This window comes from Streptomyces sp. NPDC050263, assembly GCF_040655955.1.
GTDB lineage: Bacteria > Actinomycetota > Actinomycetes > Streptomycetales > Streptomycetaceae > Streptomyces.
In genome coordinates this window covers 1-57,671 of the sequence record NZ_JBFAKW010000055.1, presented here as the reverse complement: position 1 = coordinate 57,671, position 57,671 = coordinate 1, and the positions used below count along the sequence as shown (strand labels likewise).

The 57,671-nt window shown below is 69.5% G+C and carries 43 protein-coding genes and 10 pseudogenes; 25 read left to right on the top strand and 28 right to left on the bottom strand.

All coding sequences use genetic code 11. The features are described from left to right. Window positions 1–10: 10 nt before the first annotated feature. The 4 genes and pseudogenes from AB0J04_RS24270 to AB0J04_RS24255 all read right to left on the bottom strand — a co-directional run bounded on the left by AB0J04_RS24270 (window position 11) and on the right by AB0J04_RS24255 (window position 3,877). Window positions 11–832, bottom strand: a complete 822-nt coding sequence (locus AB0J04_RS24270) for a hypothetical protein (protein ID WP_363170639.1) — start codon at window positions 830–832, stop codon at window positions 11–13. A 600-nt stretch (window positions 833–1,432) separates the two neighbouring features. After that, window positions 1,433–2,199: pseudogene (locus AB0J04_RS24265) on the bottom strand (RNA-guided endonuclease TnpB family protein); the annotation flags it as partial. Between the two features lie 83 nt (window positions 2,200–2,282). Beyond that, window positions 2,283–2,798, bottom strand: a pseudogene (locus AB0J04_RS24260) (FGGY-family carbohydrate kinase); the annotation flags it as partial. Between the two features lie 83 nt (window positions 2,799–2,881). Beyond that, window positions 2,882–3,877 (bottom strand): Dyp-type peroxidase, encoded by a 996-nt coding sequence (locus tag AB0J04_RS24255; protein WP_363170638.1) that lies wholly within the window; start codon window positions 3,875–3,877, stop codon window positions 2,882–2,884. 675 nt (window positions 3,878–4,552) lie between these two features. Here AB0J04_RS24255 and AB0J04_RS24250 point away from each other — a divergent pair. The 3 genes and pseudogenes from AB0J04_RS24250 (at window position 4,553) to AB0J04_RS24240 (ending at window position 7,498) form a co-directional block, all read left to right on the top strand. Further along, window positions 4,553–5,074, top strand: coding sequence for a glycosyltransferase (locus AB0J04_RS24250; RefSeq protein ID WP_363170637.1), 522 nt, complete (start codon window positions 4,553–4,555; stop codon window positions 5,072–5,074). 67 nt (window positions 5,075–5,141) lie between these two features. Further along, window positions 5,142–6,131 (top strand): annotated as a pseudogene (locus AB0J04_RS24245) (acyl-CoA dehydrogenase family protein); the annotation flags it as partial. Between the two features lie 911 nt (window positions 6,132–7,042). After that, window positions 7,043–7,498, top strand: coding sequence for a transposase (locus AB0J04_RS24240; protein WP_363170646.1), 456 nt, complete (start codon window positions 7,043–7,045; stop codon window positions 7,496–7,498). A gap of 666 nt (window positions 7,499–8,164) precedes the next feature. Here AB0J04_RS24240 and AB0J04_RS24235 read toward each other — a convergent pair. From AB0J04_RS24235 to AB0J04_RS24205, 7 genes are read right to left on the bottom strand one after another with little or no spacing between them, the layout of a single operon-like run. After that, window positions 8,165–8,740 (bottom strand): helix-turn-helix domain-containing protein, encoded by a 576-nt coding sequence (locus tag AB0J04_RS24235; RefSeq protein WP_363170636.1) that lies wholly within the window; start codon window positions 8,738–8,740, stop codon window positions 8,165–8,167. Window positions 8,741–8,772: 32 nt separating this feature from the next. Further along, window positions 8,773–9,942 (bottom strand): aminotransferase class I/II-fold pyridoxal phosphate-dependent enzyme, encoded by a 1,170-nt coding sequence (locus AB0J04_RS24230; protein WP_363170635.1) that lies wholly within the window; start codon window positions 9,940–9,942, stop codon window positions 8,773–8,775. Window positions 9,943–9,968: 26 nt separating this feature from the next. After that, window positions 9,969–10,766, bottom strand: coding sequence for an SDR family oxidoreductase (locus AB0J04_RS24225; RefSeq protein WP_363170634.1), 798 nt, complete (start codon window positions 10,764–10,766; stop codon window positions 9,969–9,971). A 52-nt stretch (window positions 10,767–10,818) separates the two neighbouring features. Then, complete coding sequence (locus tag AB0J04_RS24220; RefSeq protein WP_363170633.1) at window positions 10,819–11,823, bottom strand: biotin-dependent carboxyltransferase family protein; 1,005 nt, start codon at window positions 11,821–11,823, stop codon at window positions 10,819–10,821. Beyond that, a complete protein-coding gene (locus AB0J04_RS24215) occupies window positions 11,820–12,557 on the bottom strand; it encodes a carboxyltransferase domain-containing protein (RefSeq protein ID WP_363170632.1) in 738 nt (245 codons plus the stop codon). Before AB0J04_RS24215 ends, AB0J04_RS24220 begins: the two co-directional genes overlap by 4 nt. A 22-nt stretch (window positions 12,558–12,579) precedes the next feature. Next, window positions 12,580–13,386: a 5-oxoprolinase subunit PxpA gene (locus AB0J04_RS24210; protein ID WP_363170631.1), complete on the bottom strand. Its 807-nt coding sequence runs from the start codon at window positions 13,384–13,386 to the stop codon at window positions 12,580–12,582. A 28-nt stretch (window positions 13,387–13,414) separates the two neighbouring features. Continuing rightward, complete coding sequence (locus AB0J04_RS24205) at window positions 13,415–14,791, bottom strand: MFS transporter (RefSeq protein ID WP_363170630.1); 1,377 nt, start codon at window positions 14,789–14,791, stop codon at window positions 13,415–13,417. 1,015 nt (window positions 14,792–15,806) lie between these two features. Here AB0J04_RS24205 and AB0J04_RS24200 point away from each other — a divergent pair. From AB0J04_RS24200 to AB0J04_RS24175, 6 genes and pseudogenes are all read left to right on the top strand, one after another. Further along, window positions 15,807–16,445, top strand: coding sequence for an RraA family protein (locus AB0J04_RS24200; protein WP_363170629.1), 639 nt, complete (start codon window positions 15,807–15,809; stop codon window positions 16,443–16,445). Next, window positions 16,442–17,509, top strand: a complete 1,068-nt coding sequence (locus AB0J04_RS24195; protein ID WP_363170628.1) for a D-2-hydroxyacid dehydrogenase — start codon at window positions 16,442–16,444, stop codon at window positions 17,507–17,509. The genes AB0J04_RS24200 and AB0J04_RS24195 overlap by 4 nt, the downstream gene beginning before the upstream one ends. Before the next feature lie 20 nt (window positions 17,510–17,529). Then, complete coding sequence (locus AB0J04_RS24190) at window positions 17,530–18,300, top strand: SDR family oxidoreductase (protein WP_363170627.1); 771 nt, start codon at window positions 17,530–17,532, stop codon at window positions 18,298–18,300. A gap of 13 nt (window positions 18,301–18,313) precedes the next feature. Beyond that, window positions 18,314–19,348, top strand: a complete 1,035-nt coding sequence (locus tag AB0J04_RS24185; protein ID WP_363170626.1) for a zinc-binding dehydrogenase — start codon at window positions 18,314–18,316, stop codon at window positions 19,346–19,348. A 52-nt stretch (window positions 19,349–19,400) separates the two neighbouring features. After that, window positions 19,401–20,852 (top strand): NADP-dependent phosphogluconate dehydrogenase, encoded by a 1,452-nt coding sequence (gene gndA / locus AB0J04_RS24180; RefSeq protein ID WP_363170625.1) that lies wholly within the window; start codon window positions 19,401–19,403, stop codon window positions 20,850–20,852. 218 nt (window positions 20,853–21,070) lie between these two features. After that, window positions 21,071–21,478, top strand: a pseudogene (locus AB0J04_RS24175) (response regulator transcription factor); the annotation flags it as partial. Between the two features lie 560 nt (window positions 21,479–22,038). On the opposite strand, the gene AB0J04_RS24170 reads toward AB0J04_RS24175, so the two are convergent. Both AB0J04_RS24170 and AB0J04_RS24165 read right to left on the bottom strand, forming a co-directional pair. Continuing rightward, the gene (locus tag AB0J04_RS24170; protein ID WP_363170624.1) at window positions 22,039–22,875 is read right to left on the bottom strand and encodes an alpha/beta hydrolase; all 837 of its coding nucleotides are present in this window, start codon (window positions 22,873–22,875) and stop codon (window positions 22,039–22,041) included. A gap of 739 nt (window positions 22,876–23,614) precedes the next feature. After that, window positions 23,615–24,238, bottom strand: a complete 624-nt coding sequence (locus AB0J04_RS24165; protein ID WP_363170623.1) for a hypothetical protein — start codon at window positions 24,236–24,238, stop codon at window positions 23,615–23,617. Window positions 24,239–24,619: 381 nt separating this feature from the next. Between AB0J04_RS24165 and AB0J04_RS24160 the strand changes: the two genes are divergently transcribed. Then, on the top strand, window positions 24,620–24,877 hold the full coding sequence (locus AB0J04_RS24160) for a hypothetical protein (protein ID WP_363170622.1): 258 nt from the start codon (window positions 24,620–24,622) through the stop codon (window positions 24,875–24,877). Between the two features lie 198 nt (window positions 24,878–25,075). Here the strand turns inward: AB0J04_RS24160 and AB0J04_RS24155 are convergent. The 4 genes and pseudogenes from AB0J04_RS24155 to AB0J04_RS24140 all read right to left on the bottom strand — a co-directional run. After that, a pseudogene (locus AB0J04_RS24155) lies at window positions 25,076–25,510 on the bottom strand (transposase); the annotation flags it as partial. A 263-nt stretch (window positions 25,511–25,773) separates the two neighbouring features. Continuing rightward, the gene (locus AB0J04_RS24150; protein ID WP_363170621.1) at window positions 25,774–26,091 is read right to left on the bottom strand and encodes a TnsA-like heteromeric transposase endonuclease subunit; all 318 of its coding nucleotides are present in this window, start codon (window positions 26,089–26,091) and stop codon (window positions 25,774–25,776) included. A gap of 515 nt (window positions 26,092–26,606) precedes the next feature. Continuing rightward, window positions 26,607–27,023 carry a DUF5958 family protein gene (locus tag AB0J04_RS24145; RefSeq protein ID WP_363170620.1) on the bottom strand — a complete coding sequence of 139 codons (417 nt, stop codon included), beginning with the start codon at window positions 27,021–27,023 and terminating at the stop codon, window positions 26,607–26,609. 277 nt (window positions 27,024–27,300) lie between these two features. Next, the gene (locus AB0J04_RS24140) at window positions 27,301–27,771 is read right to left on the bottom strand and encodes a DIP1984 family protein (protein ID WP_363170645.1); all 471 of its coding nucleotides are present in this window, start codon (window positions 27,769–27,771) and stop codon (window positions 27,301–27,303) included. Between the two features lie 471 nt (window positions 27,772–28,242). On the opposite strand from AB0J04_RS24140, the gene AB0J04_RS24135 reads away from it, so the two are divergent. Both AB0J04_RS24135 and AB0J04_RS24130 read left to right on the top strand, forming a co-directional pair. Then, window positions 28,243–28,833 (top strand): DUF6461 domain-containing protein, encoded by a 591-nt coding sequence (locus AB0J04_RS24135; RefSeq protein WP_363170619.1) that lies wholly within the window; start codon window positions 28,243–28,245, stop codon window positions 28,831–28,833. Window positions 28,834–28,890: 57 nt separating this feature from the next. After that, window positions 28,891–29,031, top strand: a pseudogene (locus AB0J04_RS24130) (IS21 family transposase); the annotation flags it as partial. A gap of 60 nt (window positions 29,032–29,091) precedes the next feature. Here the strand turns inward: AB0J04_RS24130 and AB0J04_RS24125 are convergent. After that, window positions 29,092–29,232 (bottom strand): annotated as a pseudogene (locus tag AB0J04_RS24125) (IS481 family transposase); the annotation flags it as partial. Between the two features lie 27 nt (window positions 29,233–29,259). On the opposite strand from AB0J04_RS24125, the pseudogene AB0J04_RS24120 reads away from it, so the two are divergent. Both AB0J04_RS24120 and AB0J04_RS24115 read left to right on the top strand, forming a co-directional pair. Continuing rightward, a pseudogene (locus AB0J04_RS24120) lies at window positions 29,260–29,724 on the top strand (ISAzo13 family transposase); the annotation flags it as partial. Window positions 29,725–29,747: 23 nt separating this feature from the next. Next, a complete protein-coding gene (locus AB0J04_RS24115; RefSeq protein ID WP_363170618.1) occupies window positions 29,748–30,155 on the top strand; it encodes a hypothetical protein in 408 nt (135 codons plus the stop codon). On the opposite strand, the gene AB0J04_RS24110 is transcribed toward AB0J04_RS24115, so the two are convergent. Next, window positions 30,152–31,912 carry a S8 family serine peptidase gene (locus AB0J04_RS24110; RefSeq protein WP_363170617.1) on the bottom strand — a complete coding sequence of 587 codons (1,761 nt, stop codon included), beginning with the start codon at window positions 31,910–31,912 and terminating at the stop codon, window positions 30,152–30,154. The two genes, AB0J04_RS24115 and AB0J04_RS24110, sit on opposite strands and share 4 nt — an antisense overlap. Window positions 31,913–32,123: 211 nt before the next feature. Here AB0J04_RS24110 and AB0J04_RS24105 point away from each other — a divergent pair, with 211 nt between their 5' ends. Beyond that, the gene (locus tag AB0J04_RS24105) at window positions 32,124–32,903 is read left to right on the top strand and encodes a replication-relaxation family protein (protein ID WP_363170616.1); all 780 of its coding nucleotides are present in this window, start codon (window positions 32,124–32,126) and stop codon (window positions 32,901–32,903) included. A gap of 419 nt (window positions 32,904–33,322) precedes the next feature. Here AB0J04_RS24105 and AB0J04_RS24100 read toward each other — a convergent pair whose 3' ends face one another. The 3 genes from AB0J04_RS24100 to AB0J04_RS24090 form a co-directional block, all read right to left on the bottom strand. Then, on the bottom strand, window positions 33,323–34,840 hold the full coding sequence (locus AB0J04_RS24100; protein ID WP_363170615.1) for a S1 RNA-binding domain-containing protein: 1,518 nt from the start codon (window positions 34,838–34,840) through the stop codon (window positions 33,323–33,325). 1 nt (window position 34,841) lies between these two features. Further along, the gene (locus AB0J04_RS24095) at window positions 34,842–35,390 is read right to left on the bottom strand and encodes a recombinase family protein (RefSeq protein ID WP_363170614.1); all 549 of its coding nucleotides are present in this window, start codon (window positions 35,388–35,390) and stop codon (window positions 34,842–34,844) included. Window positions 35,391–35,521: 131 nt separating this feature from the next. Beyond that, complete coding sequence (locus AB0J04_RS24090; RefSeq protein WP_363170613.1) at window positions 35,522–36,136, bottom strand: XRE family transcriptional regulator; 615 nt, start codon at window positions 36,134–36,136, stop codon at window positions 35,522–35,524. A 90-nt stretch (window positions 36,137–36,226) separates the two neighbouring features. Between AB0J04_RS24090 and AB0J04_RS24085 the strand changes: the two genes are divergently transcribed. From AB0J04_RS24085 to AB0J04_RS24075, 3 genes are all read left to right on the top strand, one after another. After that, window positions 36,227–37,234, top strand: a complete 1,008-nt coding sequence (locus AB0J04_RS24085; protein ID WP_363170612.1) for an NAD(P)/FAD-dependent oxidoreductase — start codon at window positions 36,227–36,229, stop codon at window positions 37,232–37,234. Window positions 37,235–37,370: 136 nt separating this feature from the next. Next, window positions 37,371–38,984, top strand: coding sequence for an MFS transporter (locus AB0J04_RS24080; RefSeq protein ID WP_363170611.1), 1,614 nt, complete (start codon window positions 37,371–37,373; stop codon window positions 38,982–38,984). 147 nt (window positions 38,985–39,131) lie between these two features. Beyond that, a complete protein-coding gene (locus tag AB0J04_RS24075; protein ID WP_363170610.1) occupies window positions 39,132–39,500 on the top strand; it encodes a thioredoxin domain-containing protein in 369 nt (122 codons plus the stop codon). A gap of 396 nt (window positions 39,501–39,896) precedes the next feature. Here the strand turns inward: AB0J04_RS24075 and AB0J04_RS24070 are convergent, their stop codons facing one another. Continuing rightward, window positions 39,897–40,565, bottom strand: coding sequence for a transposase domain-containing protein (locus AB0J04_RS24070; RefSeq protein WP_363170609.1), 669 nt, complete (start codon window positions 40,563–40,565; stop codon window positions 39,897–39,899). Between the two features lie 414 nt (window positions 40,566–40,979). Between AB0J04_RS24070 and AB0J04_RS24065 the strand changes: the two genes are divergently transcribed. After that, a complete protein-coding gene (locus AB0J04_RS24065; RefSeq protein WP_363170608.1) occupies window positions 40,980–41,426 on the top strand; it encodes a PPOX class F420-dependent oxidoreductase in 447 nt (148 codons plus the stop codon). 126 nt (window positions 41,427–41,552) lie between these two features. Here AB0J04_RS24065 and AB0J04_RS24060 read toward each other — a convergent pair. Further along, a pseudogene (locus AB0J04_RS24060) lies at window positions 41,553–41,678 on the bottom strand (IS5/IS1182 family transposase); the annotation flags it as partial. 114 nt (window positions 41,679–41,792) lie between these two features. On the opposite strand from AB0J04_RS24060, the gene AB0J04_RS24055 reads away from it, so the two are divergent. Then, window positions 41,793–42,404 carry a DUF998 domain-containing protein gene (locus tag AB0J04_RS24055; RefSeq protein WP_363170607.1) on the top strand — a complete coding sequence of 204 codons (612 nt, stop codon included), beginning with the start codon at window positions 41,793–41,795 and terminating at the stop codon, window positions 42,402–42,404. Between the two features lie 37 nt (window positions 42,405–42,441). Here AB0J04_RS24055 and AB0J04_RS24050 read toward each other — a convergent pair whose 3' ends face one another. Continuing rightward, window positions 42,442–43,221, bottom strand: a complete 780-nt coding sequence (locus AB0J04_RS24050; protein ID WP_363170606.1) for an ATP-binding protein — start codon at window positions 43,219–43,221, stop codon at window positions 42,442–42,444. 185 nt (window positions 43,222–43,406) lie between these two features. Between AB0J04_RS24050 and AB0J04_RS24045 the strand changes: the two genes are divergently transcribed. Then, window positions 43,407–44,312, top strand: a complete 906-nt coding sequence (locus AB0J04_RS24045) for a peptidoglycan-binding domain-containing protein (protein ID WP_363170605.1) — start codon at window positions 43,407–43,409, stop codon at window positions 44,310–44,312. Window positions 44,313–45,153: 841 nt separating this feature from the next. After that, window positions 45,154–45,534: a hypothetical protein gene (locus AB0J04_RS24040; RefSeq protein WP_363170604.1), complete on the top strand. Its 381-nt coding sequence runs from the start codon at window positions 45,154–45,156 to the stop codon at window positions 45,532–45,534. 486 nt (window positions 45,535–46,020) lie between these two features. Here the strand turns inward: AB0J04_RS24040 and AB0J04_RS24035 are convergent, their stop codons facing one another. Beyond that, on the bottom strand, window positions 46,021–47,061 hold the full coding sequence (locus AB0J04_RS24035; RefSeq protein ID WP_363170603.1) for a LuxR C-terminal-related transcriptional regulator: 1,041 nt from the start codon (window positions 47,059–47,061) through the stop codon (window positions 46,021–46,023). Window positions 47,062–47,294: 233 nt separating this feature from the next. Between AB0J04_RS24035 and AB0J04_RS24030 the strand changes: the two genes are divergently transcribed. Both AB0J04_RS24030 and AB0J04_RS24025 read left to right on the top strand, forming a co-directional pair. After that, window positions 47,295–51,092, top strand: a complete 3,798-nt coding sequence (locus tag AB0J04_RS24030; RefSeq protein WP_363170602.1) for a S8 family serine peptidase — start codon at window positions 47,295–47,297, stop codon at window positions 51,090–51,092. A 169-nt stretch (window positions 51,093–51,261) separates the two neighbouring features. Then, entirely contained in the window at window positions 51,262–55,164 is a 3,903-nt protein-coding gene (locus tag AB0J04_RS24025) for a carboxypeptidase regulatory-like domain-containing protein (protein ID WP_363170601.1), read from the top strand. Between the two features lie 371 nt (window positions 55,165–55,535). On the opposite strand, the gene AB0J04_RS24020 is transcribed toward AB0J04_RS24025, so the two are convergent. Then, complete coding sequence (locus AB0J04_RS24020; protein WP_363170644.1) at window positions 55,536–55,985, bottom strand: DUF5709 domain-containing protein; 450 nt, start codon at window positions 55,983–55,985, stop codon at window positions 55,536–55,538. Window positions 55,986–56,624: 639 nt separating this feature from the next. Next, a complete protein-coding gene (locus AB0J04_RS24015) occupies window positions 56,625–56,975 on the bottom strand; it encodes a helix-turn-helix domain-containing protein (protein ID WP_363170600.1) in 351 nt (116 codons plus the stop codon). A gap of 68 nt (window positions 56,976–57,043) precedes the next feature. Between AB0J04_RS24015 and AB0J04_RS24010 the strand changes: the two are divergent. After that, a pseudogene (locus AB0J04_RS24010) lies at window positions 57,044–57,574 on the top strand (carboxymuconolactone decarboxylase family protein). Window positions 57,575–57,671: the final 97 nt, after the last annotated feature.

Sequence of the window (57,671 nt, the reverse complement as noted above, 5' to 3'; positions counted from 1 at the left end):
GGACACCGTCTCAGGGCATCGGGCCCGCCAGTTCGCGGACTTCGAGATACACCTCCCGCTCAGCTTCGAGCTGAACGTTGAAGCCGTGGAAACCGCTGGGCGGAGACGTGGCGAACAACGATCCGTCGGCCACCTCCCGAGAAGCCAGCCGGTGGTCCAGGTCATCACTCCGCCCGCCGATGTCGATCCGGTTGGCTGTGGTGAAGTGTTCCCTGAAGAACTTGTCCATCGTGGTCGCGTCATCCGGCAGCGGCTCACCCAGACGGTTCGTTGCCGTACCGGGGACGGCGCGGACCTCGAGAATCTGGTCGAAGCTTGGCCAGCCGCTGATCGCGTGCGCGAGGTACAGCTGGTTGCCGTGTCCGAAGCAGAGGTATTCCAGCGTGCCGTCGCCGGTCGCACGCGCGTCCACATCGAGCTGGGTGAACTGCACGAAGCGTTCGATGCGCACTTCAACGTTCCGGGCGAGCGGCGGCTCACCCTTCGCCCTGCGCTCGAAGTGGCCGCAGAGGATGTTTCCCGTTATGGAGGTTCGCCTCGGGCCGGTTCCGGCCGGATCGAGCTCGGCCATCGGGAAGGGGACGGGGTCGAACGTGTCGTACGGCTCCTCACGGAACACGTGGCGGTGCAATCGAAGCACCTCACGCACGTCCTCGTCCAGACCCACTTCGAGCAGCACCTGGTAGTTGTGCGGTACGCCGAACATCGGCAGATGTGAGAAGTAGATCACCTCGTGACCGAACACCAGCATTCCGTGACCGCCGGTCGTGCCGATCGGGTCGTCGGGGCTGGGGTGATCGTGGTGATGGCCGTTCCCGTGATGGTCGCGCATGGTTACCCCCTGGCAGGGTGGGACGAGCGAGGAGGCGTATGTGACTCCCCGCCTTCTCACCTCTCAGTATCCGACGGCCCAGGCCCGGCCGCTCGCCACGCGGGTCGAACTGAACGCCCTCGCCGGACCCATAAAATAGTCGGACCGCCGGCGGGTTCACGGAACGTGCACAGTCAAAAGAAGTCATCTTCAGAGGAACGGCTGTCGCTCGAATCGGGGGCCAGGGTCAACAGATCTCTCTCCCACGATCGCGCGCAACCTGAGGTGAGGCGCAAGCCTCTGGGCATCCTGACCGTGCGGTGGGATCCCGCGGTGCACGACGGGCGATGGCAGAAACAGCCTGAAGCGATGCCGCAGTGGTCCACGGCCCGAAGTTCGCCTGGGGCGAGATCAGTGGGCAGCCTGGAGGCCCTACCCCGAAGTACCCCCAACCGCCGCGCCGATCTCATGCCCAGCACTGTTGTGGTGGGCCCGACGGTGAATTCGTTGCCCGACTATCGGGATGCGGGTGCCAGGGAGGGAATGGGGGAATGCACAGCGGACGTCGCGTCAGACGCACGCAGCCGTAGCAGAGACTGAGGTGTTGACTTCCTCCCCCGCCTAAAGGCGGGGGATTCCAGCGGTCGCCCGCTGGGTTTCCTGCTTCACCGACGACCGCCCGTCCGGGAGGACTCCCGTTGAGGTCTTACACCGCCTCCACAGGCAGAAGCCGCCAGCCCGGCGGCCAGGATGTTGCGTGCCGCGTTGACGTCGCGGTCGTGCACGGTTCAGCAGTTGTAGCACGTCCACTCGCGGACGTTCAGCGGCATCTTCCCGCGGACCGTGCCGCAGTTCCCGCACAGCTTGCTGGAGGGGAACCAGCGGTCGATCACGACGAGTTCACGCCCGTACCAGACGCACTTGTACTCCAGCATCGACCGGAGTTCCGTCCACGACGCGTCGCTGATCGCTCGCGCGAGCCTGCCGTTCTTCAGCAGGTTGCGGACGGTGAGGTCCTCGATCACGACCGTTTGGTTCTCACGGACGAGCCGAGTCGACAGCTTGTGCAGGAAGTCCCGGCGCCGGTCGGCGATCCGCGCGTGGACCCCAGCGACACGACGCCGGGCTTTCTCCCGGTTCGCCGAGCCCTCCGCCTTCCGCGACAACTCACGCTGCGCGCGAGCCAGGCGGGCGCGGTCACGCCGCTCGTGCTTCGGGTTGGCGACCTTCTCCCCGCTGGACAGGGTCACCAGCGACGTGATCCCGGCGTCGACACCGACCGCCGCGTCCGTGGCGGGCGCGGAGGCGACGGCGTCCTCGACGAGCATCGAGACGAACCAGCGTCCGGCCGCATCGCGGGACACAGTGACCGTCGCGGGCTCCGCGCCGGGTGGGGTTCATGGCGTCTGAGTGCGGCGGCGCCGGCGCGCGGGTCCGTCACGCTGTCGAGCAGTCCTACGGCGGTGGCGGCGAGCAGGGCCGCTCCCCGGGCGGCACTCTCCTGCACGTCGGTCACCACGACCGGCCGCCGCAGGGCGTCGGCGAACATCTGGCTCCACACCGCGCTGTGCGCGGCGCCGCCGGTCAGCCGGGCCGCCGCCCCGCTGATCGGCAGCTTCGAGCAGAGCGCGTCGACGTGCCAGCGGTGATTGAGGACGACGCCTTCCATCAGGGCCCGCAGCAGATGGCCGCGGCCGTGCCAGCCGCGCAGCCCGAGGAACGTCCCGGACGTGGAATGCGGGTGCGGGGAGCCGTAGACGAATGGATGGAACAACACCTCAGACGGACCGTCCAGGTGCGCCTCGACCTCGCGGCCGATCACCTCGTGGATTCCGTCCCGCTGCTCGCTCGGCGCGCCCGTGACCCGCAGGAACCACTCCAGGTTCACCACCGACGCCGGCGAGGTGGACATCGTCATCCACTGTCCCAGGCGGACGAAGTGACGGACCTGCCAGCGCGGATCGACGACGGGCTGCTCGCTGACCACCTGGTTGATGCTGAACGACCCGACGATCAGGCACAGTTCGCCGGGTGTCGTACCGCCGATCCCGAGCGCGGCGGCGTCGACGACTACGACAAGCCGGTCACCCTGGCCCGTACTGAGACCACGCGCTCCGGGGCGGCGGGAAGGTCGTCGAGGAAGTCGGCGGTGGGTACGTGGAACAGGGTGCCGGTGACTGCTGTGGAGAAGTCGAGCAGCCGGTCGTGGCTGCCCGGGGGATCGCCCAAGAACATGTTCTCCAGCATGCGTTCTATGACCGACGGGGTACTGGAGTAGCCGATGAAGTAGGTGCCGAACTCGCCACGTCCGGGCGCGCCGAAGGGCATGTTGTCGCGCAGGATCTGCCGTTCGGTGCCGTCGGGGTCGGTGATGTTGGTGAGCGCGACGTGCGAGTTGGCGGGCTTGAGGTCGTCGGGCAGTTCGATGTCGGAGAGTTTGCAGCGGCCGACTGCTCGTTCCTGCGCCTCGACCGGCAGGGCGTTCCAGCCGGCCAAGTCGTGCAGGTACTTCTGCACTACGACGTAGCTGCCGCCGGTGAAGTCCGGGTCCTGCTCCGGATCGGCGGCACCGATCACCACAGCGGTGTTCACGGCGGGGCCGGTGGGGTTCTCGGTGCCGTCGACGAAGCCGAGGAGATCGCGCTGGTCGAAGTACTTGAAACCGGACACCTCGTCGCGGACGGTGACCGCGCCGCGCAGCCGGTCCATCAGATGCGTGGCCAGCTCGAAGCACAGGTCCGGCTGCCGGGCCTTGATGTGAAAGAGCAGGTCCCCCGGGGTGGCCGGTGCGGTGTGCCGGGCGCCGGCCACTTTCAGGAAGGGATGCAGCTCGGCCGGTCTGGGACCGGTGAACAGCCGGTCCCAGGCGTCGGAGCCGATGCCGGTGACACAGGTCAGCTCCCCTTCGGGGATCCGGAAGCCGACGGACCGCACCAGGCCGGCCAGGTCGGTCAGCAGTTCCCGCACGACCGGCTCCCCGCCGGGGTCGATGGTCACGACCAGAAAGACGGCGGAGCTGGTGAGTGGGCTCAGAACTGCCTGCGGGACGGGTTGCGGATCGAGCACGAACACTCCTCATCCTTCGACGAGACTCTTCGGCGAACACGGAGGCCGAACTCGATCAGCCTCTCATCCCGAGCCACTGCTTGGCGGCCTGACGGTTAGACCGGCGAGGTCGGTCAGCAGTTCCCGGACCACCGGCTCCCCGCCGGGTTCGACGGTCATGACCAGGAAGACGGCGGAATTGGTGAGCGGGCTCAGTACTGCCTGCGGGACGGGGGCCGATCGGGCACGGACTGCTCCTGTTTCCGGATACTTCCGCCCCGTGGACCCGGCCGTGCGACTCCAGGTCGTGCCATTCCCCGACGGCCCGCCCGACGAGACCGTCGGCGCACGCATCCTGCGCTCCATCGCCACCCTCCGCACCGCCTTCGACCCCACCCCGTACGACGCCGTCCACGCCCAGGACTGCATCAGTGCCAACGCGGCCGGCCGCTGCGTTCGCACGGTTCACCACCTCGACCACTTCACCACCCCGGAACTGGCCGCCTGCCACGAACGCACGATCGTCCAGCCGTACGCGCACGTCTGCGTGTCCGGGGCCTCGCGTGCGAACTGGCCGCCGGCTGGGGCATCGACGCGCAGGTCATTCCCAACGGGGTCGCATACGACCGCTTCGCCGCCACCGACCCTGCCGCGCAGGCGAATTGGCGCTCCCGCCAAGGCCCGTACATCCTCACCGTGGGCGGCATCGAACCCGGCAAGGGCTCACTGGACCTGCTGGAGGCCCACGCCCTCCTGCGCGCCGCCCGTTCCGACGTCCGGCTGGTCATCGCGGGCGGCGAGACACTCTTCGACTACCGCGACTACCGGGCGAGCTGGGAATCGCGGGCCGCTGAACCCGCCGTGGAACCAGTCGTGTTGGGGCCGGTCGGAGAGGACGAGCTGCCGTCTCTGGTGGCCGCGGCGGACGTGTTCGCCTTCCCCTCCCTCAAGGAGGGTTTCGGTCTCGCCGCGATGGAGGCGTTGGCGGCGGGGGTCCCGCTGGTCGTACGGGATCTGCCCGTGCTGCGTGAAGTGTTCGGCTCCGCGGCCCGCTTCGCCGCCACGCCCGAGGACCTTGCCACCGAACTCGGCGACGCCCTCGCGACGGAGGACCCGGACCGGCGATCCGCCGGGCGTGCCCTCGCCGCCCTCCACACCTGGGACGCCGCCGCCCGCAGCCACCTCGACTTCTACCGCTCCCTCAACTCTCCATCCTGAACACGGGCGTTGACACTGCGGACGATCCGCGGCACGGTGAGGACCCCGTCGTGCCCGGAGGTCGTCCATGGCTCCGTCCTCAGCACCCCCGTCCGATGCCGGCCTCGTCGAACGCGTACGGGCGCTACAACCCCTCCTTCGCGAGCACGCGTTACGCACCGAGCGGGAGAGAAGGGTGACTGCCGAGGTCGTGTCCGCGCTGACGGACGCCGGGGTGTACCGCATGAACGTCCCGCACCGGTACGGCGGTTACCAGAGCCGGCTGAGCACACAGGTCGACGTGGTGAGCGAGATCGCCGCCGCATGCGGTTCGACCGCCTTCATGGCCCTGATCCAGGCCGGGTGTTCCTACATCGCCGCGCTCTTCCCCGACGAGGCCCAGGACGAGATCTTCACCGGCCCCGACGTCAGGGTCGGCGGCACGCTCATCCCGGACGCGGTCGCGGTGGCGACGGACGGCGGCTATGTCGTCAATGGCACGTCGGCCTTCGCCACCGGCTGCCAGAACGCCGACTGGCACCTGCTGACGGCCCGGGTCGAGTCCGCCGGCGGCCCGCCCGAGGTGCTGTGGACCGCCGTACCGATGTCCGATCTGGAGATCCTCGACGACTGGTACGTCTCGGGGCTGGCGGGCAGCGGGAGCAACAGCGTCGTCGCGCGGGACGTGTTCGTGCCCGCTCACCGCGTCCTGCCCGTCGGGCCTTTGCTGGGCGGCGACTTCCCCTCCAAGGCCAACGCCGACGACTCCTTCTACCGGATGCCGGTTCTGATGCTCTTCTGTGCCTGGACGGCGCCGAACGCGCTGGGCCTGGCCCGGGCGGCCCTCGCGGAGTTCACCGAGCGGATCCACCAGCGGGGCATCACATACACCTTCCACGAGCGGCAGCACGAGGCAGGCGTCACTCATCTGCAGGCTGCCGAGGCCGCGATGAAGATCTCCTGCGCCGAGCTGCTCACCAGCGAGTTCGTCGCCCGGATCGAGGCCGCGGCCGAGAACGTCGAACCGTACACACAGGCGGACCGCGCCAGGATCCGGGCGCAGAGCGGCTATACGACACGGCTGTGCAAGGAGGCCGTCGACCTGATCGCCTCCGCGTCCGGAGCGTCCTCCCTCCACCCAGGTGCCGGGCGACAGCCCGCACCGGCATGCCCTCAGCGCGGTGCAGCCTGCGGATCTCTGCCCAGTCCTCCACGCGGATCACCCTCTCCTCCTGACTCCCTGTCAGAGCCAGAACGGTCAGAAGATCACGGAGTGGGTCACTTTTGATCCGCCGTTCGTGAGCCAGTTTTCAGGCGTCGCCGACACCGGTTAAACCACCCTGCCAGGTCGCCCTGTTGCCGCCGATGATCGTCTCGCGCGTGGCCGTGCGCCGGAGGGAGCGGCGCAGGACGCGTGGCTGGACGACGCGTCTCGCGTGGTCCAACGAGATCACCGTGGCGGCATGGTCCCAGAGCAGGTCACGGAGTTCGGGCGAGCCGAGCGAGTCAGTGATCCAGCGGGGTTGGGCCGCGATCCGTGAGACGGTCTCGGGTAGCCGATCGCCGACACCCCAGTCAGGGCCGGGGAAGTACAACGCGTCTATCTACTGAACTTGGATTAGAAGCCGTATCTCAACCGATCATGGAACGTGCGGTTCGAACAGGCTTCCCACCTGGGTGATCTTCCCGCTGTACGCGCATGAAGACAGGGCCTCTCGGTAGCTCGGGGATGCGAATCTGACCGCGCAGTGCCGGGAGGCCCTGGTGTCCTTGTTGTACGTGTCCGAGCCAGTCCAGTTCAACTCGGCAGCACCATCGTGTGATTGCCTCGCGCACGTGTACGGCAACGCGGCCGATCATCCCGATCGGGTGCGCCGGTATCCGTCGGACATGACGGACGCGGAGTGGGCGGCCGTGCGGCCGCTGTTGCCGGCGCCGGCCTGACTTCGGGGGCGGGGCGGACGGCCCGAGGGCTACTGTCACCGGCAGCTGCCGGACGCGATCCGGTATCTGGTCGCGGGCGGGATCTCGTGGCGGGCGCTGCCCGCGGACTTCCCCGGCTGGGGCCGGGTCTACGCCTTCTTCCGCCGCTGGCGCGAGCAGGGGCTGATCACCGAGTCCCACGACCGTCTGCGCGGGACGGTCCGTGAACACGAGGGCCGCGAGGCCGAGCCCACGGCAGGGATCATCGACGCGCAGTCGGTGCGGGCCGCCGCGACGGTGCCGGCCTCCTCACGCGGCTACGACGGCGGGAAGAAGGTGCCGGGCCGCAAACGGCACATCGTGACCGACACGCTCGGTCTGCTCCTGGTCGTCGCGGTCACCGCCGCGAACATCGGCGACCGCGACGCCGCGGCGGGCCTGCTGAGGCGGCTGCGCCGCCTGCACCGCGACATCACCCTCGTCTGGGCCGACGGCGGATACACCGGCTCCCTCGTCGGCTGATGCCGGGACAAACTCGCTCTGACCTTGGAGATCGTCAAACGCACCGACGACATGACAGGGTTCGTGGTGCTGCCGAGGCGGTGGGGCCCTGACCAGCACAAGTACACACCAAGCCTTTTGGCCCTACCGATACCTACAACGAAGCCAGCTCCTCTCCACACAGAACACACAATCCCAGCTCATACACCCCGCTCTCCCTGTCCGCCCACCGCCCACCACCTCTCAAGAAACCAGCAACACACCAGGTCAGCCACCACCTAGTACACCAACAAGCCCCCCTCCGAGCGTCAACGCGGTGCCCCGGACACGGTCGGCGGGGCGCCGCGCGCCGCCGGGCGCCGATCATGAGGCGTCCGGGGCCGGCCGGGCGCCGGAGTGGAGGTCTCAAAGGACGCGGCCTGTTCTGCGGGAGCGAGGGGCCGGATTCCGGCGGGCCGGGCCGGGGATGTGACGGCGGAGTCGGTGACTGCGGCAGTGGTGTGACCGCGGGTGACGTCGTCGTCCCGCTCGCAGCCGCGCTGGTCTGCGGGAGGAGGGGTGGGCCCGGAGGAAGGCCGGTGCAGTCCGGCGGGGCGCTGTACGGCCGGACTCGCTGCCCAGCCGTACAGCGCGGTTCGGCCCGCATCGGAGGAGGTGCACCGAACCGGTCCTTCGGCATGCGCCCTGTCAGTGCTCCGGGGTGGACCAGCCGATCAGGGCGCCGCGCAGTGCGGCCACGAGGCGGGCGGCGGCTTCGTCCTCGGTGCGGCCGCTCTTGATGAGGTCGAGGATGTCGCGAGGGTCGAACAGGGCGTTCCACAGGTACAGGGCTTCGTCGCCGAGATCTCCGAGGCCCAGTTCCTCGGTGGTCTGCCGCAGCGGCTCGGCGAGCGCTTCGGCCTGCGGGGCGAGGTATCCGGTTCCTTCGCGCAGCCGCTCCAGATAGCCGCGGTGCGAGCGCATCTGCGCCATCGCGCCGCCGTGTTCGAGGACCAGGGACACCCAGTACCGTGACACCGCGTCCAGTTTCGCCATGCCTCGCGTGGCCTGCCGTGCGCTGAAGTCCCTCAGTTCGGAGCCCACTTGGGCGCGGAAGGCGTGCAGGATCTCCTCGACGGAGGAGAAATGGCGGTAGGCCGTCGCGGTGGACACCTCGGCGTGCTTGGCGATCTCGGCAAGGCTGACGGGCGTCGGCGAGTCCTCGAACAGCCGTGCCGCCGCCTTGATGAGGTGCCTGCGATTGCGCTCGGTGTCACTGCGCATGGGGCGACTCCTCGTTGCGTCCGGGACGGCGTTCATCGCAGGGCCGAGAGTCCGTAGGCCAACCGGCGGATGCCCTCGATGATGGACTGCGGGCTGGCAGCGTACGACAGCCGCAGGTGGCTCTCGCCCTCGGCGCCGAATTCGCTTCCGGGCCGGACGGCGACGCCGTGCGCGCGCAGTGCCGCGACGACTTCCACGGAGGGCAGGTCGATGTCGTAGCGCGGGAACTGGTAGAACGCGCCTTCCGGTGCGCTGAGGGTGATGCCGGGGATCTTGGCCAGTTCCCTCCGCATGATCTCGCCACGTTCTTCGTACGCGGCGCGCATCCGGGCGACGTCTTCGTCGCAGCTCTGCACCGCGACGAGCGCGGCGTCCTGGATGAAGGTGTTGACCGATCCGTTGAAGGTGTTGTGGATGCGCGAGGCGGCCTGGATGAGCGAGGGCGGCCCCCAGAGGTAGCCGACGCGCCAGCCGGTCATGGCGTAGCTCTTGGAGAAGGTCTGGCAGTAGACGGTGCGGTCGCGCAGGCCGTCGACGGAGATGGTCGAGGTGAACGGCCGCCCGGTGTAGTCGAGGTCGGAGTACGCCTCGTCGGAGATGACGATCGTGGAGGTGCCGTCGAGCAGGTCGGCGAGCGCGTCGAGTTCCTCGCGGCTGTGCACGATGCCGGTCGGGTTGACGGGGTTGCAGAAGACGAAGAGCTTGGCGTCCGTCAGGGCGTCGGCGAGCCGGTCGAGGTCCCAGTGCAGGTCCGGCGCGAGCGGGACGGGGACGGCAGTGCCTCCGGCCATGGCGACCAGGTCGGCGTAGAGGGAGTAGGTGGGGTCGGGAACGACGACCTTGTCACCGGGGTTGACGATGCCGAGGATCGCGGCGGAGAGACCGGCGGTGCCGCCCTGGGTGATCAGGATGTCGGCGGCGGACACCGGTGCCCCGGCGATGCCGGTGAGCTTGTCGGCGAGCGCGTCGCGCAAGGCCTGTTCGCCGCGCAGCGGTGAGTAATGGGTGCGGCCGGCGCGGAGCGAGGCGTGGGCCGCCTCGGTCACTTGAGGGGGTGTGTCGAAGTCGGGTTCGCCCATGGCGAGCGAGACGAGGTCGCCCTTGGACTGCGGCTGCTGCGTCCGGCGGGAGGCCGCCTCGATCCGGGCTACGGCGTCTGCCGAGGCGAACAGGGACGGGTGCGTGGTGATGGTGGGCGACATGCGCTCTCCTCCTGGTAGTGGCGTGTTCAGGCCTGCGGTGCGGTGCCGGCGGGGGCGCCTGCCCAACGGCTGATTTCGAGGTCGCCCGAGGTGTCGCGCTGCCGGGTGGGGGCGACGACGATCTCCTGGAGGACGACGCGCTGGGGAAGGGCGACGGCCAGCCGGATGGCCTCGGCCACGTCCTCGGGCTGCACCATGCCGGCGCGCTCCTGCGGCATCGGGGGCCGGGCTCGGTTGTCGAGGATGGGGGTGTCCGCTTCGCCGGGCAGAACGGTGATCGCCCGTAGCCCCTGGTTGCGGAAGGTGTTGTGCAGGAAGGTCATGAAGTTGCGGACGCCGGCCTTGGCCGCACCGTAGGCGGCGCCGCCGAGCAGATTGGGGTTGACGGCGGCGAGCGAGGAGACGGTGACGATGGTCCCGGTGCCGCGGTCGAGCATGTCGGGCAGGACGGCCTGGGTGAGCTGGAAGACCGCGGTGAGGTTGACGTCGAGGACCTGACGCCACTCGTCATGCGGGAGCCACTGCGGGTTGAGCACGGACGAGGCGCTGCCCGCGTTGTTGACCAGGACGTCGACCGGGCCGAGTTCGGCCCGCACCCGGTCGAGGACGCGTGTCACGTCATCGGCGCGGGTGATGTCCGCGGCGAGGGCAAGGGCGGTGCCGCCTTCGGCGCGGATCGTGGCGGCTACGGCGTCGAGCGCCTCCTGCCTGCGGCCGATCAGGACGACGGCGGCGCCGTCCCGGGCGAGCAACCGTGCGGTCTCGCGTCCCATCCCGCTTCCGGCTCCTGTGATGAGCGCGGTGGTGCCGTTCGGCGTCGTCACCGTTCCTCCTCCTGAGCTATGTGAGATGATGACTTCATTTGAGAATATGTTCTCAGTTGGCGGGAAGCAAGGGGACCGTGAAGCCGAGTGCGCTGAATGCCCCGGTGACCGCATGTCCGAGCGCGTGGACCTCGGCTTCGCGGCGCGCGAAGCGGCGGAGCGAGGTCTCGCGGTCGGTCCAGCGGAACCGGAGCTGCCGCCCCGGTCCGGCCTGTCCGAGCAGAGGCAGGGACGCCCGTGAGGCGACACCGACGATGGGATAGCCCGCGGTCAGGCTCCGGTAACGGCCGAGGACGATCAACTCGTCCGCGTGCGGGATCTGCAGTGCTCCGACGGGCACGCCGTGGGACACGATCTCGGCGTCGGAGGCCGGGTGGAGCACCGGTCCGTCGAGCCTGAGCCCGACGTGGTCGGAGCGGGGGGTGACGGTGTAGGTCGCCTCCTCGATCACCTCTCTGATGCCGGGGATCGCGTGGACTCCGTGGCCGGCGACGACGTCGATGGTCCAGGGGCCGTCGTCGAAGCACGGGACGGGTACGGGGAGTCGGAACAGCGGCTGTTGGAACAGCTGGCGGCCGAATCCCCCGAACTCCGTCTGCAGCAGGACGCGCGAGCCCCGGGTGACGGCCTGTCCGAATCCCATCCGGGCGTCCGGCGCCGCGCTGCCCAGCAGGGTTTTTGCGCTCAGCGTTCCGTTCACGGCCAGATAGGTGCGGGTGCCCCGGCTCATGTCGCCGCGGACCCGGACCTCGTGGCCCGCCGGCACGACCAGCGGCGACCAGCCGTCGGCGGGGCAGCCGGCGACGGTGACCTGGGCGGGAGCGCCGGTCACCGCGAGCAGGACGTCGGAGTCGGGCACGAGTGCCAGCTCGCCTCCGAGGTTCTCCAGCAGGGTCGCGCCGCGGGGGTTGCCCACCAGGAGGTTCGCGACGGTCGCCGAGTGCTGGTCGGCCGCACCGCCGGTGGGGACTCCGCGCCGTTCCGTGTCGTGGCGACCGAGGTCCTGGAACGTGGTGATGAATCCGGTGCCGGTGATCTCCAGCGCTACGGTTTTCATACGGCCTCCTCCGTCGGCAGCAGAAAACCGGCGTCCACGGCCGCTGCCTCGTTCCGCGTGACGGGGACGAAGCGCACGATGTCGCCGGCGCCGAACGAAACGGGGTCCGGGCGGGAGATGTCCACGATGGTGTGCGGCGTGCGCCCGACCACGCGCCAGCCGGTCGGGCCGGGGAACGGCTGGATGATGGCGTTGGTCCCGGCGATCATGATGGCGCCGGGGGCGACGTCCGTTCGCGGCTCGGCACGTCGGCGCACGGACCTGGGCATTCTGAGCCCGTCCATCATCGGGGCCATCGCCGCTCCGAGGAGAGCGATCGTGAAGGTGGACTCGGCGATCGCTTCGACGACCTCGGCGGGGGCCAGGTCCATCTCTTCGGCGACGGACGCCAGATCGGGGCCGTTCTCGCTGTCGAAGACCACCGGGATGGCGAACGTCCGCGCCGCCCGCGGGCGGGCCGGACCGTCCGACGGCGACGGCGCCCATTGCGCCACCAGGCGGGCCGCGTACTCCACGTGCTGGAGCGCGGTCCGCAGCGGGTCGAACTCGATGAGCAGCGATTCGAGACCGGAGACGACGTCGAGCACGCCGTGCGGGCGGTGGGCCAGGAACCGGTCGCGGAAGGCGACGATCTGGGCCCTGCGGACGGCCTGGTCGGTGTGGGGGATGGTCACCATCACCGCCGAGTCCCCGAAGGGCTCGACGGTGATGGCGCCGTGCTGTGTGGTGGTCATCGCCTGATCGTGCGCTCGGCCCTCAGTGGGCGAGCGCAGCCTCCGCCTTCTCCGCAAGGACGTCCCGCAGGCCCGCGACGCGGATGCCCTCGGCGTCGAGCGCGGCACGCAGCGCGATGCCGTTCGCGAGGACGGACGGGTGGTCGCCGTGCAGGAGCAGGACGTCGGCGTCGTGGCCGAGCGGCACCACGTTGCCGTTGACCGAGCGCACGGTGCCCTCCCGCACGACCTGCGCGGACCGGCGGCCGATCAGCTCGGGGTCGTGGATCAGGCCGCCTTCGTGCGAGCGGGGCACGGGCATGCCGTCGTCTCCGTATCCGCGGTCGGCCAGGAACACGTAGCCGACTTCGAGTCCGCGCTTGCGGGATTCCTCGGCGAGCAGACCGCGCTGACAGATGACGATGTAGTCGGTGTTGTACGCGGCGATCGCGTCGGTGATGGCCCGGGCGTGCTTGGCGTCGGTCTGCGCGATCGAGCCCATCCGGCCGTGCGGGGCGACGTGGCTGATGGTGCCGCCGTGCACCCGTGCGAAGGCGTCGAGCGCACCGAGCTGGTAGAGGACGTCGGTGCGGATCTCGTCCTCGGTGGCCTCGATGAGCCGGCGGCCGAAGCCGACGAGGTCGGGGTAGCCGGGGTGGGCTCCCAGTTCGATGCCGCGCTCGACGCAGTCGGCGACGGTCCGGTCCATGATGCGCGGGTCGCCGGCGTGGAAGCCGCAGGCGATGTTCGACGAGGTGACGAGCCCGAGCAGGGCGCCGTCGTCACCGATCGTGTAGTTGCCGAAGCTCTCGCCGAGGTCGGCGACGACGGCTACGGAGTTGATTCCCATGGTTTCTCCTGGTGTGAGGGTGGGCGGTTCAGCTGGCTACGAGGGGCTGCCCCTTGGTCTCGCGCAGGAAGCCAATGGCGACCAGGGTGATCAGGGCGGTGATGATGGAGGCGAAGGCCGGGATGAGGTTGGAGCCGGTCGACTTGATCAGCTCGGTCATCAGCAGCGGGGCGCTGCCGCCGAAGATGATCGTCGAGATGCTGAACCCGATGCTGTAGGCGGAGTAGCGCACGGTGGTCGGGAACATCTCGGCGAGGACGGTGTGGACGACGGCGGCGTGGCCGGAGAAGGCGATCGCGAGAACGATGGTACCGACGCAGGCCAGCCCGAACTCTCCCGTGGTGATGAGCCGGAACATCGGGTAGGAGACGACGGCCATCGCGACGGCGGAGATGACGAGGACGGGTTTGCGGCCGATCCGGTCCGACAGGCGGGCCATGAGCGGGATACAGATCACGATGGCGACCAGGCTGAACGCCGTGACCGTGAGCGCCCGCAGCATGGAGAAGTTGTGCTCGCCGAGCGAGGTCTTCAGGTAGGTGGGCATGTAGACGAACAGCAGGTAGTAGCCGGGGCCGTTGAGTGCCGGCAGGAAGATCGTGAGCGCGATCGCCTTCAGGTGGCGCGGGGAGGTCAGGGCCTCCCTCAGCGGGTTGCGTGCGACGGTGTTCTGCTCGCGCAGCGCCACGAAGTGCGGAGTCTCCTCCAACTGGCGGCGGATGTAGAAGCCGACGTAGCCGAGCGGCACGGCGAGGAGGAAGGGAACCCGCCAGGCCCAGGAGGCCATCGCGTCGTCGCCGAGCGTCGTGATCAGGACGGCGGAGAAGGTGCTGCCGCACATCAGGGCGACGAACGAGCCGACTGCGATGAAGCTCATCATGTAGTTGCGGCGTGCGTCCGGGGCGTACTCGCCGACGAAGGACATGGCGCCGGCCACCTCGCCGCCGGCGGAGAAGCCCTGCAGCACACGGAGCAGGACGAGAAGGGCGGGCGCGGCGACACCGATGACGCTGTGGGAGGGGATGAGGCCGATCGCCGCGGTCGCCCCGGATATCAGCACCAGGAGGGTGGAGAGAAGGGCTTTGCGCCCGAGCCGGTCTCCGAGGTATCCGCAGATCACGCTGCCGAACGGGCGGGCGATGAAGCTGATCAGGAAACCGACGTTGGTGAGGAAGAGCCCTCCGGCCTCGGCTTCTCCCATGATGTTGATCGCGAGGTAGGTGACGAGCAGGCCGTAGATGCCGTAGTCGTACCACTCGACGAACGATCCGACCGCGCCCGCGACGGTGGCCTTGCGAACGACCTTGCCGTTGGCGGTGACGACGTCGGCCGCTGCCGCGGCGGGCTCCTCCGACGCGGCCTCGTGACGTTCTGATGTGGTGTCGAGCCGATCTGACGTTGTCATTCGCGTTCACTTTCGGTGTCGCGGACGCCGGGAACGGTGTCCTGAGAAACGTGCGCTGAACGTGGTCGCTGCCGGCGGTCGCTCCCGTGCCGAGGTGCACCGCACCCATACGCTGCGGGTTCTGGGGGTGGAAGACGGCTGTGCCTCGGGGAGTTGTGCGGCTTCGGTGTGCCGTGAGGGGCTGGAGAACAACGCCGAAGCCGAGTTGAGACTCGAATCGCGAATGAGAATAGGTTCGCATTCTCGGGCGGTCAAGGATTCGTGTTGCCCCCAAGTCAACCTTCCGATTCCGTCGCGCTTCCGGGCCGGTCGACGCTTGGCCGCGGTGCCGTGCAGCCGCTTTCCCGTGCGGGTCGACGCCCGGTCGGCTCGCGCCGGAAGGGGGTCGGAGCCCGGATCCGCCACGCGGCGCCCCGTCGTGTCGACCGCTTCGCAAGGCCGCCGCCCCGTCCGGCCGACACCTCGCAGGACACCCCCTTGTCTTGCGGCACAGATGCATGCACACTGACTCTCGCGAAACGCGAAAGATTTCTCGTTTTCTAGACAGGGCGGGATGACCCATGGCCCCACCACCAGAGCTCCGGCGTCGCCGATGCCGGGCTGCCGCCTGCGAGACCCGCACCGGCGGCTGACGCGCGGGGCGGAGGCGGAACGACGCCGGATGCGGCCCGTCCGCCGGAACGCCGCAGGAGCGTGCAGTCCGCGACGGCCGACCTCGCCGGGCTGCACACGACCGACCGGGCAGGCCGGTACCCGGACCCTGTCGAACCGTTCCCGCGGAAGTACGGGCGGTCGACACGGCACGGCGCTCGCTCCCACGGCCGTGTCCCGCCGTAACGGTGCGCCGAGCCGACCCCCCTCGGCAGACCCGCGCGGACACCGCGGACGGAAGGGCGCCTCGGCCCCTCCGGCTTCGGCCGGTCGACAGGACCGAGCCGGACACGCCTCCCCGCGGCAGCCGGTGCCGGATGCCCGCCATGCCTTCCTCTCCACACCCACCCTCAGGGAGACCGCTATGACCCAGGACAACGTGCGCGTGAACACCTCTTGGGAACGCGTCGACGACGCAGTGCTCGATCAATTCCGTGCCCACTCCGTCGCCAACCTCGGTGACGCCCTCGACCGGCTGAACATCGTCGACGGAGGCATCTCACCCGTGTGGAGCGGTGCCAGGGCCGTCGGCAGGGCGCTCCCGGTCCTGACCGTCGCGGGCGACAACAAGGCCGTGATCGCCGCGCTCGAGCACATCCGCCCCGGAGACATCCTCGTCATCAACGCGTTCGGCTATGACGGCCGGGCGATCATCGGCGACAACCTCGCCCAGCGATTCGCCGTGTACGGCGCCGTCGGCGCGGTCGTCGACGGATACGTACGCGACGCCGCGATCATCGAACAGCTGCGCGTACCGGTCTTCGCCCGCGGGCTCACTCCTGCCGGGCCCTTCAAGAACGGTCCGGGCACGATCGGCGAACCCGTCGCCGTCGGCGGCGTCGTGGTGAACCCCGGCGACATCGTCGCGGCTGACGGGGACGGCGTCATCGTGATCCCGCCGCACCGCGCCGGCGAAGCACTCAAGGCCGTCGAGGAAATCGTCGCCCGCGAGGCGGCACTCGACGCCGAGGTCGAGACACTGCGGACCAAGGCCGCCCGATGACCGGCCAGGACCGGATACCGGGCCGCCTCCGCGTCGCCGTCGCCGCACCGCTGTCCGAGGAGAACTGCGCGCGCATCCAGGAGCTGGAACCGCGGATCGACCTCGTCGTCGACCACGCCCTCCTCCCGCCGATGCGCTGGCCCGCCGACTTCGCCGGCGACCCGGCCTGGCAGCGCACCCCCCGGCAGCAGCGCGCCTACGAAGCCGCCCTCGACTCGGCCGACGCCCTGTACGGCATTCCCGACGTGGACCCGGCCGCCCTGGCGCGAACCGTCCGGGCCAACCCCCGTCTGCGCTGGGTGCACACCATGGCCGCCGGCGGAGGCGGCCAGGTCAAGGCCGCAGGGCTGCGCACCGACGAACTCGACCGAGTCCTCTTCACCACCTCGGCCGGAGTGCACGGACGTCCGCTCGCCGAGTTCGCCGTCTTCGGCGTGCTCGCGGCGGCCAAGGATCTGCCCCGCCTGATCCGCCAGCAGCGCGACCACGAGTGGAGCGGCCGCTGGACGATGGGACAGGTGAGCCGGCAGACCGTGCTGGTCCTCGGCCTCGGCGGAATCGGCCGAGCCGTCGCCGCGGCACTCCACGCGCTGGGCGCGACGGTCATCGGCACGAGCAGGGGGAACGTCGACGTCCCCGGTGTCACCACCGTGGTGCACCCCGACCGCATCACCGAGGTGGCCCCCACCGTGGACGCGGTCGTGAACACGCTCCCCGGTACCGAGGCGACCGAGCATCTCCTCGGCAAGCGGTTCTTCGACGCCGTCCGGCCCGGCACGGCCCTCGTCAACGTCGGCCGCGGCACCGTCGTCGACGAGGCCACCCTGGTCGACGCACTCGACTCCGGCCGCATCGGCTTCGCCGCGCTGGACGTCTTCGAGACCGAACCGCTCCAGGTCCACAGCCCGCTCTGGGATCACGACCGCGTGCTGGTGAGCCCGCACACCGCCGCGCTCGACGCGGCGGAGGACCGTCTCATCGCCGAACTCTTCGCCGCCAACGCCACCCATCTCCTCGACGGACAGAGCCTGATCAACCGCGTGAACACCGTCGAGTTCTACTGACCAGGAAGACAGTTACGCACATGACGTCCCCCTTCGACCTCACCGGCAAAGTCGCCCTGGTCACCGGATCGAGCCGGGGCATCGGACTCGGCATCGCCACCGGACTCGCGGACGCCGGGGCCACCGTCGTTCTCAACGGCATCGACCCGGGCCGGCTCGACACAACACGCACGGCGCTCGCCCGCCGGTTCGGCGACGACCGTGTCGCGGCACGCGCGTTCGACATCGTCGCGGAGGACGCCGTGGCCAAGGCCGTGGCGTCGATCGAGTCCGAGGTCGGCGCCATCGACGTCCTGGTGAACAACGCCGGCGTCCAGCACCGCGAACCCCTCGTCGAGGTGAGCCTCGACGACTGGCGACGGGTCGTCGACACCGACCTCACCGGCGCCTTCGTCGTGGGCCGCCATGTCGCCCGCCGGATGCTGCCGCGCCGCACCGGCAAGATCATCAACATCTGCTCGGTCCAGACCGACCTCGCCCGCCCGACCATCGGCCCCTACACGGCGGCCAAGGGCGGCCTGCGCAACCTCACCCGGGCCATGACGGCGGAATGGGCAGGCGAAGGACTGCAGATCAACGCAATCGCGCCCGGATACATCCACACCGAGATGACGCAGAACCTCGTGGACGACGACGAGTTCAACGCCTGGATTCTCGGCCGCACCCCCGCCCGGCGCTGGGGGACGGTGACCGACGTGGTCGGCCCCACCGTATGGCTCGCGTCCAGCGCGTCCGACTACGTCAACGGCCAGATCATCTTCGTCGACGGCGGTATGACGGTCGTCGTCTGAGAAGGGAACGTCCATGACCCCCAGCACCACCACCGCGGTCGTCGCCCACGGCGCCGACGACGTCCGGATCGAGCGTGTCGCCGTACGCCCCCCCGAGCCCGGCGAGGCGGTCGTCGCCGTCGCCTACGGCGGCATCTGCGGCTCCGACCTGCACTACTGGCGCCACGGTGCCGTAGGGCAATCCGTCCTGCGGGCACCGATGGTCCTCGGACACGAGGTGGTCGGAACCGTCGTACGGGCGGCGGCCGACGGAACCGGACCGGCCGAAGGCGCCCGGGTCGCGGTCCACCCCGCGACGCGCGAGGACACCGACGTCCGCTTCCCCCACGACCGGCCCAACCTCTCCCCGGGTGTGCGCTACCTCGGCTCGGCCGCGCGGTTCCCCCACACCGAGGGTGCCTTCGCCCGCGAGGTCGTGCTTCCCTCGGCGATGCTGCGCGAACTGCCCGCCGGACTCGACCTGCGCGTCGCGGCCCTGGCCGAGCCGGCCGCCGTCGCGTGGCACGCCGTGTCACAGGCGGGCGACCTCCGAGGCAAGCGTGTCCTGGTCGTCGGCAGCGGGCCCATCGGCGCTCTCGCCGTCGCGGTGGCGGCGCGGGCCGGAGCCTCGGAGATCGTGGCTGTCGACCTGCACGCGAAGCCTCTCGACATCGCCGGCGCGGTCGGAGCGACGCGGACGCTCCATGCCGGTGACGCCGAAGGCATCGCCGCCGTGGACGCCGATGTGGTGATCGAGTCCTCCGGCAACCACCGTGGTCTCGCCTCCGCCATCGCCGGTGCCACCCGGGGCGCAACGGTGGTCATGGTCGGCCTCCTGCCCAATGGCGACCAGCCCGTGCCGATCGCGCACGCCATCACCAGAGAGCTGCGCCTGGTCGGCTCGTTCCGGTTCAACGACGAGATCGACCAGGTCATCGCAGCCATGGCCGACGGGTCCCTGGCAGTCGGCCCGGTGATCACCCACACCTTCGGGCTCGACGACGCGCTCGATGCCTTCGCCGTCGCCGCCGACGCCTCGGTCTCGGGCAAAGTGCTCCTCACGTTCTGATACCGACGACACGTACGGGCTCGCCCGTCCCCACTGATCGAAAGAGGTCCGGATGAACACCGGCACAGCGGCAAACATAGGCGTCGTCGGGCTGGCGGTGATGGGATCGAACCTGGCGCGCAACCTCGCTTCCCGCGAGGGCAACACCGTCGCCGTCCACAACCGCACTCCTGCTCGTACCGAAGAACTCGTCGACGGGCACCCCGAGGCGGGCTTCATCGCCGCCGCTTCGATCGACGAGTTCGTCGCGTCACTGGCGAGGCCGCGCACCGCGATCATCATGGTGCAGGCAGGAGCGGGCACGGACGCGGTCATCGACCAGCTCGCCGAACGCTTCGAGCCCGGCGACATCATCGTCGACGGCGGCAACGCGAACTTCCAGGACACCATCGCCCGTGAGCAGCGAATGGCTCCCACCGGCATCCACTTCGTCGGCGTCGGCATCTCCGGCGGCGAGGAGGGTGCGCTCAACGGCCCGTCGATCATGCCGGGCGGCTCGCAGGAGTCGTACCGGACCCTCGGGCCGATCCTCGCGTCGATCGCCGCGGTCGCCGAGGGCGAGCCCTGTGTCACGCACGTGGGCACCGACGGCGCCGGTCACTTCGTCAAGATGATCCACAACGGGATCGAGTACGCCGACATGCAGTTGATCGGCGAGGCGTACGACCTCCTGCGGACGGTGGGCGGTCTCCAGCCGCGGGCCATCGCCGACATCTTCACCGAGTGGAACAAGGGCCCGCTCGAGTCCTACCTGATCGAGATCACCGCAGACATCCTGCGCCAGGTCGACGCCGCCACCGGAAAGCCGTTCGTGGATGTCGTGCTCGACCAGGCCGGCTCCAAGGGCACCGGTGTGTGGACCGTGCAGAACGCCCTCGATCTCGGCATCCCGGTGGGCGGCATCGCCGAAGCCGTGTTCGCCCGTGCCGTCTCCTCGAAGCCGGCGCAGCGCGCGGCGGTGCGGCGGCTGGTCGCCTCCCGCACGGAAGTACAGAAGGTCGACTCCGGCTTCGCGGAGGATGTCGCCAAGGCCCTCTACGCTTCGAAGGTCGTCGCCTACGCGCAAGGTTTCGACGCCATCGTCGCCGGCGCCCAGAAGTACGGCTGGGACATCCACAAGGACAGGGTCGCCAAGATCTGGCGCGGCGGCTGCATCATCCGCGCGCGCTTCCTCAACCGTATCGCGGAGGCGTACACCGAGAATCCGGACATCGCCACGCTGCTCGAAGCACCGTATTTCGCGCAGGCCGTCACCGAGGGAGAGGCCGCCTGGCGTGGCATCGTCGCCACCGCCGCACTCTCCGGCGTACCGGTCCCGGGGTTCAGTTCCGCACTCGGCTACTTCGACTCGCTGGCCGCCGAGCGGCTCCCCGCAGCGCTCATCCAGGGACAGCGCGACTTCTTCGGCGCCCACACCTACCGGCGTACCGACATGGAAGGCACGTTCCACACCCTGTGGTCCGGCGACCGCACCGAGATCGAGGCAGCGGGCTCCAGCCACTGACCTCGTTTCCGTTCGGGAGATGCCGACGCGCGACCGCGCTTTCGGCGGGCAACCGGACATCGCCGTCGCGCAACGCGGCGGACGACCACGTCGATGCCTCGCGGGAACAGAACATCGCCACCGACTCGTCGTCGGTGGGCCCGGTCCGCCCCCGTGCCCCGACGCTCGCACACCTGACGGCATGATGGGCCTCCGTCATCGCGTCCGGAGGGGAACACATGTCGGCCGTGCCGACACCGGAAGGCATCCCGCCCTCCGTCTCGATCCTGCTCGTCGAGGACGACGAGGTGATCCGCAGATCCGTGGCGCTGGCCCTGGAGCGCTACGGATACCGGATCGACACGGCGGCAGACGGCCTGACCGGCCTCGAACGGTTCCGGGAGGGCGGGCACGACATGCTGCGGCTGGAGGTGATGCTGCCCGGACTCGACGGCATCGGACTGTGCCGACGCGTCCGGGAGGCCAGTACCGTCCCCGTCCTGATGATGTCCGCGCGCGGCGACGCCCTGGACGTGGTCTCGGGCCTGGAGGCCGGCGCCGACGACTACGCGGTCAAACCCGTGGACACCGCCGTACTGGTGGCCCGGATCCGCTCGCTGCTGCGCCGCGCCACGTTCGGCGCGGCCGGGCCCGCGCCGGCTGCGGACGCGGACGGGAATGCCCGGCTGGTCGGTGAGAACGGCGTGATCGGCGTCAAGACGGGGTCCAGTTCCCCGGCGGGCGGCAACCTGATGTGGGCGGCCACCGCGCCGGACCGCGCCGGAAACGACCGGCTGGTCGTGGGCGTCGTACTCCACCAGAAGGCCGGTTCGAGCTCCGAGCAGGCCCTCGACGCGGTGCTGGACACCAGCCGGTCGCTGGTCGCCAGCGTGCGGCGTCGGATGGCGGCGACCGCTCCGGCGCCCGGTGACAGAGCCTCGGCCCGGGGCACGGGCCGTCGTCCCGCCCCCGCGGTCTCCGTCGTCCGTCGACACCTCGTCCGCCTCGTCCGTCGACACCTCGACGGTGCGCCGGTCGACGCGACCCCCGTCCGTCGTGCCGGGCGGGCGGTGACCGTCCGCGCGGGCGGTCGCGCGCCTCTGATCGGTCGCCTCGGGCCGGGCGGGCCTGCCGAACAGCCGCTACCAGGTGCCGGTCGGCTGTGCGAGTACGGCGAGGAGCCTGCCGTACTCGCGCCGGGGTGTTGTTACTTGGCCAGGAACTCCAGCAGTGCCTCGTTCACCTCGTCCGCGTGGGTCCACAGCAGCCCGTGCGGCGCGCCCTCGATCTCCACGTAGTCGGCGGAGGGGAGGGCCTGGTGGAAGAGGCGGGCCGTGGACTCGACCGGCAGGATCCGGTCGCCGGTGCCGTGCAGGATGAGCGCCGGAACGTCGATCTTGGGAATGTCCTGGCGGAAGTCGGTGCCCCAGGTCAGCGGTGCGGCGGCGGCCGCGTGGGCACCGCCGCCCGCGGCGACGTTCCAGCTGTTGCGGACGGCCTCTTCGCTGATGCGCGTGCCCAGGTTCTCGTCCAGGTTGTAGAAGTCCTGGTAGAACGCCGTGTAGTAGGCGAACCGGTCGGCCTTCACCGCGTCGGAGACACCCTGGAAGAAGTCCGCGGTCGCCGCGCCCGCCGGGTTGTCGTCGCTCTTGAGCGGCATCGGCTCCAGAGAGCCGAGGAACGCGACCTTGGCGATGCGCGCCGACCCGTAGGTGCCCAGATAGCGGGCCGCCTCCCCGGTGCCCATCGAGAAGCCGACGAGGACGGCGTCACGTACGTCGAGCTTCTCCAGCACGGTGTTGAGGTCGGCGGCGAACGTGTCGTAGTCGTACCCCGTGGTGGGCTGGCTGGACTGGCCGAAACCACGCCGGTCGTAGGTGATGACGCGGTGGCCCGCCGCCAGCAGCGCCGCCGACTGCTTCTCCCACGAATGCCCGTCGAGCGGGAAGCCATGGATGAGGACGACCGGCTGCCCCGTGCCGTGGTCCTCGTAGTACAGCTCGATGTCGGCGTTGTTCTCCTGGCCGACGGTGATGAACGGCATGGTGATCCCTTTCGGACGGGGCGGAACCGGTGTCGCTGAGCACCGAGCTGCAGCCGGCACCGCGCGTCGGCGCGCCGCTGAGACGGGGGCGGCGGTGTGCTGCCCTGGCCTGTACAGAATCGCGTGAGCGGGCGTGTCCGGGTAACCGTCCAATGATGTGGCTGTGGTGGGACCTCGGGCACCTGGCCTTCGACTTCGCCGAACAGGTCCGGCCGGCAGAGGACTTCCGCAACGAAGCACAGTTCACCACCGTCGCGGCCGCGCTCTTCCAGGAAGCCGAGCAGCGGGTCATGGACCTCAGTACCGGTTCGTCGACCTCGGCACCACGGCCGAGGCGCTGCTGGGACGTCCCAGCCGTCCCGGCTACCTGTGGGAGGACTTCCACGCGGGCGTGGCCGCAATGGCGGGACAGCCCGAAGTCGCCCGTCAACGATTCAATCGGGTCCGGGACGAAGACCCGATCGCGGACTGGATCCAGCGGGCACATGAGACAGCTCGCCATGTCGCGGGCATCGCTCACGACACGATGGCGGTCCACGACTGGGCCTGGACCAGGATCACTTCATGCAGGAAGAAGCTGTGCGTCTGCACCAGGTCGTCGGGGAAGTCGGTCACGCCCACACCGGCATTAGATCGCTTGTTCGAATTGCGTGTCGCTTCGGACACGCCCCCGTCCGGCGCCGTGGTCGGGGGTCGCACCCGGCGTGGTTGGCCTCATGGTCGGGGCGACCACGCGGGCTCAGCGGCGGCGGAGTGCCTCAGCCCAGTTTTTCCGAAGCGGTCCTTCGAGGACCAGGTTGTCTCCGCGGGCCACGGTCTGGAGCAGCTGTGCGCACACGGTCGCTTCGGCGGCGAGGCCGGCCGGACTGCCCAGCACGGGGAAGGCGACGCGGACGCGGACGGCAGTGTCCGGCTGGAGCAGCGAGTAGGCGTAGAGAGTGGCGGCGTCGAACCCCTCCGGGGCCATGCCCCATCCTTCCCAGTCCAGCAGGCACAGCGGTTCGGTGAGGTTCGCCCAGTGCACATCCGCATGGGCTGTGGTCCAGCAGGAGACGGCCGGAGCCGGGATGCCCACGAACTCGGGGATGGCCCGCTCCATGTATTGCTGCCGTACGGCGACGCGGCCGGTGTCGACGGCCGCCACTTTCTCCAGCGTCCCGGCGAGGTCGTTCCACCATGAGTCCGGCAGTTGGAGGTCGTGCTGAAGGATCGGGTCGTCGGACAGGACTGGGTCATCGACGCGGACCGACAGCTCCGCCCGGTAGGCGATGCCTTCGTCGACGGCGCGGTCAGGGAGGGTTGGGCGACGGCGTCGGCCGCCTCCTTCCAGTGTGGCGCACCGGAAGCGATCCCCGCTCAGCACCACCGTGAGCGTGCGGTACGGGAGTTGCGCGACGTCCTCGCCGCCTGAAAGAGGTGCGGGGGTCAGGGGGATCCCATGGCCACCAGCGCCCCGTCGCTCTCCCGCCGGGTCTCGCGCAGTTGCAGGTCCGGAGGCGAGTAGAGCAGCTTGCCGTCGTCGTAGAGGCGGTACTGATACCTCCCGGCCGGCTCCAGGTCACGTCGCTGCTGCGGGTCACCGTCGGGCAGAACGAGCTCAACGAACCCTCGACTTTAGTCCATTCGGACCAGCTGGGCTGGACGTCAGTAATCATCCGCATGAGCCTGGAACTCAGTCGCCAACGGGTGGCACCTCCCGTGCCGACGACAACGCAATCGATCTCTTCGGAGAGAGGAATCGGGAATGGTGGCCGAGAATTCAGTTCAGCTCGAAGACAAGGAACTCGAGCACGTGCGCGCGTTGACGCGGGAGGTCGACGAAAGGCTCCGGCAGATCCACGAGATCACCGTGGGGCATGTGCGCGGAGAGAAGGGCAAGTACCGACCTAAGCAAGCACGGTTCATCTTCGACAACATCCGAGTGGTAATCGAGGATGAAAGCGGGTGCGGAGTCTACGAAGACCCGCCCGGGATCTGCCGACCGTGCCGACCGGGTGAGTAGCACCGCCTGACGTACTCGCCAGACCTGCGCCCTAACCTCGATCTTTCGTGACGGTCCGCCGACGTAGTTGGTGGACCGTTTCGCTTTCTGTGGCTGATGGTGGGCAGGCCGAGGGCCCGGGTGTCGTCTCGGGTGGACGCCGGGGTTCCACTGCTCCGGTCTGGACTGGTTCCCTCGTAGGGGCGGGAAGGTTCCCGGTCAGCCGGGGTTCGGCAGGAGTGCAAGACGTTCGAGGGCGGTGGTGACCTCACCGGTCCAGGGCCAGTGGCGGGCGAGGCCCAGGATGAGGCACCGGCCGATGGTGACGAGTTGCCCGGCCACGGAGAACAGGCGGAAGCGCAGACGGCGGGGTTCCCAGAGGCGGGCCTGGCCGGTCAGGGCGAGCATGGGCATCCAGGCCAGCAGGTCGAGAGCGAGCTGGACAATCTCCAGCCACACCTTGTTCTGCGCGGTGTCGTGCAGGGGCAGGTTACGCAGGCCGGTCGCGCGTGCGGCCCGGATCCGGTCTTCGGCCCGGGCCCACAGGCGGTGACGGAGCTCGAGCCGGGCTACCGGACGGTCGGCGGTGTTGGTGGCAACGCACGTGACCCGCATGCCATCCGTGTCGGTGATCCTCAACTGGGCACCGGGATGGTTGAGTCGGCCCGCAGCGCCGTACGCGGCGGCGCCGATCAGCGTCACCACCCGGGGGCGGTCGGTTTCCGGGACGTCCTCGCCCCGCCGCATGTGCCACAGCACCAGCTCGTCAGCGGCGGACAGGCAGTACTCCCAGGTGGTTTGGGGAGGGGCGCAGGGCGTCGGTCATGGCGCGACCGTATCGGAGGGCCCACTCCGCCGGTGGGGGGACAGTGGTGTTCATGCCCGGCGCGGCTCGAACAGTCGTGTCATTGGGCCGGTTATCCTGCGGGCGAGGCGGTTGGTTGGTGTTCGCCGACCTCACCGACCAGCCGGAATCTCCACCCCACCGCGGCGCACGCACGCTCGGTCGCATCGAACGCTTCCTGGTCCCGAGGCCCGATCCGCCCCGGCGGGCGGCAGTCGATCACCACCCCTGACTCGTCATCCAAGCGGGCGAACCAGTCCGGAGCGTGTCGCCGCATCCGCCGTCCGTCGTCCCAGTACAGCCAGAACGGCTGCGACGCGAATGCGACCACGTGCGGATCAAAGTCCAGGAGCATCGCGGTGTCCCGCTCCAGCCAGGACTCGAAACCCACATGCCGAGCTGACGTCGCCGACCAGTAAAGCCCCGAGAAATAACGCTGCCCCCCGAGCCGAAGGGAACCCCCGGACCGGCGGAACCTCCTCGAACCGCACCGTCGAGCACGCCGACTTCAAAGGAGTACGTCGCTCCGCCCCGAACCGTCCTGGAACCCGACGTCGAACGCGGAATCAAGCGCCTCGTCGCACTCCATCAGCAACCGCCTCCGTCACCCGATGACTGGGCTCCTGCTCGAAACCCGAGCAGCAACCTCGTCAAGAAGACGCAGATTGATTCTCAACTCCGTTGAGAATCAACAGATCGAGCGAGAGCGGACAGTGGTGGTGGGATTCCGGGTGATCGCCGGCCTCATGGTGTCCCAGTAGAACTGGCAGCGAGCGGTGCGGTTGACCTGTGCTCATCCAGCTTGGCTGGGACTTCGGATGACGGTGTGCGGTTCGTCTCTGCGCGGAAAGCGGACTCTGCCGAGGGAACGACGACTGGCCCGAGTGGGAGTCCCAGCGCGAGGAGTCAGGTCAGCGTCTCGACGGGGGCGCCGGCAGCCAGTCGATGCCACGCGTGGCCGCAACCGTCGGAGCAGAAGCGCTCCCGTCGGTGTCCGTCGGCGACGGCCGGCACCGCAATCAGCAGCCGGAACGACTTGAGGCGCTCGTCGTGCGGGGTGAGACTGGCGATCTTCCCGAGTTGCTGGTCGATCCGCCCTCGTGCGATCAGAACTGCCGGTGTGTGCGTGGCGCGAAGTCCGGAACGTCGGATACTTTCCGGGCCGTCCTCGGTGGTGGCGCGGGCCTGCATGCAGAAATGCGAGAGGAGGCGCAGGGTGTTGGACTGCTCTTCAGCGGAGAGGCTCTCGAACCACTCGATGCCCTGTGACATCGGCCGAAGCTCCTGGGCGAGCTCGTTGAGAATGATGTACGGATCAGCCATTCGCACGCCCCCGTTACGCTCGGATCACGGTTGTCCGTGGTGCTGCGACGTGGAAAGCCCCGAACCCACCCTCACCGCTTCGGATCTGCACGTGGTGATGTGCTGTGCGATGTGCACCTTGACCTGTACGCCGTGCTGAGCTGCACTGTTGATGGGGAGTCGAACCCCCGCGTTGCTCTTCACGCGCCAGGAGTGGGCTGGAAAACCGCCGGCCCTCGGTGTGTGCACGCCTCCGAAGCTGCTACCTGCTCCACATCGTCCCCGCATGCTGGACTGCTCAGTCCAGCAGATCCACCTCCCAGTTCGTACGCTGGATCCGCACATCGACCTCGCGGATCTCCCGCGCGAGAACATCCGCCTGACCGCGCAGTTCCGCGACCGGAAGCGCGGAAAGCATCATCAGCTCGGACCGGAGTTGCCGACCGTATCCCCGCTCGCCGCTACCCGCCGCCGCGTCCGCCGCCGCGGTGACCACAGAGTGACGCAACCTCAGGACATCCCGGCGTGCGAGGGCATCGGTGAGCGTGCCGTCGGGACCCATCTCCACCGTGGCATTAGTCCGGTTGATCCGCCGGATCAACGTTTCCAGAGAGCTCAGCACCTCACCGGCCTCAGCCAACAACTGGGCGGCATCCTCGGCGGGAGCCTCCCCCTCCTGGTACCGCGCACTGCTGACGACGCGCGCTCGCAACTGTTCTACACGGCGCGTCGCCTCCGCACGTTCTGCCAGTGCCTCAGCAAGCTTCACTGTCTCCACCTCCCCCTCCATGAGCTCGCACGAGTATACGAGTGAGAACCAGCTCACACGCACTTGGATTTTGATCCACAGGAGCCCTGACCAGTCACTGGAGCGAGAGCGGACAGCCGCTCAGAGCGCTGCGAAAGAGGATCCGACAGCACGAATGAGAGCGAGTGGGAATCCGCCAGTTTCAGCGAGGCGGGACAACAGGCCGGCCAGTTTCGCCGGGACTCCGCCAAGTCGTTCGCCAGAAGCGCTGGGACTTGCCACATCTACTGAGAACGGACATCATCACACCCACCTCCCACTCCTCACGCAATCGAACGTAAAATCGAGCACGCGAGAGCGTGGACGCTGGATCATGAGCCTAGAATCACATGTGACTCAGCGCCGTAGTTGACCCCCGAGTGTTGTAGTTGGCCCGTGCGAGCGGGCAGCTCGCCCGCAGGGGCTGGGACCGGGCGTGTCAGGATCCTCGGCATGATGAGCGCTGGCAGAGGCCGTGGACTGGATTTCTTCCGAGCAGACGTCCCCATCTATACGCTGACCTTCGCCAAACGGGTGTCTCCGCAGGTACTGCTGACTCGCATGGGTGCCGACCCGGACAGCGTGGCCCTGCGCGATGAAATGAGCCTGCACGACGAGTACGGCGACACCCTCCTCGATGATGACGAGCCGGTGGTGACGACGGGCGTCGACGGTGCGTGGACGTGGGCCTGGAAGCAGGGCGGCATGCACGGTCTCGACGAGCGGATCCTCTGCGCCGTATCGATGGGGACCGAGGCCGTCGTGCTGCACTGCAACGAGAAGCCGATGCACTGGTTCACGTACGCGGCGGACGGTGACATCCTCGTCGGCTTCCATACGCTCGGGCCGTTGGAGCCGACCGGTCTGTCACCGGCACAGCTCGATGAGGCGATGCGGCCACTGGGCCTCGTCCCCGGTCAACCCGTCCCACTCCACAACGTGCTGTCTCTCGCCGAGAACGCGTTCGGGCTACGTGTGACGCCGCCGGGAGACGGTGAGGAGCGCTGGAGCGGCAGCCTGCTTGCCCTGATCGAGCGGCCCTAGATTTCCGTTCTCCCCGCGGTCCGCCTCTCCTCTGCCTGCTGACCCGCGAGCTGCGAGCCCGCCACGGTGATCGCGGAGCGGATCGGGTGGGAACGCGGGATGACGATCCTCAAGGAGCGGGTGCGGGAACTGCGGCCTGCCTATGTTCCGGTCGATCCGGTCTCGCGCACGACCTATCAGCCGAGCGAGCTGGCCCAGGCTGTGCTTGGGCGCCTTCGAGCGAGTGCGCAGCCTCTCGATGCCCTCCGCCTGGTAGCGGCGGTACCAGATGTAGTACGCCTGTCGGCTGATGCCGTAGTGCCCGCAACTCCTGGCGACGTTGCCGGTTACCTCTTCGACATGGCGTATGACGGCCAAGCGCCGCTTGGCCTCGCGATCGAGCAGGGGTGTCTTCGACATGTGGATCTCCTAGTGATCAGAGACCCCACGTTGCGCCCCGAACCGCTCGCTCCTGAATTGTCCCCGCCCAGCGTCGAGTTCGGACGCTTTCCCACCGGCGACAAGCTCCCCATATGGCTGCGGCACCCGAGCCTCACCGGACTCGGACCCGCCGCCTTCGACGATCTCGGCGCCCGATACCAAGCCTGGTGTGCCGAGCACCCGCCGATCTTCCTGCCCGGCAAACGCCCCGACGGCGGCCCCGGCGCCGGCAGCAGACGGCTCTCTGTTGTTGACCAGCTTGTCGTCTTCCTCCTCACGAAGCGCTGGTTCATGGCCCAGACGCCACTCGCCGAGGCAACCGGCCTGGCCAAGAGCCGGATCGGCGCGACCCTCCGGGAGGCCACACCCGTACTCACCGCGCTCGAGTACACGGTCCCGGCCGGCGCCCTCACCGTGACCACGGCACAACAGCTCGCCGCGATCGCCGGGCACGACCAAACACCCCGGTAATCCTCACCAATATCTAGGAGTTATTGTTCGGCAGCTCCCTGCCCCGCCTCCCGCGGCGAGGCCGCCTCCGCGGTCCGGGGCTGGACGGCGGCCCGCCGCTCGAGCTGGCTGGCACTCCTCGGGGCCGCGGCGCGCGCAGCCGCGGCCCCGCTGCCCGTACGGTCGGCGCGGACACGGCCCCGCAGCTCCTCAGGGAGGCGCACGGTGAGCTGGACACCGGCCCCAGGCCGTCCGCGGCCTTCCTGGACGCCTCCGGCATGGTGGCCCCGACCGCGGCGTACACCGCCGCCGAGGCCCATATGCCCTCTGCCGCCCAGCAGTTCGCAGCCCTGGCCGAACAGACCGCAGCCCGCCTTGTCCGCGGCCGCGGGCGGGGAGCTGTCGCCGGCGCAGTGCGTGCTGTACGCGGGCGGTGCTGGGCCCTGCGCTAGAAGGTCAGGTTCCAGGCGTCGATCTTGCCTGTGTCGGAGGCGGCGTTGTCGTTGACGCGCAGCTTCCAGGTGCCGTTCGCGACCTCCGAGGAGGCGTTCACGGTGTAGGTCTGGGCGATGTTGTCGGCGCTGCCGCCGGCGTGGTTGTGCAGCGTGTGGACGGTGCCGTCCGGCGCCACCAGGTCGACCTTCAGGTCACCGGTGTAGGTGTGCTTGATGTCCACACCCACCTTGAGGGTGGCCGGGGCGTTGCCGGTCACGCCGGTGACGGCGATCGGGCTCTCCACGGTCGCGTTGTCGTTGATGGCGAAGTCCGCGAGGTTCTCGAAGTACTTGCCGGGCGGCGGGGTGGTACCGACGGCCTTGAGGGCGTCGGTCTGTCCCTCGCCGAAGAACGAGTTGTTGGCCGTCGTGCCTGTGCAGCGGCTGTCCGAGGGGCAGGCGATGTCGTTGGCCTGGGCGGCCAGCTTGGCGCGGATCTGCGCCGGGGTGATGCCCGGGTTGGCGCTGGCGATGAGTGCCGCCACGCCGACCACGTGCGGGGTGGCCATCGAGGTGCCGCTCTTGCTGCCGTAGCCGCCGCCGGGGACGGTGGAGTACACGCTGCTGCCCGGTGCCGCGACGTCGATGACGCCCTGCCCGTAGTTGGAGAACGAGGCCTTGGTGACGCCCGTGCCGTTGGCCGCGACCGTGACCACGCCCGGCAGCTCGGTCGGGATGTCGAGGCAGGCGTTGGTGATGGTGCGGGTGACCGGCGTCGAGTCGTTCGGGCTCGCGGAGTCGGTCGTCTTGTGGGCGAGGTCGTAGTTCTCGTTGCCCGCGGCGGCGATCTGGAGGGAGCCCTTGCCCTCGGCGTACTCCTGGGCGCGCTTGACGCCCTCGATGATGGCGGCCTGGTCGATGTTGTCCGGGCAGTTGAACTGCCACGGGTCCGTGTAATAGCTGTTGTTGGTGACCTTGAAGCCGTGGTCACCGGCCCAGACGAAGCCGCAGATGGTGTTCTCGGCGAAGAAGAAGGAGTTGCCCGGCTCGGCGACCCGGACCGCGGAGATCGTCACCCCGGGGGCCACGCCGACGACGCCCTTGCCGTTCTTGGCCGCGGCGATGGTGCCCGCTACGTGGGTGCCGTGCGTGTCGACGTCCCGCCAGGCGCCGGCACGGGTGTCGGGCTTGCCGTAGGCGCAGGAGACCGAGTCGGCCGCGTCGAAGTTGGGCGCCAGGTCCTGGTGCTGGTCGTCCACACCGGTGTCCAGGATGCCGACCTTGACCGAGGCGGAGCCCGGGTTCACGGCCCAGGCCTGGTCGGCCTTGATCTGGCTCATGTCGGCCCGGACCGGTTCTCCGGCCGGGGTCGAGGCCTGAGCCGGATTGGCCGGGAGCGCCGGGTTGTAGGCGTCGGCCGGGACGTCCGAGGTGCGCGTGGCGCCGACCTGCTGCACGCCGGCGACGCCGCGCATGGTGGCGGCGAATCCGCTGGACGCCGAGTGGGCGACGATCACGCCGATGGCGTCGAAGTCCGAGAAGACGGTGCCACCGCCTGCCGCGATCGCGGAGCGGACCGCCGAACTGTCACCGGGGGCGGTGATCACGAGGTAGGCACGCGTGCCGGCCACCCAGGTCGCACTCTGGGAAGCCGGCACGGCGGCCGGAGCGTGGGCCCTGGCGGCCGGCGCGGTGGAGGGGACGACGGGGAGCGTGCCCGCGAGGGCGCCCGGGGCGCCGAACGCGAGGGCGGCGCCGAGCGTGGCCGCCAGCACCAGCGTGCGTCTGGGTCGGCTCGATATGTGGGGTATCAATGCGTCCTCCGAAGACGGCCCGGCCGTGCTGAGGGCACCGGCCGGGCCGTACGAAACGAGTGGTGGATGCAAGATGTCAGACGGGTCCTCCTGTACGGAAGTACCTTTCCGTGCCGCGACGTTATGGGGGCATGGCTGAAAAGCCCCGCTGGGGGTGCTGGCGCAGTACCGGATGGCCACCACCGAGCAGATGCACCGGGTGATCGCTCCCTCTGTGCGTATCGAGCAGACCCGGCGGCGGCTGGCCAGGCTGCGCGCCGAGGGGGTGGTCGACCGCATCACGCTGCCGCAGGCCGGACGGACCAGGGGGCGGTTCCCCACCTCGTACGGCGTGCAGCTCGCCTCCGAGTGGCCCGAGCTGCGCGGGCGTCGGCTCTCCAGGACCGTTTCCGATCCGACCGCCGTGCGGCTGAAGGCCGGCCACACGCCGACCGTGACCGAGACCGCGCTCGTCTTCCTCGAGGACGCCCGCCGCCGCGAGGAGCTGTGCGAGCCGCTGGACTGGATCCCCGAGGTCCGCCACCCGATCGGGAGCGGCGAGGCCGTCATCCCCTATGCGCTCCTGTACTACCGGCGCGGCCCCGTCGCCGGGGACAACGGGTCGATGCTGCGGGCGTTCGTGGAAGTCGACCGGGCCACCATGGGGCCCCGAGCGCCTGGCCGCCAAGCTGACCGCGTACGAGCGCCTCTACCGCTACGTGCCCGTGCCCGCCGTCCTCGCTCCAGAAGCCGCCCACCGTGGCGGGAGAGGAAACCAGGATCAGAGAGCCCCCCCTTCGGTCCCGGCAAGCACTCCACCGTCGCTGCTGCGCTGCAGGGGCCCACGGACTCCCACTTGTCGGTTCCCGGTCGTTGCGCCTTGGACGCCGTCACGTCACTCCTGTTTCCGGTCAGGAGCCTCCACTTGCGGGAGGCATCGCACAGACCGTACTTGATCATGCGCATAGCGTGATCAGGCTGTGGATCGCGCGTCGGGCGCCGCAGGTAATCACCTAAAATTGCCGCTTCCTGCGCCTGCACGAATCGCTCGCGGATAGGGCCTCAGCCCAGACGGCCGCGAGGACTCCCTGGAGCCGCTCCCGGTCGGGCCGGGCGGCGCGCAGCGAGGTGAGCCGTTCCTGACACAGCAGCACAATCGGGCCGTCGGCGGCCAGCCGCTCACCGAGCTTCCCCACTTCGCCGACAACCGGATCGAGTGAAGTGAAGGGTGCTCCTCAAATTCTTGAGCACATCGACTTTCTGACACCGTTTCATGGGCACGATCCGGTGCCGATCCGGCAGTGGGTTGCTGTCGGATTCCGTAGTCGTCTGCGCTGATGTCCGCAGTCCTCTGCAGGCCCGCTGTGGGGCTGTATCGAGTCGACTCCCTCGTCAAGAATGACGGTGCCCCTCTGGGGCGACGGCCAGTGCCTGCTTGCGTGACAGTGCGATCCGGCGCCGGGTGGGGTCGACTTCGAGGATCTTGACGGTGAGTGCTTCGCCGACCTGGACGACGTCTTCGGGCCTTTCCACGTGCGCGTCGGCCAGTTCGGTGTTGTGGACCAGTCCCTCGAAACCGTCCTCGGAGTCCTCGACGCGGACGAAGGCGCCGAACGGGACGAGCTTCGTGACGGGGCCGGTGACGATCTGACCGACCCGCCGCGCGAAATCCAGCATCGGATCCGCCTGCAGCGACTTCAGCGATAGCGGCACACGCTCCCGCACCATGTCGACGTCGAGGATCTCGGTGGTGATCTCCTGACCGACAGTGACGACGTCGGAGGGGTAGTCGATGTGCCGCCAGGACAGTTCGGGAATGTTGATCATCGCGGTGAAGCCGCCGATGTCCACGAACGTGACACCGAAGCTGGCGATCTCGGTCACCGTCCCGGTGATGACCTGGCCTCGGTACAGAGTCTTGAGGATGGCCCAGTGGCGGTCGCTCTGGGTCGGCTCAGTCCTCCAGCGGGCTCGCAGGACGCCGTCGCTGTCGGGTAGGACGGCGGTGAACAGAGGCTGGCGTTCGTCGGTATACACGGACAGAGCAGATGCGGCGCGGGCACCGGTGATCTTCGCTGCGAGCCCCGCGAACTGGGTCTCGTCGGCGGTGGTGCTCGTGATCTGACCGTCTGCATCCTCCCAGACGAGCTCGATCAGCCCCTCTTCGGGGAGACCCGCGAGGACGGCGGCTACGTCGGTGGACAGGTCCGGCCAGACGGCCAGCTGAGCGCGGGGGGTCAGTCGAGCGCGGACTTCGTCGAGGGTGCCGTCGTCGAGCCGGTGCCAGCGAGTGGCGTTGTCGGCGTAGATCTCCTCCAGGATCGCTGCCTGGCACACGGCGACGCACCGGCGCAGCCGGGCCCAGAAGACGTCGTCGGCGGGACGCTGTTCACCCGGCTCGTCGTAGTCAGCGTCGTAGGGGGAGGCGTCCAGACGTTCCGGGAACAGGCCGAGTGCGCCGGTGCGGGCCAGTGCTTCCTCGCAGGGCTCGCTGCTGCCGATGTAGACGTACTGGTCCCATCCGACGTGGATGGTGAACCTGCCTTCCACTTCCAGGCGGCACCAGGCGCCGTTGTCGCGGAGCATCGCCCGGACCAGTTCCAGGCCGAGGGCGAGCGAGACCTGCGCGCCGTCGTGGAAGCCTGCGAGATCGGATGGGAAGAGTCCGGCCAGTCCATGCCCTTCGATGGCCGGCTCCGCGCCGAAGTCGACAAGGCCGGGTGCGATCTGCGGCTCTCGGACAGCCAAGCGGTCGATGCCGGCGTGTTCGGCAAATGCGGCCACCGCCTGCAGGTAGGCCGATTCGACAGGTCCGTGATCGCTGACCGCCTCGGCGGTGCCGATGTAGCTGCCGTGTTCATCGCGGTCGGCGGGATCGTACTTGGTGATCCGGTAGACGAAAGGGAGCACGTCACTGCCCGCCGGATGTTGACGGTGCCACGGAGGTCTGGTGGCGTTCCAGGACGCGGTAGACCGTGGCCCTGCTGACGGAGAAGAGCTCAGCAAGGTCGGCGATGGTGTGCTCGCCGCTACGGTGCTCTTTGACCAGGTGGGCCTGCTGCCGGGTTGTCAGCTTGGGCTGCTTGCCGCGCAGCTTCCCCTTGGCCTTCGCCACGGCCATACCCTCACGGGTCCTCATCCGCAGGAGGTCGACCTCGAACTTGGCGAACGTGGCCAGGATGTTGAAGAACATCTTGCCCATCGGGTCACCCGGGTCGTAGAGCGCGCCGCCGAGCGAGAGCTTGACGCCGCGGGCGGTGAGCGAGTCGCCGATATCGCGGGCGTCAGGGACCGAGCGGGCGAGCCGGTCCAGTTTCGGGACGACCAGGGTGTCGCCAGCGCGTACGGCGGCGAGTGCCTGGGCCGAGCCGGGCCGGTCGCGGTTGGTGCCGGTGAGCCCGTGGTCGGGGTGGTGACCGCCTTCGCCGTGGTGGGGGGTGCGCTGGTGCGTTTGGGTCATGGCAACAACCGTAGGTCCGTCATGCGCCTTCCGTGCAACTGCTTGCGCAATGCGCAAGAAGGTGGCTTGGCGCGCTGCCCAGCACGCAAGATCGCCCGCCTCGCCGGGGCCTTCCGTACGATTGTGGCTCGCTACTCGCAGGGGCCCTGGACGCCTCCACAGTCGGCTTCGCAGCCGTCGGCGCCGGCGTCTTTCTGGTGGCCGCGGCGGGCGTCGCGGTCGAAGATGCCCATGATCTCGCACGGTCCACCCTCGGCGCCGATGGCGTGCGGCATCATGGTGGGGAACTCGGCGGCCTGGTTGGTCTCGATGCGAAAGCGCCGGTGGCCGAGCATGAGGATGGCGGTGCCGGACAGCACGACGAGCCATTCGCGGCCGGGGTGGGCGCGCATGCGGGCCGGGTTGTCGGGCGGCGGGTCGGTCATCCGCTGACGCATCACGCTCATACCCGGGTCGCCCTTGATGGGCCAGCGCATCAGTCCGTGGGCGCCGTCGATCATCGGGCTGACGACGACATCGTCGGCGGCGTTCTCCACGAGCTGGTCCAACGTGGTGTCCAGTGCGCGGGCGAGGGTGACGAGCTGGTCCAGGGCGAGGCGGCGTTGACCGTTCTCGATGCGGCTCAGCGAGGACTGGCTGAGGTTGGCGCGGGCGGCCAGTTCCTCCAGTGACCAGCCCTGCGCAACGCGCAGCGCGCGGATCCGTTTGCGTACGAGGCTGTCCAGCTGCCCATCTTCTTGCGTCATAGGCAACATGGTATGCCCATGATGCAAAGCGGGCTTAACGTCGAACACAGATGGTCCGGCATGGGGCCAGGTACGACGAAAGGGCGCGACATGTCTGCGCAGACTTCCCACTACGAGAGCGACGCACTGCCCACCGAGACCGTGGATGTGGTGGTGATCGGCGGCGGCGCCGCGGGGCTGAACGGCGCGCTGATGCTGGCCCGCTCCCGCCGCTCGGTCGTCGTGATCGACAGCGGCACCCCGCGCAACGCCCCCGCATCAGCCATGCACGGCTTCATCGTCCTGGACGGTACCCCGCCCCCCGAGATCCTCAAGCGCGGACGCCAGCAGGTACGCGAGTACCGCGGCCAGATCGTCTTCGGGGAAGTGGCCACGGCCGAACCTGCCGCCCCTTCAACGGACGGTGACCTGCGGTTCGCCATCACCCTGGCCGATGGCCGCACGCTGACGGCGCGCCGGGTACTGGTGGCCACCGGCCTGCGCGACGTGCTGCCCGAGGTGCCTGGCCTGGCCGAGCACTGGGGCCGCAACGTGGTGCACTGCCCCTACTGCCACGGCTATGAGGTACGCGATGAACGCATCGGCATCCTCGCCACCGGCCCGGCCTCCGTCCACCACGCCTGGCTGTTCCGGCAGCTGACGGACGACCTCATCTACTTCACCCGCGGCACCGAGCTGCACGCGGACACCCGCGCCCGCTTCGCCGCCCGCAACATCCGCATCATCGAGACTGACGTCAAGGAAGTCGTCAATGGCGACGACGGCGCCCTCGCAGGTGTCCGCCTGGCCGACGACACCTTCGTGGAGAGGCGGGTCCTGGCTGTCGCCACGCAGATGCAGGCCCGCACCGAGGGCCTGGACGGCCTGAAGCTGCCCATGGAGGACCTGCCCGACAACATGGGCCGCCGATTCTCCTCCGCCATGGCCGGCACCACCGAGATCCCGGGCGTGTGGGTGGCCGGCAACGCCACCGACCTCACCGCCCAGGTCGGCGCCTCCGCCGCAGCCGGAGCCCTGGCCGGCTCCCACATCAACGCCCTGCTGGCCACCGCGGACACCGACGCCGCACTCGCCGCCGCACAAATGACCACCGGCTGACGCCTAAACGCCGCTGCTGAAGAACCGCGCGACCGCCATCCAGCGGTCCGCGCGGTGAGCAAGTCCCCCATCTCACCAACCTGGCGACCGGTCCTGTCCCGGCGCTGATTCTGCATGCCCTTATGGGAAGGAAACCATGAGTACCAATCAGCCTCCTCAGGCGGCAACCGCGCCGGCCGGCAGCGGGGGTACACCGGATGCGCGTCAGCTGCGCGCGATCCTGATCACCGTCTCGATCGCGCTGATGGCTGTCATCGCCTCGGTGTCCGGGCTGAACGTCGCCCAGACCCACATGGCAGTCGAGTTCGGAGCCTCGCAGACCACTGTCCTGTGGATCATCAATGTCTACACCTTGGCCCTGGCCGCGCTGCTGCTGCCGCTCGGCGCGATCGGTGACCGCCTGGGCCGCAAGCCCATGCTGGTCACCGGACTGATCGTCTTCGGTGCCGCCAGCGTCGCCGCCGGCCTGGCCCCGTCGGCCGGGGTCATGATCGCCGCCCGCGTGGCCGCCGGGATCAGCGCCGCGATGATCATGCCGATCACGCTGGCCGTCATCACCTCCACCTTCCCCGAGGAGGAACGAGGCAAGGCGATCGGTGTGTGGACCGGCGTCGCCGGAGGCGGCGGCATCCTGGGCATGTTCCTCTCCGCACTGCTGGTCGATGTCGCCGACTGGCGGTGGCTGTTCGTACTGCCCGTGGTCCTGGTCGTCATCGCGCTGGCGATGACGCTGAAGTCCGTGCCCAACTCCCGCGAGCGCTCCACCCATTCCTTCGACACCATCGGCGCGCTGGTCTCCACCATCGCCGTGATCGGTCTCATCTTCGTCCTGCAAGAAGGCCCCGAACGCGGCTGGCTCGCCCCGATCACCCTGATCAGCCTGGCCGTCGGCGTCATCGCCGCCATCACCTTCGTGGCCTGGGAACTGCACCGCCGCGATGCCTCGCTGCTGGACGTACGCCTCTTCCGCGAGCGCGGCCTGGCCAGCGGCTCCATCACCCTCCTGGTCGTCTTCGGCGTCCAGGCCGGTATCGCCGTCGTCCTCTTCCCGTTCTTCCAGGCCGTACTCGGCTGGTCCGGTCTGCTGTCCACCGTGGCGATGATGCCCATGGCCGTCATGATGATGATGACCTCCGGCCTGGCCCCCAAGATGGCCGCCAAGGTCGGCGCCCGCTCCACCATGACCGTGGGCGTCACCCTGGCCACGCTCGGCCTGGCCCTGATGGCCCTGTTCGTGTCCGTCGACGACGGCTACCTGTCCATCCTCGCCGGCATGCTCGCCATGGGCATCGGCATGGGTCTGTCGATGACACCCTCCACCGAGGCCATCACCAGCTCCCTGCCCCGCGCCAAACAGGGTGTTGCCTCCGCGCTCAACGACGTCACCCGCGAGTTCGGCACCGCCCTCGGTGTCGCCATGCTCGGCGCGCTCCTGGCCAACGGCTACCGCAGCGCCATGGACAGCAGGCTCGACGGCATCCCCACGGGCGCCGCGGACACCGCGCGCGAAGGCATCGCCAACGCCATCGAGGTCGCACCCAAGACCGGCAGCCACGCCCAGGACCTGATCCACGCCGCACAGCAGTCCTTCGTCGACGGCTGGCAGCAGGCCATGTGGATCGGCGCCGCCGTCATGTCCGTACTGCTCGTCTACGTCGCCCTGCGCGGCCCGAAGCACACCGCGCCCCTCCAGCCCGACGACGAGGCAGCCCGGGAGACCGGGGCCGCGGAAAACGTCGCCGCCCGCTGACCTCGCCGGACCTGCCTTGCAGATGGCGTACGAACGCCGTCACGTGGCAGCCGGCCGTCGGGCGCACTTCGAGGTCGCGGTGTGCCCGACGGCCCCGCAGCCCCCGAGCGCAACCCACTACCCCCATCACATGCAGGAGAAGCACTCATGAGCACCATCGAGCTGACCGCGGACAACTTCAACGAGGTCATCTCCGGAAACGACTTTGTGATCATCGATTTCCGGGCCGAATGGTGCGGCCCGTGCCGCAAGTTCGGGCCCGTCTTCGAGCGAGTCTCGGACAAGCACGAGGGCGCCGTATTCGCCAAGGTCGACACCGAGGCACAGCGAGAACTGGCGCAGGCATTCGAGATCACATCGATCCCCACCCTCATGATCGTGCGCGAGCAGATCGCCATCTTCCGTCAAGCCGGCGCGCTGCCGGGGGCTGGACTCGACGACCTCATCGACCAGGCCCGCAGCCTCGACATGGAAGAAGTGCGCGCTTCCAGCACCACAGCGGACAAGAACCAGTAGGCGCACCTCCCCGGGTCACGAGAACCTGGTGTCAGGGAGTGTAAATCCAACGGCGGATCCGACGATCATGGGAGAGACGTCAAGTGACTGAAACCGCCGTGGGGTTGGAGACCGTGAAGCCTGCCGAGAGTGCCCAGTCCGGGCCGTCTGCGCCCGTGTCCGACGAGCAACTGGTCGCGATGCCGGTGGAGCAGGCCCGGTCGGAGGGGCTGCAGCTGACCGGGCAAGGTGGGCTACTGCAGCAGCTGACCAAGCGGGTCGGCGACGGAAAGATTCCTGGAGTTCCAGGAGGCGTGGGGCAAGAGTGTCCGGCGATCGTGAAACTGCGGTCCGACGCCTGGGCCGAGTTCGTGCCCGCGGGCACTTCCCCAATGAGGCCGCCGCCCTCAAGTGCATCTACATGGCGCTGATGAGCCTGGACCCGAGCAGCCAGTCGCTGGAGATCGAGGTCAGCAGCGAGGCAGCCATTGCCTTCTCGCTGTGGTTCCACGGGCCGACCTCAGCGTCCATGAACGCGTGGGATCCACACTCGACCACGGCCACGACCCGGGCCTTCGGGAAGGCCGAGCGGGACTCCGCGTTGCCCGCGTAGCCGAACTCGGCAGCGTTCTCGGCCGTGTCGGGCACATCGAGGTCGAAGTCGTCGATGGCCATCAGGCGCCACTGCCGCAGCCAAGCGCCCCGGGTCTCGCCCGTGGCTACCGGCTCGGCGACCCGGTAGAACGTCTCGCGGAGCACATCACGGCCCAGCCGCTTGCGCGCCTGGGTGATTCCCGAGGACGTCGGCGGCTCCCATGCCGCGTCCCAGACGCCGGACTCCGACAGTGACCCGGTGCCCCTCTGCGCCACCTCCTCAGACCCGTCATCGGCGAACAGGCAGAGCGCCATCGTCAGGTACGCGGTCACATGCGGAGGGAGCTTCCCCCCGCGATGTTGCTCAGCCACCCCGCACACCGCAGCAGCCTCGTCGACCTTGAACCGCGGCACCGCAGCGACCAAGACCCCCAGCGACACCTGGTCCGGCCGCGCAACCGGCCTACCCGTTCCAACCGCCCCTTGATCCATGGCGGCAACCGTAGCCGTCCGCCCGAAACGGTTTGCAGCGACGCACGAGACCACCAAGTGACGAGCCGCCATGGAACCTTGATCGACTTAAGCCTCCTGGCATTGAGCCTTGACCCGACCGGGAAGGGCCGCAAGCGGTGGACCATGCGCTGGAAAGCACCCCTCAACGCGTTCCAGATCGCCTTCGAGGGCCGCCTGACCCCGAGCAACAACTGACCATCAACAACCAAGATCAGCCGTTAAAATTGACACACCCCTTCGGCACGGTCTCCGCCAGATTCAGTACCGCAGCAACCTCATCGACGGATGCCTCGCCGAAACCGGCCGCACCTTGACGACATCACGGCGACAACGTCAGCAGCGGATCCACGGCTCCCCGAGACGCACGCTGATCACGGTTGTTAGCCTCTCGGGATGACTGCGATATTCGACGAGGCCGTCCGCGCCCGGCTGCAAGCCGCCAACATCTGGTACATCGGCACCGTGTTCGCCGACGGAGCGCCGCAAGTCAGCCCGATGTGGGTGGACCTGGAGGGCGAGGGGGAGCTGACGTTCAACACCTCGGTGGGCCGGGTGAAGGAGGAGAACCTGCGCCGCGACCCCCGCGTCTACCTCTCCCATGCGGACGCCGCCAATCCCTTCGACCGGGTGCAGATCAGCGGGGAGGTGACCCGCTTCATCGAGGGCGAGGAGGCGCACCACCGGATGGACCGGCTGGCCCACAAGTACCTGGGCAGCGAGCGGTTCGAGTGGGGCATGCCAGGGGAGCAGCGGGTCTCGGTGATCGTGCGCCCGGTCAAGGTGCGGCACATCGTCGGGGTGGAGCGGTTCCGGCCGGGCGGTCCCGCCCCCGCTCCCTGACCGAGCCCGCCAACCGGCACGCTCAGCCCCGCCGACTCAAGCGCTGACTCGCCAGGTGAAGCGCCCAGTCACAATGCGTTTCATTGCTCTTCACCATGAGCGTTTCCCGGCCTCAACTTGAGCAGCTCAGGTGCAGCGTGCCTGGACGAGGCACGTGATGCGGGTGGTGGAGCAGCGCAGATTGCGCAGGAGCCGCCAGGCCTCGAGGGTGGCCATGGCCTGTTCGACGAGTGCGCAGATCTTGGGGTGCCGTTATTGATCTCGCGGAGCAGACGCGCGAGTCGATGCCTGATCGAGTCTCGGGAGACACCCACAGTCATGTCAACAAAGGTTGACGCACCCATCTCGTCAACCTATGTTGACGGGATGGGTAATCAAGCGCTTCTTGCCTGCGGGATGGCCGCTGGCCCTGTGTTCACCCTCACGTATCTACTGGAAGGCGCCGGCCGTGTGGACTACCAACCGTTCCGTCATCCCGTCAGTTCACTCTCCCTCGGCCGCGCCGGGTGGGCGCAGACCGTCAACTTCCTCCTCACGGGCTTACTGTCGCTGATCTTCGCAGTGGGCCTGTGGAGCGTAGGGCCTTCCCATTGGGGTGCTCTGCTGATCGGTGTGTGGGCGGTGGGCCTGCTGGGTGCAGGCGCCTTCCGGACGGATCCGGTGAGCGGCTATCCTCCCGGCACCCCTGATCAGCTCCAGCACCACACCCGCGCAGGGGCGCTGCATGACCTGTTCTCGCTCATCGGATTCCTGGCCCTTACGGTGGCCTGTTTCGTATTCGCCCTGTCCCACTCGCCCGAGTGGGCCATCTACTCGATCGCCAGCGGCGTGCTCTTCGCAGCCACGATGGCCCTGGCCAGTGCCGCGTTCAGCCAGCATCAACGCTGGGGCGACCTCGGCGGACTGATCCAGCGCCTCTCACTCACGATCGGCTGGACCTGGCAGACACTGCTCGCCCTGCGCATCCTGCACACCTGATGGTTGCCCTGTAGGCCCTGGTCCGTCCCCCCGCCAACTACTGGGCCTGCTCGGCGCGGGCCTTGGTGTGGGCGAGTCGGTAGGAGTCGGTGCCGGTCTCGATGATGTTGCCGCCGAAGGTGAGGCGGTCCACTATGGCCGCGCAAAGCCTCGGGTCGGTGAACGTCTTGGTCCCCGCAGAGAAGGACTCGTTGGAGGCGATGGCCATACTGTTCTTCTCCTCGCGCTCGGTCAGAACCTGGAACAGCAGCTCGGCGCCGCGCCGGTCCAGCTCCATATAGCCCAGCTCGTCAGTACAGAGAAGATCGACCCGTCCGTAGCGGGCGATCGTCTTGGTCAGCAGCTTCTCGTCGGCGGCCTCGACGAGCTCGTTGACGAGTTCGGTCGCCAGGACGTACTTGACCCGGAAACCGGCCATCGCGGCCTCGGTGCCCAGCGCGACCAGGCGTTTCGCCTTCGACCGCAGTGCCTCCACCTTGGCCGGCACCGCGTCCAGACCGAACAACACGGCCAACTCCTGGCAGGGCAGCGGCCCTTGATGGAGCCGGGCCCGGTCCGCGAGCACGGTGAGGATGCGCTGGTAGTCCACCGACAGCACCGACCAGGCCAGCCCCTCACGCCACACCGGCACCTGCGACTTCGGCTTCGCCGCATCCCGGGACGTCGGCGGCCCGCCCGCAGCCCGTGGATCCGCGACGTCCTCCGTGTCGGCGGTGCCGCCGCAGTCCGGAGCCGGCACCGCATCGACCCGCCTGCGGGCGATCACCCACTCCTGCCACTCCAGCTCGGCCTGGACACGGTCGACCTCCTCACGCACCCCGGCGGCGCACAGACACGGTGTCTCTCCCCGAGGCGGGAACGTTTTGGTACACCACATTTCGATGATGCACCTCTCGGATGCAATGCGCATCGCAGGTCCTCGGGTTGCAGAGGGACGGCAGCGGAGGAGGCTGGAACTGACCGGAGGGGGCATCCGAAACCGCGCAGCCAGAGGTGAGTGCTATGGCGCACGACGATCAATTCACCGCAGTGGGCCCGTCCCTCACAGGTGCTGGGTTTCCCCGCGCCGGATTCTCCACGAAGTCGACGGACACCGTCTACGGGGTCAACGCTGTCGGGACATTCTGCGGTGTCTACGGCGAGAGCCTGGCCCCGGGCGAGGAGTCGGACAGGGAAGCCGAACGGGACCTGATCGGAGTGGTCGGCGAGGGCAGTACGTACGGAGTGCTCGGCAGGGGGCGGACCCTGGCCGGCGTGGTCGGCTTCGGCCGGCGCGGAGACACCGGAGGAGTCTTCGGCATCTCGATGAGTCGCGCGCCCGGGGTGGTGGGTCAGAGCCGCATCGATTTCCGGTTCGCACTGCCCACGGGCGACAACGCGGAGCACGGCGGCTCGGCCATCGGGGTCCTGGGCGAGAGCGGGAGCGGCACCGGGGTGTCGGGCGAGAGCTCGCAAGGAGCCGGGGTCTCGGGTGCCAGCACCAGCGGACGCGGCGGGGAGTTCTCGTCGTCCCAAGCCGCACAGATACGCCTGGCTCCTTCCGGGGGGACCACCGCTCCTCCGGACACCGGGCAGGCGGGCGACCTCCTCGCCATCCAGCAGGATGCGTTCGCCACGCTGTGGTTCTGCGTCCTGCCCCAGATCGACGGCCGGCCGGCGGTCTGGGGGAAGGTTCACCTGGACCGGCCGTCCTTCCCTAGTCCGACGCTGGACGAGGGCGCAGAGGGCCAGGACGTCAAGAACGCCCAGGGGCTCCTGGCCGCCCACGGCCACGACCCCGGTCCGATCGACGGTGTCTTCGGACCCCAGACGGCCGCTGCCACCAGGGGCTTCCAGGAGGAGGCGGGCATCGTCGTCGACGGGCAGATCGGCCCTCAGACATGGAACGCGCTGCTGAACCACTTCTGAGGGCCGCGGTCTTGACGAAACAGCCGGTGGGCCCGGTGCCACAAGCGCCCCCGCGTGCGGCGACCGCCGCACGCGGGTGGGCGCTGCTGGATCCACCAGATGATCCATCCCGGCACGCTCGCGCCCGGGGCGCCGACTACGCCGCGGGCGATGACGCGGCTCAGATGGTTCTCCTCTGTACGGCAGGCGGCGCGGGCCACGGCGACTGCGACGGCAAGTCTGGCGGGATCGGCGAGTGGTGCGTTGCGGGCGCGGTAGGGACCGATGGAATCGGCTGCGTGGTCGCGCACGAAGGGGACGGCGAACGCGGCGAGAGGGACTGACCGGCACCCGTCGCCGACGAACTGAAGCCGGGTCTGTCCCAGGGCGAACTTGTAGGTAACGGGAGTTGGGGCGCCCATCAGCACGGCCGGCGGCCACGACGCACGCGCAGAGGCGTCCTGGGCGTAGAACGCGTGCCCGTTCACTGCTCTGCCTTGCGCAGCGCGAGCAAGCGTCCGCCACCACACGTCGGTGCACCCCGAGCCGGTCCGTTGACGCTGCGGGCAACGAGTCCGCCCCCTCCACCGCAGTCCCGGCGTCCGCAGAGACCTCACCCCGCCGTCCCCCCCTCACCGGACTGACGGTCACCCCGTCCGAGTACGGCTTCGCCCTGAGCTGGGACGCCAACACCACGCCCGATCTCGCGGGGTACTCGATGCGCTGGGGCCAGATGTGGGAAAAGGAGGGGAAGACGGCTGTCTGCAACTTCTACGGGAGTTACGAGGTGTCTGCCGACACCACCACCACGGCGCACTCCTCGCTCCCGGATTGCGGGAAAGTATGCTTCGCGGTCAGCGCCTTGGATGAGGAGTCGAACTCCGCGAACAGCGAGACCGTCTCCGCCACGGAACTCGACATGACACCGAGCCCGCCGACCCCCGAAGGCTCCCAGCTGACACTCACCGCGACCGCCGCGGCAGGCAGCGACGACAACAACCTGAGCTGGTACGGCCTCGACCCGTCGGCACCGGAGCAGGCGGGCGGCTACCGGATCCATCGCTGGAACCGGGACACCGCTGCGTACGAAAGAGTCGCCGAAGTCACCAGTGTCGTCCAGGAGTTCATCGACGCGGGCGCACAGCGCGGCACCACCGCCTTCTACCGGGTGACAGCTCTGGCCACAGACGGCACCGAGACCCTGCCCGCCGGCGACTACGTGATCACCACTCCCGTGCAGTGACCACCGCAGCAGCACTGCGCTGCTCTCGGTTGGGCCTGAGGTGGCAGAGGGGTTCAACGAATCATGACTGGGCCCTCAACTCGGGCTGAATGAAAGTGAATACGCATGATGTGCGGGCGATCAATTAGCCGATGCCAATTGACGGCCTGTCAACCCCCGAATTGTTGCGCGTATGTATCGTCATCGACCCGATCGAGACAAACCCACAGCAACGCATCCGGCCCGGTCCGTGACCTGTCTCCCACCCGTTCGACACGCCATCGCAAAACCTGGGGACCGACCCGCCGACGGGCCTCCGACTTGCGCGGGATCACATATTCCGCACGGTTCGCCCTTGCCGGTCAGGGTGAGCTGGCAGCAGAATGAAATCTCTCTCCCAGTTCTGAAGTCCGCTTCATCCGGGCGTTTCTGTCTTCCTCCGGGAAAAGCGCCAAATCGAGTCGGGAGAATAGCGAGAACGGACTGGACGAGCCCGGGCTCCGGCCCTTACTCGTTCGAAGTCGGTGTCTCCAGCGGCAGCCAGCCTCGTTCCGCTGCCCGGAGGGCGATCTGGAAGCGTGTTCTGGCGCCCAGTGCGCTGCCGGCCTCGCTCACGTGCTTCTGCACGGTGCGGCGGCTGATGTCGAGCACCCGGGCGATGGCGTCGTCCTTCATCCCGGTCGCCATGAGGTCGAGGATCGCCTGGGTTCGTTCGTCGATCCGTGTCGTCTCCCGGGTCTGGCGGGGGGCCGGCCAGTCCTGCCGACTCTCCAGCGACACCGGCACCGCGTGCTCCCAGATGACCTCGAACAGCGCGGCGAGTGCGCCGACGAGGGCAGGTGAGCGGACCTCGAGGGATCCTGCCGAGGGGCGGTCGTCGTACAGGGGCAAGAGGGCGGCGGTCCGGTCGAACAGGACCAGTTTGACGGGAAGTCGGGAGCTGAGCCGGAACTCGCCGCCACCGGCGCTGCCCCGCAGCGCCGTCTCCAGTGACACCGTGTCAGTGAAACCTTCGGTGTCGTAGACCGACCGCAGCCGTAATCCCTCGCGGAACTCCGGCTGTGCGGCGTCCCCATGGCCGGAGGCGCCCGCGGGCCCGGTCACATAGGGCGGCTTGGCCAGGTGCAGTACTTCATGGGTACTGGCCTTGAGGAGATGCGCATAGCGTGCGGTGACCTCCTCGTTGTCTTCCAGGACCTCCACCAGGTGCGGAGCCTGCGGGCGGGCCGCGAAGTCGTAGATCTCGTGAAGCTGCTCCATGTACAGCTCGGCCTGGGCCAGTTCGGCCCGTCTGCGGGCCAGCAGGGAGCCCAGGGACGAACGTGGCGGGCCGGCCTTCCACCGTGGGGGCCGGCCGGCGATGGGGATGACCAGGAGTGCGTCCACCAGGGACCGCAGCGCCGTCTCGACCTCTTCGCGCGACGCGCCGACCGCGGCCGCCACGGTGAGGGAGGAGGCGGAGGAGTGGCCCACCAAGTACTTCAGGACTCGCCCGCTGAGCGCGTCCAGCCCGGTTCCGGCCCAGGGGTTGTCCGACGTCACATCCATGCAGCCTGACACTCCTGCTGTGCGCACCGGTGTTGAACGTGTCTCTGCCGTATCTCCGCGCCACCGCCCGCGGGACGCGAGCGCATATGGGCAATTGCGCGAATCCGCGACGGCCGGATCTTGTCGCATATGGCGTGACACCGTCAAGGTGGGCACGCTCCCACCAGTCCCGACGACGCGGCTGGCCCTGCGCATTCATCCGCCGGTACGCCCATTCAAGTCGAGGGAATCCTTTGACACACCACCCGTCCGGAAGACGGCGCCGCCTGCTCGTGGTCGCGGCCGTCCTCCTGGTCACCGCGGCGACCCCGCACGTGGCCTCCTCCGCAGACGCCTCGCCGTCCGACAGATCACCGTCCGACAGCTCGGCCGGCGCCACCCGCGATGCTGACAACGTTGCCGCATCCGTCGTCACCCTCGTCACCGGCGACAAGGTCACCGTCTCCCCCGGCGTGGGCGACAACCCCGGCGCGCTCACCGTTCAGGGTCCCGACGGCGAGCCCGCCGGCGCGCGCGTGCTGTCCGTGGACGGCGACACCTACGTCTATCCCGACTCCGCCCGCGCCTACCTGGCGTCCGGCGCCCTGGACGACCGACTCTTCAACGTCTCCCGCCTCGTGGCCGACGGCTACGACGACGCGGCGCTCAAGCACCTGCCGCTCATCGTCACCTACGGCGGCAAGGAGGCGTCCGCCTCCGTCTTGCGCAAGCGCGCCCTCGCCATGCCGGGCGGCGTCACGGACGTACGCCCCCTCACCAGCGTCAACGGGGTGGCCCTCGCCGCGGACCGCGAGGACACCGACACCCTGTGGAGCGCGCTCACCGGCGGCGAGTCCCAATCCGACTCCGACCCCGCGAAGGTTCCGGGCGCCGACGCCGCCTTCCATGGCGGCATCGCCAAGGTCTGGCTGGACGGGCGGGCCGAGGCCGCCCTCAGCGACTCGGTCGCCCAGATCGGCGCCCCCGAGGTCTGGGCGGGCGGCAACACCGGCGACGGCGTCGACGTGGCTGTCCTCGACACCGGCTACGATCCGGGCCATCCCGATCTGAAGGACGCGGTCGAGGACAGCGCCAGCTTCGTCCCCGGCCAGGACGTCACCGATCGCAACGGCCACGGCACGCACGTCGCCTCCACCGTCGCCGGCAGCGGCGCCGCCTCCGACGGCAAGGAGAAGGGCGTCGCACCCGGCGTCGACCTGCACGTCGGCAAGGTCCTCGCCGACGAGGGCTACGGCTACGACTCCTGGATCCTCGCGGGCATGGAATGGGCCGCCCGCGACGTCCACGCCAGGGTCATCAGCATGAGCCTGGGCAGCGGCGAGAACGCCGACGGCGACACCGTGCTGGCCCGGGCCGTGAACGAGCTGAGCGCCGAGACCGGCGCCCTGTTCACCATCGCCGCCGGCAATGACGGTCCCGGTGCCCGGACGGTCCGGTCGCCCGGCACCGCCGACGCGGCCCTGACCGTCGGAGCGGTCGACTCCTCCGACGCCATCGCCGAGTTCTCCAGCCGTGGCCCCCGCTACGGCGACGACGCCCTCAAGCCCGAGATCACCGCGCCCGGCGTCGGCATCCTGGCCGCCCGGTCGCAGTACGCCGGCAACGGCTCGGGCTACTACACCAGCTTCAGCGGCACCTCCATGGCGACCCCGCACGTGGCCGGCGTGGCCGCGCTGGTCGCCGCCGCGCACCCCGAGTGGACCGGCAGCCGGATCAAGGACGCCCTGGTCAGCACCGCCAAGCCCACCCCCGACATCAGCGCGGACGACGGCGGCAACGGCCGGGCGGACGCCGCCGCGGCGGCCACGGCGACGCTGACCGCCACCGGCAAGATCGACGCCGGCATCCACTCGCCCGGCACGGCCAAGGGCACCGACAAGGGCCCGGTCCGCTCCACCGCGACCTGGACCAACACCGGCGACCAGGCCGTCACCGTGGACCTCGCCGTGGACGCCCCCGGCGTTCCCGGCGGCGTCTTCACCGTCTCCCCCAGCCGCGTCGAGGTCCCCGCGCACGGCACCGCGACCGCCACGGTCACCACCGACCTGGACAAGGCGGGCGCCCTCCAGCGCTGGACCGGACGGCTGACGGCGTCCGCCGAGGGCGCCGCGCCGACGTACACCCTGCTCGGCGTCAGCACCCGCCAGCAGCTGTTCCACGTCCGCACCAAGGTCACCGGCCGCTCCGGCGAGGCCACGGACGGCGTCCTCACCTTCTACCGCAAGGGCGACGAGTACGCGGGCACCTACCTCTACGGCAGCGGCCAGTCCGACGAACTGCTGCCGCCCGGCCTCTACACCGTCTACGCCGACTTCCGGGTGGAGGGCACGCACGGCGCCGCCTCGGCCGGATACGCCCGCATGGTCATCCCCGAGGTGAAGGTGACCGGCACCACCGACCTCGTGCTCGACGGCACCAAGCTCAAGGAGGTCAAGGCCGTCACGCCGAAGAAGACCGAGAACTTCTCCCGACGCCTGGACTACTACCGCACGTTCAAGGACGGCTCCTCGGTCGCCGACAGCTCGCTGGTCGGCGACGGCTACGACAGCATCTGGACGGCGCCCACGGCCGCGCCCAGCGACGGCGAGCAGTACCTCAACGCCCGCTGGCGCAACCAGGAACCGCTGCTGTCGGTGACCGCCGGCGGGCAGGAGTTCGACGACCTGTGGATCATGCCCGGCTCGACGAAGCTGCCCGAGGACGACTACGCCCTCGACCTGATCCACCCGGGCGACGGTCTCGCCGAGGGCTACAAGGGCATCGACGCCGCCGGCAAGGCCGCCGTGGTGCCCTGGGACTCCAGTGACGAGGACACGGCGGACGCCCAGATCAGGGCCGCGCAGACCGCGGGCGTGAAGCTGCTGCTGTTCGTCAACGACCTCGACGGGCGCCTGCGCGAGCCCGTCATCAAGTCCTCCATCGAGGTGGCGGGCCTGTCCCGCACGAGGGGCGACAAGCTCATGGCGAGCGTCGACGCGAGCACGACGGGCAGCGTGCCTCTGCGGGCCGTCTCCCGCCCCGACACGGACTACCTGTACGACCTGGTCCGCACCTGGAAGGGCCGCATCCCCGCCGACCCCGTCTATGCACCCACGCCCGGGCAACTGGCCCGGGTCGAGACCACGTTCCGCAACCCCGCCGGCCGTGAGGTGTACGAGAACCGATACGACATCCACCCCTGGACCGGGTACCAGGTGGGCACCAACCGGCTGAGCACGGCCGGCGCGCACCGCACCGACTACGTCAGCACCGACAGCACGTTCTCGTGGACCGAGGAGGGCGAGCTTCAGTCCCTGTCCTACAGCGCGTCCGGCCCCCTCACCTATCCGGCGGGCAGCACCACCGACGTGGAGTGGTTCGGACCCGTGGTGCGGCCCCGCATCAACGGCAGCGTCCAACTGCCCGTGCGCACCGGCGACCAGGTGGACGTCGTCATCCCGTCCTGGGGCGACTCCGGCGGCGACCACGCCAACTACGCCGCTTTCGGCAGCACCGGCACCACCCAGGAGACCTCGCTGTACCGCGGCGGCACCCTGCTGGCCGAGGGCGGCGCCGGGGTGAGCGCGACCGTACCGGCGAAGAAGGGCACCTACCGTCTGGTGCACACGGCGACCCGTACCGCCACGGCCGCCTTCCCCTACTCGACCGCCACGCGCACCGAGTGGACCTTCACCTCCGCGGCGCCCAGGGACGCCGACGACAGCGAGCGACTCCCGCTCGTCCAGGTGGACTACACCCTGCCGACGTCCGACGACGGCAAGGCAGCCGCCGACGCCTCCCTGCTCGTCACTCCGCTGCACCTGGAGGACGGCTCCCACGCGGCGCTCAACACCCGCAAGGTGGAACTGTCCTACGACGACGGCGCCACCTGGACGACGGCGCGCCTCAGCGGCAGGGGCGACGGCAAGGTGAGCCTGCGCCTGCACGCCCCCGCCTCGGCGCAGTACCTCACGCTGCGCGTCCAGGCCGGTGACAGCCGCGGCAACACCGTGACGCAGACCGTCGTACGCGCCGCGGGAATCGCCGGATGACCTCTGCGTGACCGAAGCCGGCCGACGGTCCCCGCACGACCGCCGGGCGGCACCCTCCATGCCCACTTGCCTGCGCACAGGCCGAGTTGACGCACCGTCACCGCCCGTCCGCGCGGTCGGCCCACGCATGCCGACGCACCCCTGCCCGCGATTTCGCACCGGGGTGCTCATGAGAGAGAAGAAGAAGTCGGTGCACATACCACCCCTCAGACGTCCCGACCCGAGCGGCCCGCGCCTCGGGAACCGGATCGCGGCGGTCGCCCTGAGCGCCGCGATCGTGGCCACGGCCGGTGCGGCGGACGCCTCCGCCGACGATCGAACAGCGCTCTCCTCCACGTCCTCCTCCGCTTCGTCCTCCTCCGGCAAAGCCGACGGCACCGAGTCGCTGTGCGGCACGCCCTCGCCCGGAGAGGCGACCTGCTTCGCCATCCGGCGCACCGGCCCGTCCGCGAAACGGTCCGGCGCCGTGGCCGCGCAGGCGCCCCCCGGCTTCGGCCCGGCCGACCTGCGGGCCGCCTACGCGTTGCCCGACGACGGCGGGGCGGGCCTGACCGTCGCCGTGGTCGTCGCCCAGGACGCCCCCACCGCGGAGGCCGATCTGGCCGTCTACCGCGCCCGGTTCGGCCTTCCGGCCTGCACGAGCGCGGACGGCTGCTTCACCAAGGTCGACCAGCGCGGCGGCGCCGACTACCCGGAGCCCGAGGCAGGCTGGGCCGGCGAGGCCGCGCTCGACCTCGACATGGTGTCGGCCGCCGCTCCGAACGCCCGCCTGCTGCTCGTGGAGGCGGACGACGCCACCATCGACAACCTCGGCGCGGCCGTGCAGCAGGCCGTCACCCTGGGCGCCGACGTCGTCTCCAACTCCTACGGCACCCGGTACGACCTCTTCGACGAGGACCCGGCCGAGACCGCCTGGGACGCCTACTACGACCACCCCGGGGTGGCGATCGTCGCCTCGTCCGGCGACGACGACGCCGGCGTGTCCTTCCCTGCCGCCTCACCCCACGTCACCGCGGTCGGCGGCACCAGTCTGCGCCGGGACACCGGCACGGCACGCGGCTGGTCGGAGTCGGTGTGGTCGCACGACGGCTACGGCGCCGGATCGGGCTGCTCCCGCTACCTGCCCAAGCCCGCGTTCCAGCACGACTCGGGCTGCGACCACCGCACCGTGGCCGACGTGTCGGCCGTGGCGGACCCGGACACCGGCGTCGCGGTGTACGACAGCTACGGCTCGGCGGGCTGGGGCGTCTACGGCGGCACCAGCGCCTCGGCGCCCCTCGTCGCGGGCGTGTACGCCGCCGCCGGTACCCCTGTCGAGGACACCGAGCCCAACGCCTACCCGTACGCCGCCCCCGACGAAGCGCTCAACGACGTCACGGACGGCTCCAACGGCACCTGCGATCCCGCCTACCTGTGCACCGCGACCGCCGGCTACGACGGCCCCACCGGACTCGGCACGCCGAACGGACTCACCGCCTTCCGCATGGGCCCGCACGGCCGGATCACCGGCACGGTCACCGACGCCCGCACCGGCCGACCGGTGCCCGGCGCCGCCGTCTCCGCCGGCGACGACCACCGCACCAGCACCGACGCCCGGGGTCGCTACGCCCTGACGCTGCCGACGGGAACGTACGACCTGACCATCGACGCCTACGGCTACGCCACCGCCGGACCCGGCAAGGTCCGCGTCGACGACGGCACCGACCTCGCCCGCGACCTGACCATCACTGCGGTGCCGAGCCGGACCGTCTCCGGAACCGTCACCGACGGATCGGGACACGGCTGGCCGTTGTACGCGGCGATCACGGTGGACGGCACGCCCCTGGAACCGGTGTGGACCGATCCCGCCACCGGCCGGTACTCGGTGTCCCTGCCGGCCGGTCACCCCTACACGCTGCACATCGCAGCGGCCTACCCGGGATACCGGGCGGTGACCCGGGAGGTGAGGGTCGCGGGGCGTGCGGTGAAGGCCGACGTCGCCGTACCCGTGGACGAGGAAGCGGCCCTGGCCCCCGGCTACGCGGTGCACCGCTCGGGCCCGACCGAGCCGTTCACCGGGACCACCGTCGCACCGGACGGCTGGCGGGTGGCCGACGCCGACTCGTCCACCGGCGGCTGGACCTTCGACGACCCCGGGGCGCGCGGCAACACCACCGGCGGCGAGGGGGCGTTCGCCATCGTGGACAGCGACCACTACGGGGGCGGCGTCTCACAAGACAGCCAACTCATCAGCCCCGTCTACGACTTCACCGACCGCACCGCCCCTCGGGTCGCCTTCGACACCGCCTACCGCGGCTACGACGGGCAGAGCGCGACCGTCGACGTCAGCACCGACCACGGCGCCACCTGGACCACCGTCTGGCGGCACACCACGGACTCGGTGGACGGCCCGGCCCACGTCGAGATCCCCCTGCCCGACTACGCGGGCCGCTCCGCGGTCCAGCTGCGCTTCCACTTCACCGGCAGCTACGGCTGGTGGTGGGCGGTGGACGACGTCTTCGTCGGCGACCGCACCTACGACAAGGTCCCGGGCGGACTGGTCGTCGGCCACACCCGGGACGCCAACACCAAGGAACCGGTCAACGGAGCCGAGGTCACCGCCGGCGCCACGGGTACCTCACCCGCCGTGTCCGTCGCGACGCCCGCCGACCCGGCCACCGCGGACGGCCTGTACTGGCTGTTCGCGCCGACCGGTGACCACGGCCGCACCGACGCCGTGAAGCTGACGGCGGCCAAGTCCCTGTACGCGGACCGCACCGTGACCGCCCGCGTCGTACGCGACAGCGTCCGGACCACGGACCTCGATCTGCCGGCCGGCCGGGTCACCGTCACCCCGTCCGCCGTCGCCGCCTCGGTGCGGCAGGACACCACGGCCCGCGCCACGGTCACCGTCCGCAACACCGGCGGCGCCTCGGCCACCGTCCGGATCCAGGAGTCCGCCGACGCGTCCGCGACCCCGCCGCAGGGAGGGAAGTGGCAGCCCGCTCCCGACATCGCCTACGGAGTCATCGACAACGCGGCGGACGCCTACCGGGGAACGGTGTACACCGGATTCGGAATGGAGGGCGACGACACCGTCGAGAAGGGCCTGTGGTCCTACGACACGACGGCGAACGACACCTCCGCCGGCTGGGTCCGGCGCGCCGACGCCCCGCAAGCACGGCGCGGTCCCGTCCACGGCTTCGTCGACGGCAAGTGGTACGTAGCCGGCGGCAAGAACGAAGCGGGCCAGGCCGTCACCTCGGTGGCCGTCTACGACCCGGCGACGGACACCTGGTCCGCCGGCGCCGCCGCTCCCGAGGCGTACTCCCTGGCCGGCAGCGCCGTCCTCGACGGTCGGCTGTACATGGTCGGCGGCTGCGACGCCACTTGCGGCGTCACGGCCGTACAGGCCTACGACCCGGCGACCGACAGCTGGCGGAGCCTGGCGCCGTACCCGCTGCCCATCGCCTATCTCGCCTGCGGCGGACTGGACGGTCACGTCGTGTGCGCCGGCGGGACCTCCCCCGGCACGGGCGTCGTCGACGACGTCTACTCCTACGACCCGGCCGACGACACCTGGTCCCCGGTCGCCTCGCTGCCCACCGGCGTATGGGGCGCGGCCTACACCACCGCAGGCGGCCGACTGCTGCTGACCGGCGGCTCCGTCGCCACCCAGGCCACCGCGGACATCACCGCCGCCACCTGGGCCTACGACCCGGGCGCCGACGCCTGGCAGCGGCTCCCGGACAACACCACCCCCACCTACCGCGGCGCCGCGGCGGCCGGCCTGTACAAGATCGGCGGCAGCACCGGCTGGGGCGATGCCAACGCCGTCACCGCCACCGAACTCCTGCCCGGCTACGGACAGACGGAGGCCGACGACATCAGCTGGCTCGGCGAGGAGACCACCACGCTCACCGTCCCGGCGCACTCCGCCGTCACCCTGCGGCTCACGCTCGACGCGAGGCTGCCCGAGACCCGGACCCCCGGCCGCTACACGGCCGCGCTCGGCCTCGTCCACGACACGCCGTACACCGTTGCGCCAGTGCCGGTCTCGATGAAGGTCACCGCGGTCCGACCGCACTCCTGACCGGGCGGGAGCCGGGCCGGTACACGCCATCCGTGCCGGACCCGGCTCCCTCGTCGAGCATCGCTTCCAGAGCATCCAGGCCCGGGTGCCGAGCCTCCGCAGGACCCGAACCGTGTTCCAACAGGATCCGATTTCCGCGCACGGGCAGTCGCCGCGACCATGCGTGACGTCGGCCTTGTCCTGGGGTTCGGCGTTGGCGAGTCAGGCGTCGAGCGGGTTGATCAGGTCTTGTTCGGCGAGGCAGACGTGGCGGGGACGGGCGACCTTGGAGGCGAGCGCGTGTTCGGTGGGGAAGCGGCAGCGGCACCGGCAGTACCGGACGTCGCGACTGCGTCGGCCCTGTATGCAGCGTCCCTGCGCTCGCCGTCCCCTCAATAGGTCTCGGAGTCGGGGATCAGATGGATCGCGGCCTCCTCGGCCGATGCCCCGGCGCCGTCCAGGCCGATGTCAGAGGCGATCAGGTCGGATTCGGTGTTCTCATGGCTGCCCTCGTCCGGCGCGACCAGCCGTCCGGCGCGCTCGTCTCCGACCTCGTAGTCGATGAGCTCACCGTCTGTGTCCCAGGTGTCCCCGATACCGTCGCCCTCCGGGACACCGTTGTCCGGCAACTCCTCGGAAAGACGCTCGTCCAGACTCTCGCCCCGCCGCTGCTCCGACGCCGTGACGCCGGTGTGCTCCACGCCCCAAGGCCTCTCCGGGGGCGAATAGCCCTCGTCCAGGGCTTGGTCGCCGCCCCGGTAGTCCAGGGTGTCCGCCGCGTCGAGCAGCCCGACATCGTCCTGCACCCCGGAACCGTCCGGCTGGTAGACATCGTCACCCATCGCTTCGTCGGCCACTTGCGTTCTCCATCGTTGTCCGGGGGCCGGAGGGTTGGGTGTGGCCAGCCCTCACCAAGCCCGTCCACTGCGCCACGCCGCCCTGCGGAGACGGTGACGGGCCACAAGCGTCCCGCCCTGGCTCCTTCGCCGCCTCCCCAAGCCCGAAACCGTGCGCTCCTGAGCAAGAAGTGGGCGCGCGCAGGACGCCGTCCGCGCCGGGCGGCCGTTCCTGGGAGGGGCGTCGCGCGTTGGGCTCTGGGGGGCTCGTTCCTGCACGCACAGCCACAAGACGCGCCCGACTGGCACCCTCCAGGACCCGCACGGCCTGCTGTGGACCCATGCGGAGGAGGTCCAACACGGCGCTCGTCACCTTCCTGGGCAAGTGACCCTACGGAGCCGGGCCGCCCGTGAAAGGCGGCCCGGCTCCTGCGTGTCCGCGGCTGCGTCCTCGCCGGGTCCGTCGCGGCGGCCGAGCCGGCCAATACCGGGTCGCGAGGCCGCAGACCCCAAGCGCCGGCGCGACACCCCTGTTCTGGTGACCGTCATCCTCTGCGTCCTCAGCGCGATCATCGAGCTGCCCTCCTGAGAAAGCCCCTCCCCACGGCTTCGACGCCGCGGTCGCACCAGCCGCGCTCGACCGTTTCAGCCCTCGGCCGTGGCGGTGTCCGTTTCCCTTGCCCATCGTCGACTCCAGGCGTCCAACGGACTCAGCGCCTCGACAAGGTCCTGACCGAGTGGCGTGAGGTGGTAGCCGTCGCTGTGCAGGGTGAGCAGGCGGGCGCCGGTCAGCTCGTCGAGGCGGGTGCTGAGCACGCTGGAGGACATGCGCTCGCATCGGCGCTGCAGCTCGCGGAAGCCTGCCGGCGCCTGACTCAGCTCCCACAGGATGCGCATCGTCCAACGCCGTCCGAGCAGATCGAGTGCGGCCATGACCGGACGGCCCGACTCGGACCCCCGCACCGGCACACCCGGCCGTGGCGCTCTGGCTCCCATCACCCACTCCTTGCGCTTCGCTTCTCGAAGCATGATACTGATTCGAAAATCGAAGCAAGAGGTATCGCATGCCGCGCATCCAACCGCTCACCCCGCCGTACACGCCCCCCGTCGACCAGGCACTCCGCCGGTGGATGCCCCCCGACGTGCCGCACGAGCCGCTCACGCTGTTCCGCGTCCTGCACCGCAACCCGGAACTGGCCTCACGCATGTTCGCCCTGGGCGCCGGGCTCCTGGGACACGGCAGCCTCCCCGCCATCGACCGAGAGCTCGTCATCGCCCGCGTGACCGCGCGCACCGGCTGTTCCTACGAGTGGGGCGTACACACCGCAACCCTCGCCCGGCAGGCCGGGCTCGGCCCCGAACAGCTTCAGGCGACGACCGACACCAATCCTGCGGCGAACGTCTCATGGCCGCCGCACCATGCGGCACTGCTCGGCGCGGTCGACTAACTGCACGACACGGCGCAGCTCTCGCAGGCTGCCTGGGATGCCCTGCGTGTGCACTACGAGGATGGCCAGCTGCTCGAACTCCTCGTTCTGGCCGGCTGGTACCGCACGATCAGCTACCTGGCCGGGACTGTAAAACGATCGGTGTAACTCCTGATCAAGGAAGATGCATCGATGACCAGCGACAACGTGACCGAGGCCGAGTCCGACGAGGCCGCTGAGCCGCAGCCGGCGAAGGGGGTGGACG

Excerpts from the sequence above, each read along its gene's own strand:
- AB0J04_RS24270 (WP_363170639.1), bottom strand. The coding sequence starts at position 832 with ATGCGCGACCATCACGGGAACGGCCATCACCACGATCACCCCAGCCCC.
- AB0J04_RS24235 (WP_363170636.1), bottom strand. The coding sequence starts at position 8,740 with ATGCGCAGTGACACCGAGCGCAATCGCAGGCACCTCATCAAGGCGGCG.
- AB0J04_RS24230 (WP_363170635.1), bottom strand. The coding sequence starts at position 9,942 with ATGTCGCCCACCATCACCACGCACCCGTCCCTGTTCGCCTCGGCAGAC.
- AB0J04_RS24220 (WP_363170633.1), bottom strand. The coding sequence starts at position 11,823 with ATGAAAACCGTAGCGCTGGAGATCACCGGCACCGGATTCATCACCACG.
- AB0J04_RS24215 (WP_363170632.1), bottom strand. The coding sequence starts at position 12,557 with ATGACCACCACACAGCACGGCGCCATCACCGTCGAGCCCTTCGGGGAC.
- AB0J04_RS24210 (WP_363170631.1), bottom strand. The coding sequence starts at position 13,386 with ATGGGAATCAACTCCGTAGCCGTCGTCGCCGACCTCGGCGAGAGCTTC.
- AB0J04_RS24205 (WP_363170630.1), bottom strand. The coding sequence starts at position 14,791 with ATGACAACGTCAGATCGGCTCGACACCACATCAGAACGTCACGAGGCC.
- AB0J04_RS24200 (WP_363170629.1), top strand. The coding sequence starts at position 15,807 with ATGACCCAGGACAACGTGCGCGTGAACACCTCTTGGGAACGCGTCGAC.
- AB0J04_RS24195 (WP_363170628.1), top strand. The coding sequence starts at position 16,442 with ATGACCGGCCAGGACCGGATACCGGGCCGCCTCCGCGTCGCCGTCGCC.
- AB0J04_RS24190 (WP_363170627.1), top strand. The coding sequence starts at position 17,530 with ATGACGTCCCCCTTCGACCTCACCGGCAAAGTCGCCCTGGTCACCGGA.
- AB0J04_RS24185 (WP_363170626.1), top strand. The coding sequence starts at position 18,314 with ATGACCCCCAGCACCACCACCGCGGTCGTCGCCCACGGCGCCGACGAC.
- gndA (WP_363170625.1), top strand. The coding sequence starts at position 19,401 with ATGAACACCGGCACAGCGGCAAACATAGGCGTCGTCGGGCTGGCGGTG.
- AB0J04_RS24170 (WP_363170624.1), bottom strand. The coding sequence starts at position 22,875 with ATGCCGTTCATCACCGTCGGCCAGGAGAACAACGCCGACATCGAGCTG.
- AB0J04_RS24160 (WP_363170622.1), top strand. The coding sequence starts at position 24,620 with ATGGTGGCCGAGAATTCAGTTCAGCTCGAAGACAAGGAACTCGAGCAC.
- AB0J04_RS24145 (WP_363170620.1), bottom strand. The coding sequence starts at position 27,023 with ATGGCTGATCCGTACATCATTCTCAACGAGCTCGCCCAGGAGCTTCGG.
- AB0J04_RS24135 (WP_363170619.1), top strand. The coding sequence starts at position 28,243 with ATGATGAGCGCTGGCAGAGGCCGTGGACTGGATTTCTTCCGAGCAGAC.
- AB0J04_RS24105 (WP_363170616.1), top strand. The coding sequence starts at position 32,124 with ATGGCCACCACCGAGCAGATGCACCGGGTGATCGCTCCCTCTGTGCGT.
- AB0J04_RS24095 (WP_363170614.1), bottom strand. The coding sequence starts at position 35,390 with ATGACCCAAACGCACCAGCGCACCCCCCACCACGGCGAAGGCGGTCAC.
- AB0J04_RS24090 (WP_363170613.1), bottom strand. The coding sequence starts at position 36,136 with ATGACGCAAGAAGATGGGCAGCTGGACAGCCTCGTACGCAAACGGATC.
- AB0J04_RS24085 (WP_363170612.1), top strand. The coding sequence starts at position 36,227 with ATGTCTGCGCAGACTTCCCACTACGAGAGCGACGCACTGCCCACCGAG.
- AB0J04_RS24080 (WP_363170611.1), top strand. The coding sequence starts at position 37,371 with ATGAGTACCAATCAGCCTCCTCAGGCGGCAACCGCGCCGGCCGGCAGC.
- AB0J04_RS24075 (WP_363170610.1), top strand. The coding sequence starts at position 39,132 with ATGAGCACCATCGAGCTGACCGCGGACAACTTCAACGAGGTCATCTCC.
- AB0J04_RS24070 (WP_363170609.1), bottom strand. The coding sequence starts at position 40,565 with ATGGATCAAGGGGCGGTTGGAACGGGTAGGCCGGTTGCGCGGCCGGAC.
- AB0J04_RS24065 (WP_363170608.1), top strand. The coding sequence starts at position 40,980 with ATGACTGCGATATTCGACGAGGCCGTCCGCGCCCGGCTGCAAGCCGCC.
- AB0J04_RS24055 (WP_363170607.1), top strand. The coding sequence starts at position 41,793 with ATGGGTAATCAAGCGCTTCTTGCCTGCGGGATGGCCGCTGGCCCTGTG.
- AB0J04_RS24045 (WP_363170605.1), top strand. The coding sequence starts at position 43,407 with ATGGCGCACGACGATCAATTCACCGCAGTGGGCCCGTCCCTCACAGGT.
- AB0J04_RS24035 (WP_363170603.1), bottom strand. The coding sequence starts at position 47,061 with ATGGATGTGACGTCGGACAACCCCTGGGCCGGAACCGGGCTGGACGCG.
- AB0J04_RS24025 (WP_363170601.1), top strand. The coding sequence starts at position 51,262 with ATGAGAGAGAAGAAGAAGTCGGTGCACATACCACCCCTCAGACGTCCC.
- AB0J04_RS24020 (WP_363170644.1), bottom strand. The coding sequence starts at position 55,985 with ATGGGTGACGATGTCTACCAGCCGGACGGTTCCGGGGTGCAGGACGAT.
- AB0J04_RS24015 (WP_363170600.1), bottom strand. The coding sequence starts at position 56,975 with ATGGGAGCCAGAGCGCCACGGCCGGGTGTGCCGGTGCGGGGGTCCGAG.